Annotated in this window: 51 protein-coding genes (1 of these 51 running past the window's edge); 32 read left to right on the plus strand and 19 right to left on the minus strand. The window is 45.7% G+C overall.

The features are described from left to right. Nucleotides 1-110: 110 nt before the first annotated feature. From ACYVD4_RS04895 to ACYVD4_RS04910, 4 genes are all read right to left on the minus strand, one after another. Nucleotides 111-668, minus strand: a complete 558-nt coding sequence (locus ACYVD4_RS04895) for a hypothetical protein (protein ID WP_460943016.1) — start codon at nucleotides 666-668, stop codon at nucleotides 111-113. Between the two features lie 95 nt (nucleotides 669-763). Beyond that, a complete protein-coding gene (locus ACYVD4_RS04900) occupies nucleotides 764-1,396 on the minus strand; it encodes a hypothetical protein (protein WP_460943018.1) in 633 nt (210 codons plus the stop codon). Between the two features lie 121 nt (nucleotides 1,397-1,517). Then, nucleotides 1,518-1,685 carry a hypothetical protein gene (locus ACYVD4_RS04905; RefSeq protein WP_460943019.1) on the minus strand — a complete coding sequence of 56 codons (168 nt, stop codon included), beginning with the start codon at nucleotides 1,683-1,685 and terminating at the stop codon, nucleotides 1,518-1,520. Further along, nucleotides 1,685-1,900 (minus strand): hypothetical protein, encoded by a 216-nt coding sequence (locus ACYVD4_RS04910; RefSeq protein WP_460943021.1) that lies wholly within the window; start codon nucleotides 1,898-1,900, stop codon nucleotides 1,685-1,687. The genes ACYVD4_RS04905 and ACYVD4_RS04910 overlap by 1 nt, the downstream gene beginning before the upstream one ends. Nucleotides 1,901-2,184: 284 nt before the next feature. On the opposite strand from ACYVD4_RS04910, the gene ACYVD4_RS04915 reads away from it, so the two are divergent. After that, complete coding sequence (locus ACYVD4_RS04915) at nucleotides 2,185-3,075, plus strand: hypothetical protein (protein ID WP_460943023.1); 891 nt, start codon at nucleotides 2,185-2,187, stop codon at nucleotides 3,073-3,075. Nucleotides 3,076-3,396: 321 nt separating this feature from the next. Here the strand turns inward: ACYVD4_RS04915 and ACYVD4_RS04920 are convergent, their stop codons facing one another. From ACYVD4_RS04920 to ACYVD4_RS04940, 5 genes are all read right to left on the minus strand, one after another. Beyond that, a complete protein-coding gene (locus ACYVD4_RS04920; protein WP_460943025.1) occupies nucleotides 3,397-3,735 on the minus strand; it encodes a hypothetical protein in 339 nt (112 codons plus the stop codon). 28 nt (nucleotides 3,736-3,763) lie between these two features. After that, on the minus strand, nucleotides 3,764-4,240 hold the full coding sequence (locus ACYVD4_RS04925) for a hypothetical protein (RefSeq protein WP_460943027.1): 477 nt from the start codon (nucleotides 4,238-4,240) through the stop codon (nucleotides 3,764-3,766). A gap of 819 nt (nucleotides 4,241-5,059) precedes the next feature. Continuing rightward, nucleotides 5,060-6,034, minus strand: a complete 975-nt coding sequence (locus ACYVD4_RS04930; RefSeq protein WP_460943029.1) for a hypothetical protein — start codon at nucleotides 6,032-6,034, stop codon at nucleotides 5,060-5,062. 47 nt (nucleotides 6,035-6,081) lie between these two features. Next, a complete protein-coding gene (locus tag ACYVD4_RS04935; protein ID WP_460943031.1) occupies nucleotides 6,082-6,666 on the minus strand; it encodes a PDDEXK family nuclease in 585 nt (194 codons plus the stop codon). Between the two features lie 36 nt (nucleotides 6,667-6,702). Further along, a complete protein-coding gene (locus ACYVD4_RS04940; RefSeq protein ID WP_460943033.1) occupies nucleotides 6,703-6,966 on the minus strand; it encodes a hypothetical protein in 264 nt (87 codons plus the stop codon). A 108-nt stretch (nucleotides 6,967-7,074) separates the two neighbouring features. On the opposite strand from ACYVD4_RS04940, the gene ACYVD4_RS04945 reads away from it, so the two are divergent. The 7 genes from ACYVD4_RS04945 to ACYVD4_RS04975 all read left to right on the plus strand — a co-directional run bounded on the left by ACYVD4_RS04945 (nucleotide 7,075) and on the right by ACYVD4_RS04975 (nucleotide 16,271). After that, nucleotides 7,075-7,662 carry a hypothetical protein gene (locus tag ACYVD4_RS04945; RefSeq protein ID WP_460943035.1) on the plus strand — a complete coding sequence of 196 codons (588 nt, stop codon included), beginning with the start codon at nucleotides 7,075-7,077 and terminating at the stop codon, nucleotides 7,660-7,662. A 239-nt stretch (nucleotides 7,663-7,901) separates the two neighbouring features. Continuing rightward, nucleotides 7,902-8,114, plus strand: a complete 213-nt coding sequence (locus tag ACYVD4_RS04950; RefSeq protein WP_460943037.1) for a hypothetical protein — start codon at nucleotides 7,902-7,904, stop codon at nucleotides 8,112-8,114. A 7-nt stretch (nucleotides 8,115-8,121) separates the two neighbouring features. Then, nucleotides 8,122-8,493: a hypothetical protein gene (locus ACYVD4_RS04955; protein WP_460943039.1), complete on the plus strand. Its 372-nt coding sequence runs from the start codon at nucleotides 8,122-8,124 to the stop codon at nucleotides 8,491-8,493. A gap of 537 nt (nucleotides 8,494-9,030) precedes the next feature. Next, entirely contained in the window at nucleotides 9,031-9,396 is a 366-nt protein-coding gene (locus tag ACYVD4_RS04960) for a hypothetical protein (RefSeq protein WP_460943041.1), read from the plus strand. A gap of 420 nt (nucleotides 9,397-9,816) precedes the next feature. After that, entirely contained in the window at nucleotides 9,817-10,146 is a 330-nt protein-coding gene (locus ACYVD4_RS04965) for a LytTR family transcriptional regulator DNA-binding domain-containing protein (RefSeq protein ID WP_460943043.1), read from the plus strand. Between the two features lie 369 nt (nucleotides 10,147-10,515). Continuing rightward, nucleotides 10,516-15,615: a putative Ig domain-containing protein gene (locus tag ACYVD4_RS04970; RefSeq protein WP_460943045.1), complete on the plus strand. Its 5,100-nt coding sequence runs from the start codon at nucleotides 10,516-10,518 to the stop codon at nucleotides 15,613-15,615. A 269-nt stretch (nucleotides 15,616-15,884) separates the two neighbouring features. Then, nucleotides 15,885-16,271 (plus strand): DoxX family protein, encoded by a 387-nt coding sequence (locus ACYVD4_RS04975; protein ID WP_460943047.1) that lies wholly within the window; start codon nucleotides 15,885-15,887, stop codon nucleotides 16,269-16,271. Nucleotides 16,272-16,374: 103 nt separating this feature from the next. Here ACYVD4_RS04975 and ACYVD4_RS04980 read toward each other — a convergent pair whose 3' ends face one another. Next, the gene (locus ACYVD4_RS04980; RefSeq protein WP_460943049.1) at nucleotides 16,375-17,805 is read right to left on the minus strand and encodes an aldehyde dehydrogenase family protein; all 1,431 of its coding nucleotides are present in this window, start codon (nucleotides 17,803-17,805) and stop codon (nucleotides 16,375-16,377) included. 100 nt (nucleotides 17,806-17,905) lie between these two features. Between ACYVD4_RS04980 and ACYVD4_RS04985 the strand changes: the two genes are divergently transcribed. The 4 genes from ACYVD4_RS04985 to ACYVD4_RS05000 all read left to right on the plus strand — a co-directional run bounded on the left by ACYVD4_RS04985 (nucleotide 17,906) and on the right by ACYVD4_RS05000 (nucleotide 21,489). Beyond that, complete coding sequence (locus tag ACYVD4_RS04985) at nucleotides 17,906-19,135, plus strand: helix-turn-helix domain-containing protein (protein ID WP_460943051.1); 1,230 nt, start codon at nucleotides 17,906-17,908, stop codon at nucleotides 19,133-19,135. 273 nt (nucleotides 19,136-19,408) lie between these two features. Continuing rightward, nucleotides 19,409-20,167 (plus strand): tRNA pseudouridine(38-40) synthase TruA, encoded by a 759-nt coding sequence (gene truA / locus ACYVD4_RS04990; RefSeq protein WP_460944728.1) that lies wholly within the window; start codon nucleotides 19,409-19,411, stop codon nucleotides 20,165-20,167. A gap of 99 nt (nucleotides 20,168-20,266) precedes the next feature. Further along, nucleotides 20,267-20,872: a nucleotidyltransferase family protein gene (locus tag ACYVD4_RS04995; RefSeq protein WP_460943053.1), complete on the plus strand. Its 606-nt coding sequence runs from the start codon at nucleotides 20,267-20,269 to the stop codon at nucleotides 20,870-20,872. A 41-nt stretch (nucleotides 20,873-20,913) separates the two neighbouring features. Next, entirely contained in the window at nucleotides 20,914-21,489 is a 576-nt protein-coding gene (locus ACYVD4_RS05000; RefSeq protein ID WP_460943055.1) for a DinB family protein, read from the plus strand. A gap of 43 nt (nucleotides 21,490-21,532) precedes the next feature. Here the strand turns inward: ACYVD4_RS05000 and ACYVD4_RS05005 are convergent, their stop codons facing one another. The 4 genes from ACYVD4_RS05005 to ACYVD4_RS05020 all read right to left on the minus strand — a co-directional run bounded on the left by ACYVD4_RS05005 (nucleotide 21,533) and on the right by ACYVD4_RS05020 (nucleotide 28,155). Continuing rightward, complete coding sequence (locus ACYVD4_RS05005; protein ID WP_460943057.1) at nucleotides 21,533-22,198, minus strand: DUF2461 domain-containing protein; 666 nt, start codon at nucleotides 22,196-22,198, stop codon at nucleotides 21,533-21,535. Between the two features lie 275 nt (nucleotides 22,199-22,473). Continuing rightward, on the minus strand, nucleotides 22,474-25,602 hold the full coding sequence (locus ACYVD4_RS05010; protein ID WP_460943059.1) for an efflux RND transporter permease subunit: 3,129 nt from the start codon (nucleotides 25,600-25,602) through the stop codon (nucleotides 22,474-22,476). Nucleotides 25,603-25,725: 123 nt separating this feature from the next. Beyond that, nucleotides 25,726-26,850 (minus strand): efflux RND transporter periplasmic adaptor subunit, encoded by a 1,125-nt coding sequence (locus tag ACYVD4_RS05015; RefSeq protein WP_460943061.1) that lies wholly within the window; start codon nucleotides 26,848-26,850, stop codon nucleotides 25,726-25,728. Between the two features lie 27 nt (nucleotides 26,851-26,877). Beyond that, nucleotides 26,878-28,155 (minus strand): TolC family protein, encoded by a 1,278-nt coding sequence (locus tag ACYVD4_RS05020; protein WP_460943063.1) that lies wholly within the window; start codon nucleotides 28,153-28,155, stop codon nucleotides 26,878-26,880. A gap of 418 nt (nucleotides 28,156-28,573) precedes the next feature. On the opposite strand from ACYVD4_RS05020, the gene ACYVD4_RS05025 reads away from it, so the two are divergent. The 3 genes from ACYVD4_RS05025 to ACYVD4_RS05035 all read left to right on the plus strand — a co-directional run bounded on the left by ACYVD4_RS05025 (nucleotide 28,574) and on the right by ACYVD4_RS05035 (nucleotide 31,888). After that, a complete protein-coding gene (locus ACYVD4_RS05025) occupies nucleotides 28,574-29,059 on the plus strand; it encodes a PPC domain-containing DNA-binding protein (protein ID WP_460943065.1) in 486 nt (161 codons plus the stop codon). A gap of 65 nt (nucleotides 29,060-29,124) precedes the next feature. Then, complete coding sequence (locus tag ACYVD4_RS05030; protein ID WP_460943067.1) at nucleotides 29,125-30,012, plus strand: NmrA family NAD(P)-binding protein; 888 nt, start codon at nucleotides 29,125-29,127, stop codon at nucleotides 30,010-30,012. Nucleotides 30,013-30,538: 526 nt separating this feature from the next. Beyond that, complete coding sequence (locus ACYVD4_RS05035) at nucleotides 30,539-31,888, plus strand: sensor histidine kinase (RefSeq protein WP_460943069.1); 1,350 nt, start codon at nucleotides 30,539-30,541, stop codon at nucleotides 31,886-31,888. 69 nt (nucleotides 31,889-31,957) lie between these two features. Here the strand turns inward: ACYVD4_RS05035 and ACYVD4_RS05040 are convergent, their stop codons facing one another. Together ACYVD4_RS05040 and ACYVD4_RS05045 are read right to left on the minus strand one after the other, a co-directional pair. Beyond that, a complete protein-coding gene (locus tag ACYVD4_RS05040) occupies nucleotides 31,958-34,363 on the minus strand; it encodes a glycoside hydrolase family 65 protein (protein ID WP_460943071.1) in 2,406 nt (801 codons plus the stop codon). A gap of 294 nt (nucleotides 34,364-34,657) precedes the next feature. Next, nucleotides 34,658-35,818: a hypothetical protein gene (locus ACYVD4_RS05045; RefSeq protein ID WP_460943073.1), complete on the minus strand. Its 1,161-nt coding sequence runs from the start codon at nucleotides 35,816-35,818 to the stop codon at nucleotides 34,658-34,660. Between the two features lie 502 nt (nucleotides 35,819-36,320). Here ACYVD4_RS05045 and ACYVD4_RS05050 point away from each other — a divergent pair. The 5 genes from ACYVD4_RS05050 to ACYVD4_RS05070 all read left to right on the plus strand — a co-directional run bounded on the left by ACYVD4_RS05050 (nucleotide 36,321) and on the right by ACYVD4_RS05070 (nucleotide 41,914). Beyond that, nucleotides 36,321-37,526, plus strand: a complete 1,206-nt coding sequence (locus tag ACYVD4_RS05050) for a sensor histidine kinase (RefSeq protein WP_460943075.1) — start codon at nucleotides 36,321-36,323, stop codon at nucleotides 37,524-37,526. A 93-nt stretch (nucleotides 37,527-37,619) separates the two neighbouring features. Then, the gene (locus ACYVD4_RS05055; protein WP_460943077.1) at nucleotides 37,620-38,402 is read left to right on the plus strand and encodes a LytR/AlgR family response regulator transcription factor; all 783 of its coding nucleotides are present in this window, start codon (nucleotides 37,620-37,622) and stop codon (nucleotides 38,400-38,402) included. A 225-nt stretch (nucleotides 38,403-38,627) separates the two neighbouring features. Beyond that, on the plus strand, nucleotides 38,628-40,058 hold the full coding sequence (locus tag ACYVD4_RS05060) for a hypothetical protein (RefSeq protein WP_460943079.1): 1,431 nt from the start codon (nucleotides 38,628-38,630) through the stop codon (nucleotides 40,056-40,058). A gap of 313 nt (nucleotides 40,059-40,371) precedes the next feature. Beyond that, nucleotides 40,372-41,703, plus strand: a complete 1,332-nt coding sequence (locus ACYVD4_RS05065; RefSeq protein WP_460943080.1) for a sensor histidine kinase — start codon at nucleotides 40,372-40,374, stop codon at nucleotides 41,701-41,703. A 64-nt stretch (nucleotides 41,704-41,767) separates the two neighbouring features. Continuing rightward, the gene (locus ACYVD4_RS05070) at nucleotides 41,768-41,914 is read left to right on the plus strand and encodes a hypothetical protein (protein WP_460943082.1); all 147 of its coding nucleotides are present in this window, start codon (nucleotides 41,768-41,770) and stop codon (nucleotides 41,912-41,914) included. Between the two features lie 4 nt (nucleotides 41,915-41,918). On the opposite strand, the gene ACYVD4_RS05075 is transcribed toward ACYVD4_RS05070, so the two are convergent. Continuing rightward, nucleotides 41,919-42,587, minus strand: coding sequence for a hypothetical protein (locus ACYVD4_RS05075; protein WP_460943084.1), 669 nt, complete (start codon nucleotides 42,585-42,587; stop codon nucleotides 41,919-41,921). A gap of 80 nt (nucleotides 42,588-42,667) precedes the next feature. Between ACYVD4_RS05075 and aac(6') the strand changes: the two genes are divergently transcribed. The 7 genes from aac(6') to ACYVD4_RS05110 all read left to right on the plus strand — a co-directional run bounded on the left by aac(6') (nucleotide 42,668) and on the right by ACYVD4_RS05110 (nucleotide 51,246). Next, nucleotides 42,668-43,135 (plus strand): aminoglycoside 6'-N-acetyltransferase, encoded by a 468-nt coding sequence (gene aac(6') / locus ACYVD4_RS05080; protein WP_460943086.1) that lies wholly within the window; start codon nucleotides 42,668-42,670, stop codon nucleotides 43,133-43,135. Nucleotides 43,136-43,211: 76 nt separating this feature from the next. Next, the gene (locus ACYVD4_RS05085; RefSeq protein WP_460943088.1) at nucleotides 43,212-45,188 is read left to right on the plus strand and encodes a tetratricopeptide repeat-containing sensor histidine kinase; all 1,977 of its coding nucleotides are present in this window, start codon (nucleotides 43,212-43,214) and stop codon (nucleotides 45,186-45,188) included. Between the two features lie 37 nt (nucleotides 45,189-45,225). After that, nucleotides 45,226-45,861 (plus strand): response regulator, encoded by a 636-nt coding sequence (locus ACYVD4_RS05090; RefSeq protein WP_460943090.1) that lies wholly within the window; start codon nucleotides 45,226-45,228, stop codon nucleotides 45,859-45,861. Nucleotides 45,862-46,010: 149 nt separating this feature from the next. Continuing rightward, nucleotides 46,011-46,460 carry a putative periplasmic lipoprotein gene (locus tag ACYVD4_RS05095; RefSeq protein ID WP_460943092.1) on the plus strand — a complete coding sequence of 150 codons (450 nt, stop codon included), beginning with the start codon at nucleotides 46,011-46,013 and terminating at the stop codon, nucleotides 46,458-46,460. Nucleotides 46,461-46,659: 199 nt separating this feature from the next. Continuing rightward, nucleotides 46,660-47,715: a hypothetical protein gene (locus tag ACYVD4_RS05100; RefSeq protein ID WP_460943094.1), complete on the plus strand. Its 1,056-nt coding sequence runs from the start codon at nucleotides 46,660-46,662 to the stop codon at nucleotides 47,713-47,715. Continuing rightward, nucleotides 47,678-50,107 (plus strand): hypothetical protein, encoded by a 2,430-nt coding sequence (locus ACYVD4_RS05105; RefSeq protein WP_460943096.1) that lies wholly within the window; start codon nucleotides 47,678-47,680, stop codon nucleotides 50,105-50,107. Before ACYVD4_RS05100 ends, ACYVD4_RS05105 begins: the two co-directional genes overlap by 38 nt. A gap of 374 nt (nucleotides 50,108-50,481) precedes the next feature. Beyond that, a complete protein-coding gene (locus ACYVD4_RS05110; protein ID WP_460943098.1) occupies nucleotides 50,482-51,246 on the plus strand; it encodes a DeoR/GlpR family DNA-binding transcription regulator in 765 nt (254 codons plus the stop codon). A gap of 392 nt (nucleotides 51,247-51,638) precedes the next feature. Here the strand turns inward: ACYVD4_RS05110 and ACYVD4_RS05115 are convergent, their stop codons facing one another. Then, nucleotides 51,639-51,827: an integrase core domain-containing protein gene (locus tag ACYVD4_RS05115; RefSeq protein ID WP_460943100.1), complete on the minus strand. Its 189-nt coding sequence runs from the start codon at nucleotides 51,825-51,827 to the stop codon at nucleotides 51,639-51,641. Between the two features lie 205 nt (nucleotides 51,828-52,032). Further along, nucleotides 52,033-52,410, minus strand: coding sequence for a hypothetical protein (locus ACYVD4_RS05120; protein WP_460943102.1), 378 nt, complete (start codon nucleotides 52,408-52,410; stop codon nucleotides 52,033-52,035). A 622-nt stretch (nucleotides 52,411-53,032) separates the two neighbouring features. Between ACYVD4_RS05120 and ACYVD4_RS05125 the strand changes: the two genes are divergently transcribed. From ACYVD4_RS05125 to ACYVD4_RS05145, 5 genes are all read left to right on the plus strand, one after another. Beyond that, a complete protein-coding gene (locus tag ACYVD4_RS05125; RefSeq protein ID WP_460944730.1) occupies nucleotides 53,033-54,139 on the plus strand; it encodes a glycoside hydrolase family 18 protein in 1,107 nt (368 codons plus the stop codon). A gap of 73 nt (nucleotides 54,140-54,212) precedes the next feature. Then, nucleotides 54,213-55,616: an alpha-L-fucosidase gene (locus ACYVD4_RS05130; protein WP_460944732.1), complete on the plus strand. Its 1,404-nt coding sequence runs from the start codon at nucleotides 54,213-54,215 to the stop codon at nucleotides 55,614-55,616. A 277-nt stretch (nucleotides 55,617-55,893) separates the two neighbouring features. Beyond that, nucleotides 55,894-56,802 (plus strand): manganese catalase family protein, encoded by a 909-nt coding sequence (locus ACYVD4_RS05135; RefSeq protein WP_460943104.1) that lies wholly within the window; start codon nucleotides 55,894-55,896, stop codon nucleotides 56,800-56,802. Between the two features lie 110 nt (nucleotides 56,803-56,912). Further along, nucleotides 56,913-57,275 carry a hypothetical protein gene (locus ACYVD4_RS05140; protein WP_460943106.1) on the plus strand — a complete coding sequence of 121 codons (363 nt, stop codon included), beginning with the start codon at nucleotides 56,913-56,915 and terminating at the stop codon, nucleotides 57,273-57,275. Nucleotides 57,276-57,539: 264 nt separating this feature from the next. Further along, on the plus strand, nucleotides 57,540-57,671 hold the beginning of the coding sequence (locus ACYVD4_RS05145; protein WP_460943108.1) for a glycine-rich domain-containing protein. It continues 879 nt past the right edge of the window; the window shows 132 of its 1,011 coding nt (coding positions 1-132); it begins with the start codon at nucleotides 57,540-57,542; its stop codon lies beyond the right edge, outside the window.

Raw genomic sequence — 57,671 nt, forward strand, 5'->3', positions numbered from 1 at the left:
GAAAACTTTAAATCCTTTCATGGTGAGAATGTTAGTTGCTTTCGTTTATCCCCCGACCACCGCAGCCGGGGGAGGATCATTTATGGGCTAGATTGACAAACGCGGGGGTTTCAGTCGGCAGGCAATACGTAGGATGTTCGAATGTTGGTTGGCGAGTAACTACAGGGCGGCAATTTTTCGATTACAGCATTCAGATTATCAAGAGCTTCCTGCAACTCCTTTGGTAGTTCCCCGTCCCCGTCTTCGGGCATAATGTCCGACCAGTGCTCACTGTCAATAGTCGAATATTCGTTTGGCTCACAGAGAACTAAGCGTAAATCGTCAGGCGTAACCTCGTTTTCCTCACAGTATTCGATGAGCGAATCTTCGTCGAAAAAGTATCGGTCGTGTGTTTGGCTATAAAGCGCATCGCTACCATTCCACTCTTCAAAAGGTAAAGCATTGTAACACTCTTCATCCTGCTTTGCGCGGCAGTCTGAGCACTTCAGCCAGCGCCGTTCCATCTGCTTACCACACTGACAGAGTTTATGTGTGCATCCATCGTAACGGGCTGCATTTTCGTCTTTGCCGTAAAAGTGACCAGTCCGGCTTACCCATCCCTTTACGGTTATCTCTTTTGCAGCTTCTTCGCTGTCGTAGAGTACAACTTCTTCTTCTTTACGTGGCATATTGATAGGTGTCTTAGCGAAGTAAGAACAGGGGGCAGAACCCACCGCCGTTACTTGCCTTCGAGTTTGGTCATTGGTTAGTTTAAAGCGGAAACTTATCTCACTTCGCCAGTTTCAGGGTCTGTTCCTTCTGGGGGTAAATAGCCAGCTTCGCCAGCCGAACCCATTTTGAATGGATCGTAGAAATTGAAAGACGTCTTAATGTTGGCGATGTCGGTTATGGTTTCGACACGGTATATTTTACGATCCTTCGCGTACTGACGAATTTCTAGAGTCGTTTCTTTATCAGCAATTGCATAGCTAAACGTAGCGATGTAATAAACTCCCTTTGGTGTGACATTTGTGTTCTCCTTCTTTTCGGCTACGACCGTTATTTTTACGTCACATAGCATTAAGTCATCGTAATAGAGCGGTTCGATGAGCCGGAAAATATTATCGACCGAGTAGCCGTGGAAGAGGATGGCCGACACACAGTTTTTGTTGTCAATAAAGAAGATTTCAGCCCAATTCTTCGTGCCCATATTCAGGATATTATCAGTAAACACCCGCCATGCAATGGGCTGAAACGTAAGGGTACGGCCTAGTTTTTCAATACCATTGATGGTAAAAACACCTTCTTTAGCATCGAAACGATACTGCTTTGGGTGGCCTTCGAGGTATTTGTATTTATCAACTACCTCCTGGCTTAATTCGTGAATTTTCTGGTAAGGCTTAAGTGCTGTAGACATTGTAATAGAAATAAGAGAGTGAAAAATGTTGGTCGGGTGTCGGATTTGCATGATTCAGGGCCATGCCAGACCTCAGATTGTGCTGTCGGCCGACGCACAGCAATACCCCCGACCAATTTCTTTATGACAGTTGCGTAGGGTGACACGTAAACGGAATACCTCTTAGAAGCACCACCGCCTGACCGTTAACTGTATCCTTGTACGTGGCGGTAATCTTGTTTCCGTTGTGCGCCGTGATGTTCACGGCCTGACCGCGCCGGAATGTGGGGAGTTGTTGAGGGGTTGCCATTAGCGAGAGAGTTTGTAGTAGTAATCTTCTTTAACCTGACCGTCCAGTACAAAAAACGCCTTGTCACCGAAATAGCGAATGAACACCACCGAATACGCAGGACCGAACAGATCAGGCCTGTAGGTTAGTGTTTCGTGCTTAACGAACCGCCCTTTCTTACGGGGCATCACAAACACGGTGGTGGTGACGGGTTTTGTGGACTGTTGGTAATTCATGATAGTTGCGAAGTATCAGTTTGTATCGTTCAGCAGCCTTGCGACTTTCGTGGGGAGTGCTCTCTGTTACTGATTGACTGTACAAATGTAAACAAGCGTTATCACAAATACAAACAAACGGTTATAAAAATTTAACCAATTAGTTATGAGTACAAATACCAATCGTTTATATGGCTCACTACCAACAACTTACGCCTTGACAAAGCGGGGGAAATAGTGTAGGTTGAGAGGGGAAAGGGAGAGAGCCCTAATAGCGCAACTATAATTATTATTAATAAGGATTGATGTTAGTAGCTGTTTTTATACTTCTAATAGTTATTGGATATATAGTCTATATTTTAACTATTGGTAATAGGTTTAAGCCTCTTGAGGATATTGCATCTAAAAATGACAATCCTAATAAGTGCATATATTGTGGCGGTAAGCCATTAACTGGGGAGCATGTATTTGCGGATTGGTACAAAAATATACTCCCCAGAAGAGGTAATGGTAAGTTTATAGGAGGAAATACCTACACAGTAAATGAGGATGGCACAGAGAAAATATCTTATAGCGATGTCAGGTATAAAGGACATGCCGCCGTTACTAAACTTCGGATCGTATGTCAGGAATGCAACACCGGATGGGGTAGTCAGCTTCAAAATGTAATAAAGCCTATTCTAATACCTTTAATGCTCGATCAGGAAATAATTCTTGATAAAGTAAAGCAGCGAAAGTTAGCAGCATGGGCAACTATGACAACAATAATAGGCGAACGAGTTTATGAGCCACCTTATGCTATTCATAATTTTGATAGAGCCTATTTTTATTATTATAAGCGAGCTTTGCCTAATTGGTATATATGGATTGGCAGGAATAAATCAAAATACAAGCTAAATACCACTAAACTAGCCCTTTATTTTCGGCTGGATTCAGATAATAGTTTAAATTTTGATGAGAGACAGCATATTCCAAGAGGTTTATTTTACATGTATTTCGTTGAAAATTTCATGTTCGTTTGCCTTAAGGCTGACCCTATTATAAAGACTATTATTTTACCTAAAGAACTAGAGAAAAAATTGATAATGCTTCATCCAATTGAGTTTAAAGAGTTAGTGTTGAAAAGCTTGGAGCCAATAGACAATAGAGATAAAGATATAATTACTGCTTTTTTCTCGACAATAGGCAATAGTTAAATTACGCTAAAGGATAAAAATAATTTCTAATATCCACCCCAATATATTCAGCTTTGTATTTGTATATGCCCTCATTATTCAATTTGTATTGAACATTGGGCCACTGTTCGTTTGCCCACTCTAGGGCGTAATTATTAGCTTCATCAAAATCATAAAAATACACCCCGCAGAAAGTGGTAGACTCGTCTCCGGTTAATTCTTGATGCAGAACAGTGTAATATATTGTTTGACTAAACTCCACGTTTGCAATTTAAACACCAGAAAGCACAAAAAAAGCCCCGCACAATCCGACGGGGCTTTTCTGTACTCAACCTAAACCTTTTACTGAATATTTACCTTCTCGATTATATCGTACTGACCTTTGCTATACCGATAAAACTTACACCACATCGTTTCTTGAAGTGCATATTCAAATATTGACTCATACCCGAAGTAGGTATTAATTCGTTCTTCAATTTGCTCATAAGTGGCTCGTTTAGGGAAGAATCCGCATTTAATTAGTGCTTTTTTATCGAATTCCAGATCAATAAAGGTTTTTACATCTTTATTGCGAATAGCATTTAATAAATCCCTCATCATAGCGCAAACCTCAAACTCCTGAAGTTCTTCCAACTTTTTTAGTGTTACTTCTGATTGCTCCAGATATTCGTCAATACTCATTTCTATTCCCCCTGTTTACGTTCTACCCTCATCGACCGACAACCAACCTACCTGCATCAATTAATTCCTGATCCTTCGTCTCCCAGCCAGTCGTCATTTTAAAAAACTCTGGTGTCCATTTCTTCTCTGGCTTCACCTCTAAATGGCCAATCATGTAATGTTCGAGCCACTGTTTAATTGATAATCCGAATCCATGATTCACCCCTTTATCCCGCGCTACTGATGCTTTTTTGGCGGTGCTCCACTTGGGATCAAGCCCCCAGATATGAGGTATTAAATGCCCAGCTTCCAGGTACACAAAACCGATTTCACGGTAATCAATACAGAGTAAAACGGTCTGTGGCGTCGTGAGCCGTTCGAGTCTGATTAACTTCTGGTTTGGCCGATCCCAGACCGCTACGCCGTTTTTATCTTTATCCGGATCAATGCCGATGGCGTATTTTGCCCACTTGTCGCCATGCTCCAAATAATAGGGCTCTGGTAGCAGATTGATTACTTTACTCATCCGCGTTTAGAGTCTCCAGGTAAAAGAATAACCTCGAACATGTCGTTAAATCGGTCAAGAATCCGACTACCATAAAGCTTTACCAACTGCTCTTCCAGTGCGTTTTCGCTATCTCCAAGCCCTAAATTTGTCGTAACGTGCGTTACCTGCCCGTAGCGATCAAAAGCCACGTAGCGTTCAGATAGTAGCTCATCAATCGGGTTTTCAACGTTGGTAAATGACATGATTTTCTGAACCTCTTCACCTAAATCATCGAGTAGCAGATTGCCTCGGCTGTACTGAAGAACTGGGTTATTCTTTTTCTCTTTACCATCCTTAAAGTTCTTCCAGGCTGTGACAAAGGTTTTGGTAGAAATCTCTTCGAATTGCATATCTGGAATGGGCGCAATCCGGCAAAGCGTTTGCATTGCCCGAAACAAAAAAGTTTTACCGACCCCGTAACCACCGTACAAAAACAGCCCTTTATGAAGCGGATAGGGCGAATTAGGCGCGCCAATGAAATACCTGATGATATTTTCCAGCACCACAATCTGTTCGTCGCTGAGGTCGATTTCTTTGCTCTTTCTGGATAACTCGATTTCAAACGTTCGTTTGATTACCTGACAGGCAATATCGAAACCAAGTACCTGCCGACGATAATTTGCGCGAACAGACGATTCCAAACGCTCCAAAATCGCATCCAGTTGCGTAGGAATATGATTGGCAGCCGCTACGCGCGCCCTGTCTTCCTTTCCCTTTTCAGTAAGCTTACTGTGATCAACTGGCTGAAAAAAAGAATCCTTTTTTGTCAGCTTTTCCATCGCCCGACGGTGGTTTTCGTTATAGCGTTCCTGATCCTGCTGGCTGGGAATGCCCGTCCACGGTTTTTCTTCGTCCGAAAGATTGTTGTCGGTAAGTTGCTCCGGTTGGGATAATGGCTCCTTGCCCGAAAGGGTTGGCGTTTGTATGGGCATTGCCATTGATGGCGTTTTTGGCAGGGTTGTCATTAGCCTTGAATTTGTCGAAGATTAAACCAGTGTAGCCGTTTGAAAGCGAGTAATTCATACAGGACATCGCCTGTTGATGTGTCAATTCTCCCAGTAAATCGACCTGGGCCTGAATGCTGGCTGGCAAAAGCTTTCCAGCACTCTTTTTTGATTGCCGAAAGGGTAGCCACCTTTCCAGATAAAAAGCTTTTAGTTCGGTCGGCCAGTCGGCCGGAAAGTTGGGGGGGGCGACCGCAATACGGGGGGGCTTTCTTTTCTTTTTTTTGTTTAGAAAATCCTGAATGAATTTTCGAACCTCCACGTCGTCGCGATTAGCGACGCACAGTGTTTTTAACTGTGGTTTATTAATGAGTTTAATAACTGTAAGTTTATTAACTGTATCCTTTATATTACATTCCTCATTTTGAGGAGTGCATTTCTCATTTTGAGGAGTCGATGTATCATTTTGAGAAATGGAAATCTCATTTTGAGAAATCGGCAAAGTTGCTTGCGGCTTCGATTCCTCATTTTGAGAAATGGGAGAATTTAAGAAATCAATTAACCGTTCTCCTCTACCGTACCAGCTAGTTTTGTCGAGGTTGTTTTTATTGAAACATTCCTTTTTTATCCACCCAGATTGAGCTAATTCAACCAGCCATCGAGCAATTGATTTCTCGTTGAGGTACGGATATTTCTGGGCCAATCCTTTTGCGCTGTCGTATGTCCAATACTCGCCCTGCTGAAAATGAGATTTACTACTACGTTTCTCATTTTCAGAAATCCAATACTGGAAATTGCCGACAATAATTGCCTTTTCAACCCCAATCAAACAGGCCAGACGCCAATCGAAGGAGTGCGTATCGCTCCGGTCAATTGTCATGGAAATGTCAATGATTGTCGCGCAAAAGCAATAAATGCTTTACGTGTAGTTAATGATTTTGCAAGTGAGCCGTGATCCCTTTTTTCGTAATCATTTACGCTAGATTGAGAGAAGCGTAATCCATCATAGTCAAATTGATAGGTATAAACATATATTGAAGCTACTGAAGCAATTTCGTCAGCCTTTGCTGCAGCCTTTGCCATTGGGAGAAAGTCCCGACTCCAATCAATACTATCTCCAATCAAATGTATACCGTAATAGAAAATGAATTTTAAAGGGCTTTCGCTTAAAAAGTGTTCAATTGCCTCTTTATATCGCAAGGCTTGGCCAAGCGCATCTATAGTCACTACACCCTTTTTAAGTTCGTAGATGTCAATTCTACATTCACGAGCACCGTTTGGAAGCTTATTAGGGTTATAAGATATAGTGACTAAATCGGCTATACCATAGGAGCCTAGTCCAACTTGCCTAAACAAAGTTCCATAAATATCTAACCCCCTTTCTGCTAGAAAAGCGCGTCCACTCTCTGATTTAGAAGCGTTGTAAACCATATCTTCTAAATCCTTTTCAAGTAAGTCCATATTGGCGCACCCGATTAGGTGTATAAATGGTTAGTATTAAGCTACCAGTTTTTTTGCTAACTCTGCATTCTTCTCTCTACGCTCTTTTCGACGTTTAACAACCTCTGCAATTGCATTCCAGATTTGCTCATTATATACGTTTTTGCGCTGAGAGACTATGTATCGTATATAATTAGGGGGATAAATTAGTTTCCATTCAAGTAATACCGCTGATACCTCAGTAGCATACCTTGTTCCTTCTATAGCACCGCTTAACAACTCTATGGTATCAAAATCGTGCGCATTGTTTGCATTCTCCATACGCTTGGTTATGTTTGTAATATCGTTTGATATTGTTATTACCGTTAGGTATGTACAAATATAAACAAGCGGTATCAATAAAAACAACTATTGTTAACACTTAATTTTATGGAAGATACCCGAAAGGAAGAACGACGTAACCGATTGTTAGCATTCTTTGAGGACAAGAAAGGTTACCGTCGCGTTGCAGAGGAGGCCGGAATTAGCACTCAGGGCTTATATTATATTGTGAAAGGTCGTGATGTGACGCTTGAGATATTAGACAGGCTTTTTGATCATTACGGTGCTGGGTTTCCTTATGACTATATACTATGGGGCACGAAACCACATGAACCCACTGTAATTAGTTCAGAAACGCCAGATAAACCAGAAGTTGCGAATTCTGACATTCAAACGTTGAAGCTTCAGCACAAGGTTGATTTGTTAGGTAAGGAGAATCAAATGCTTAAGAGTGAGAACGAACGACTTTGGCGGCTGGCCTTGCCCGAATCTGTACAAAAGGAATTAAATTTTCTTAGGTCAAGTAGCCAGCGTCACCGCTTATCTAAGGTAGAAGAGGAACGGGAGCAGATGGAAGTTTACGGATTGGTACGTTATCCTGAAAAAGAATGTGTTGTAATTGACTTCAACTCAATCATTAATCAGGCGCACAATATCCTGAATTCGCACCTGCCGTTCCAGATTAACCAAGGCTAAACGGGCTACTTGTCAGATCGGGTTACGTGCTCGGTTCGTGGCATAAAAGCAATAACTGCACACCTATTTGCACACACGCGCAGAAATTGCTTAAAAAGTTAGTCAGAAACGCGGAAAATGGCCTTTTGCCGAACGTCCGTATCGGTCACTAACAGAATTTCTTGAATTCAAACAAAACCCGCTCAATGGCGGGTTTTGTTTTTTACTCGTTTACTGTTAATTAATTATTTCTGGGCCACTTGCTTCTGCTACAGAACAAACCCAAATTGGCGTTTCCTCATCTGTATGATGGTTATCGTTTCAGTTGGCATAATGACCCAAGTAATCAGATGCCTGAGAATGCCGCCCAGACGACTCTCTATCTGGTTCAGGCTTTACTCGACATAGATAGTACTCAGAAAGCCAAAATCCACATCGACCGCTCAATTCAATTGTTTAGCAACCGGGCCTAGTCGAACTATGGTATTTAGTACTATCTGGCTCATAGTCAGTCTTTCAAACAAAGCTATTTTTCGTTTTGTAACGATCTGTCTGGATTCGCTTCGGCGTGTAGAAGATTCGCAGCGGACTCTGTTTAGTACCCGCCTGCTGGTAGCTAATCAAAGTCAGGTTAATGTTGAGGGCTATTTGAATGACCTGCGTACGCTGGAAGCCAACCATGAGAACACACTACTGGTTTGTAACATCATCATTGCGGCAATACTATTGATTCTGGCTGGGATTTATGCCTTTCGGCAAAACCAGCGGAAACGTTGGCAGGAAAAGCAGGTGTTGCTGGCTCAGAAGCAACGAGCAGAACAACTACTGGTTCAGTATATGGCCAACATTTAGGAGAAGAACCAGATCATCGATACTATTTCTGTCCAGCTTCAAAAGGCTGAACCAACCAATCCTCCACAGCAATCAATCACCAGTTTATACAATCGGGTCATTTTGACTGAAACTGACTAGCAGCAGTTCAAGCAATTGTTTGAAGATGTACACCCCGGCTTTTTGGCTCTTCTTACTCACTACCCTGATTTAACCAAAGCTAAAATCAGCCTTCTGGCTCTCTTCAGGCTCCAAATCGAACCTTTCCCGATGAGCCGTATGCTGGGAATCTCTCCCGAATTGATCCATAAACAACCTGTCGTCTGAGAAAGAAATTGGGAGTTAGCAACAAATTATACCTGAATGATCTTTTGGTGGGTAGTTAATTTGATAGTATTGTTCTGAAAATCAGTATGTTATATTTTGTCCATATTTTGTCCGTATGAAAGAATAGGCATTTGACGCTGTATTTCCTTCTTTTACCGTCTACCTCTGATAGTGCAGGCGTCCTCTCCTTAATCTAGTGTTGTGACAGCTAAACACTATACCCTTTCTCTTATGAATTTATTTTACTCAACCACTCAATCAAGTTCATTACGATACGTATGTTCCACTACGTTCCAACTGCTCGGGCTGCTTTTCTGTCTTTGTACTAAGCATGGACTGGCTCAGACCAACGGCGACTATGCTACGCCTGGGCTATACACCTATACTGTTCCATCAGGCGGCCCTCTCCAAATTCGGCTAACGGTTCGAGGTAGAGATGGGGTTGGGCGGGGAGGCTGCGGTGCCAGTGTTGGTTCGACTTTTACGCTGCAAAGTGGTGACCTAGTAACCCTGATCGTTGGCCAAAGTGGCGTAACGTTGGTGGTAGATGCTGTTGGTGGTGGGGCACCGAAAGTGCAACTGGGAACTGGACGCTGACTAATGGTATGATCAGCATGGGCAGCGGGTCAACGTTCTCCATTCCGGTCAGCCCCGTTACCTCGACAACTTACGCTATTCAATTCCTCTATGATCAATTGCGTAAGCATGTATGGGCAATTGGGGGACGCCAGTGTTTGGTCTTGTGGCCGAGTGCCGATCACCACCGACCTAGTGAGGCTTAATCACGTAGTGAATTTACCAGCGAGCTATCAGGGCCAGGCTTTACAGGTAAAGTATTTCCAGGCTGGGCGTCTAGTGATGGAAACAACTAGTCGTTTGCAGTTGGGAGGAAATTAGCCTTTTGGTCTGTGAGCTATAACTGAATAAGGTCTAACTCCTGCTTTATGAGGCTACAGCCTACAAACCATACGTAGTAGTTAAGCCGTAATATGTCATCCCTAAATCCCCTCCCCGGTTATGAAACAAACTCCCCGCTTAAAACCACACCAACCTGATAGTGTGCCTCAAGTAAGCTGGTTACGAGCAGAAGGCAACTATACCCACCTGTATTTTCTTGATGGAAGTTATTATCTCTCATCGATTACCTTAAGTAAAATCTGCCAACGGTATTCATATCTGTTACGTCTCAACAAACAAGTGGCTGTTCATCCTGCACTGATCGTGGATTGGCACGTTCCTGCCCGCAAGCAGTTGGTTGTGGTTCTGGCAGGTTGGGGTAACAGTCAGGCCGTTTCGGTTGCGCGTCGACGTATCAGTCAGGTAAAAGATGTATTAGATCAATCGTAGGCTAGCTTATCAACGCCAGCTCATTTGATGAAGGTTTTCAATCAATAGTTACAACGCTGGCGGGCCAACAGCAATACTTGCCCCTTCTCCCTTTATATACTCTTCCTACGCTACGTCCCTTTTTCTATGAAATCTATTTACTCAATCGCTTGTCATTATTTAGGCCGATTCATTTCTACAGCCACACGCTTATTGATCGGGCTAAGAGGTTTGTTGTCTAAACTCTTTATGCCCTTTGTTTATCCAACACGTTCCAGCTATTCAGCTAGTTTAGTGCTGTGCCTGATAATTTGTTTTGGGCTTGTTGTACCCAGAACGATAAGCGCTCAGCCGGGCCATCAGCATACACTTCAATGCGGCACAGAAAACGTGTCACCTGCTGGTCGGAAAATCCTTGAAGCTGCTATGTCCAGAGCGTTTAGAGAGAAAATGGCGGGAGCGGCCTCCATTACGTATGTCCCTATCAGACCACACATAATTCGCCGAAATGATGGCACAGGAGGCTATACGATGGCCAGTCTTAACAACGTATTAGCCCTCACGAACAAATATTACCTTTATAATGGAAGTGGTATCCAATTTTATTTCGCAGGAACTACCCCTGATTATATAGATAATACTACGTTGTATAATCAGTATCGGAAAGATACGGATGACGCTACGATAGCCCCACATGATGTAAATAATGCCTTGAATCAGTATTATGTCCATGAGTTCGACATACCTGGTTTAGGTGGCTATGCCGAATTTCCGGAAAATACGGTGGCTTCGACCCGTACTATTATTAAGGTTACGACTGACGAAGACAGAGGCAATCGACTGGTACCCCATGAGTTAGGACATACGTTTAATCTTATACACACTCAGGAGACTTATTATGGGGCAGAACTGGTAACACGTGGTGCCGGGGCTAACTGTAGCACAGCAGGTGATATGGTCTGCGATACGCCTGCCGACCCATACGGCCAATTCCCAGAGGCAAGCTTTACCTGTGTCTCTGGATGTCCATCTACCTATACGTGTTCGTTTGTGGATAGTCAGGGCAATACGTATCAGCCCTCGCCCACTAATATCATGTCGTATTATTTCCCTTGCACACATGATTTCACACCTGGGCAATACGAACGTATTCAGGCAGGGTTGGCCCTTCGCCAAACACACACCGCCTATACGCTTGATGCGCCCGCTACAAGTATGGCAGCCCCATCGAACGTAGCGGCTGCAATGGTTACAGGTGCTATAGTCATTAGCTGGCAGGACAATTCCAGTAATGAAATGGGCTACTTTATTGAGCGGTCTACTAGTCCCACAACGGGCTTTCTTCCGGTAGGTGGTGTGGGGCCGAATACAACGACATTTACAGACCGATCTTTTTCTCCGAATACCCAATATTACTATCGGGTTAAAGGCTCCAATACAACTGACGGCAGCATCAGCTCCACAGCTACCGTGGCAACAACAAACTGCCTGCCCTATATGCAAGACGATGGATGTCCTTATGATATTAATATAACGGGTGTGACCGTTAATGGAACATATCTAAGTCAGGAGTCGGGTTGTTCGCCAGCCAGCAGTGGTCATTATACATCGTTTACGGGTGTCAGCGGTACCGTATTAGCCGGACAATCGGCAACCATTACCGTCAATAAAAGTACTGCCAATAGCATGGGGGGCGCTATTTGGGTTGATCTGAATAACAGCGGGTCTTTTGAAACGAACGAACTGGTTTATTCAATGCCGGAGAGCAACACGGCGAGTACGTTCTCGGGTAGTATAACCATTCCGCTCAGCACCACAGCCACCAAGGTTGCTATGCGTGTTATTGGTCTTTATTATATTGTTCCCAACGATCCATGCGGAACGTATGCCTATGGAGAAACTGAGGATTACACACTGACTGTTATCCAACCCTGTTCTACATCCGTGGTATACGTCACCCAGAATGGGACGGGCCTTCAGAACGGTACTAGCTGGACGAATGCTTTTTCGGGAACAGCTCTGCAAACGGCTATTAACTCGGCGGCTGGATGTGGGGCTCAAATTTGGGTAGCGTCTGGTACGTATAAACCTACAACCGGTAGTGACCGTGCCATCAGCTTTTCGATGGTAAATGGCGTATCCATTTACGGCGGCTTTGCAGGAGGAGAACTAACTCTTTCGGCCCGTGTACTCACCACGCCCAGCAGCACGACGCTTTCAGGTGACATCGATAACGACGGCATACTGACCAACAACAGTTACAATGTTATCCGCAACAATAACCTCAATAACACTGCCAGACTGGATGGCTTTGTGATTACTGGGGGCAATGCGATCAGTAGCTATCCCAATGACTGCGGTGGGGGAATTTTCAACGAATCCAGCAGTCCTACTCTGACTAACTGTAGCTTTTTGAGTAATTACGCAACTCGACTAGGCGGAGCCATCTATAACTTAACCAACAGCAATACCAACCTGACCAATTGTAGTTTCCTGAACAATACGGGGCTTACAGATGGTGGAGCCATCTTCAACGACAGCAGCAGTCCTACTCTGAACAATTGTAGTTTCCTGAATAATACCACTACTAATGGCGCAGGTGGGGCCATCCTCAACGTAAACCGCAATGTCAGTATCACCAACTGTAGATTTCAAGGTAATAATGCTCGTATAGGCGGGGCCATCTACAACAACAATAGCAGTATCAATCTGGTTAATTGCAGTTTTCTGAGCAATAGCGCCACTCAATATGGGGGAGCTATTATTAACAATACCAATAGCAACTCCCGCATTACCAACTGCACTTTCTTGAGCAATACGGCTTTCAATGGCGGGGCCTTCTACAATAGAGAAAGTAGCAACCCTACCCTGACCAACTGTAGCTTCCTGAGCAATACGGCTGTCAATGGCGGGGTCATTTATAACGAAGTCAGCGGTAGTTCCGACCTGGTCAACTGCGTAGTGTTTGGTAATGGAGCCAATAACACGTTTGTGAATATTGATAACTCCACTATCAGCGCGCGTAACAGCTTATTCGATACCAATACTAGCTATACCAGCCACCCCTCTAACCTAACCAGCACCGCTTTTCCCTTCGTTTCTGCTACTGACTTGCGGCTCAACGCCTGTGCCCTTGCCATCAATAAGGGTACCAACTCGGCCAGTGGACTCAGTGGCATCACGACTGATCTGGCGGGAAATGGTCGTTTTTACCAGAGTGGCATCATTGATATGGGGGGCTATGAGTTTCAGGGCGTACCTAATGTACAAACGGGTTTTACGGCTCAGCCTGTAGCGGGATCTGCGGTTTGCGTGGGCGGTATCGTAACGGCTAGTGTAAGCGTTTCGGGTACTGGGTCATTTACCTATCAATGGTATAAAGACGGCTCGGTGGTTAATGGACAAACCTCGGCTACGCTCTCGCTCACCAATGTGCAAACAAGTGAGGCAGGTAGTTATTCTGCAGTGGTAACGGGTTTCTGCAACAGCGTAACCAGCACGGCCTTTAGTTTGACGGTAAATACGATTCCAGCCGCAACGCTTCTGCCTTCGAGTGCTACGTTGACCTGTGCCAATCCCAGCGTAACCCTGACAGCGTCGGGTGGCACCAGCTACACGTTCACCAATAGCAGCGGTACGGTAATAGGTACACCGGGTGTCAGTAATACGTTGGTGGTGAGTAGTGGTGAAACGTATTCGGTTATCGTGGCAAACGCTACTGGTTGTAAAACTGTAGCCAGCACGACTGTCAGCAGTTCAACGAACGCACCTGCGTTGAGTATCAATCCCTCAAATGCTACGTTGACTTGCACGAATCAAACGGTAAGTTTGACTGCGGTGGGAGTTGGTACGTATCGGTGGAACACGGGTGCTACGTCACAAATCATTAGTACTACCTCGGCTGCTACGTATTCTGTTACATTGACAGGTGAAAATGGCTGTTCCACTTCGGCTAGTGTGGTGGTAAGTGGGGACCAGACGGCCCCTGCGGTGAGTATCAATCCAGCCATCGGAACGCCGACCGGCACTACATTGACCTGTGCTACGCCCGTTGTGAGCTTATCGGCAGGGGGAAGTGGTACGTATCGCTGGAGTACTGGTGCCACTACGTCCACAATTAGTGCTACGTCGGCAAGCATATATTCTGTTACGTTGACCGGTGCCAACGGGTGTACGGCCACTACGTCGATACAGGTATTTCAGGATAATACTCCTCCCACCATCAGTATAAATCCCTCCATCGGAACACCAACCGGTGCTACGTTAACCTGTGCCACTCCTCAGGTGAGTCTGACGGCGTTGGGATCGGGGGCGCTTCGTTGGAGTACAGGTGCCACTACGTCCAGCATCTCGGTGAGTGTTGCTGGAGTCTACTCTGTTACGTTGACTAGTGCTAATGGATGTTCTGCTACGTCATCGATCAGTGTTACGTATCAAAACTGTGCACCGACGGTAGCCAATGCTCTGTCCAGCCAGACCGCCACGGTGGGCCAGACCTTTAGTTATACGATTCCGGCCACTACGTTCATCGATGTCGAGACACCCAACAGTCTCACAATTTCTGTTGTGGGCTTACCGATGGGGTTGAGTTTCGTATCACCGAATGTGATTACGGGCACCCTATCCACTACAGTAGGTACGCCTTTTAGTGTGACAGTACTGGCCACTGATCCGGGCGACTTATCCGTCACTACTGGTTTTAACCTGACGGTGCTCCCTCGCAACTTTGCCATCACCGGAGTTACCATGCTAGACTGTAATCTTACGGGTTACTACGAACGACGGATAAACTTTATGGTTAGCTACGACGCTACCAATGGTCAACCGATTAGTGTATCAGTGGTTAATGAACTGACGGCCACTACTGTTAATGGCCCTTATCAGCTTACGGTTTACACCGACAATCCAGATATTGTTTTCCGGGCTCGTCAACAGGGTACGTCAAATGAGGCTACCTTCGCTTACAACTGGCTGTCATTTTGCAGCAATGGCAATCCTAGGGTAGAAAATCCTATTCCTCCACAGTCGGCCACCATTGGACAGGCGTTTAGTTACACCATTCCCGCGAATACGTTCACTGATGCAGAAACGCCTAATAGCCTTAGCCTGTCGGTAGTTGGTTTGCCAGCGGGCCTAAGTTTGGTGGTTCCGGCTACTATAACGGGAATGGCTTCGGCTTTGGCTAGTGCCTTCTACAGTGTGACAGTGATTGCTACCGATCTGGCAGGAGGCACTGTAGCCACGATTCTACCCCTCAGTGTTGTGAACCCCGGTGGCTGTGAGAGTATGTTTACCCTAAAGGCAGGAGACTGGAATGATGCCAGTGTATGGTCCTGCGGTCGTATTCCATTGATAACCGATACAGTAACGCTCAATCATGGGGTGAGCTTGCCGCCTATCTATCAGGCGCAGGCCTTACGGGTGATCTATACAACCACAGGGCGGTTGTTATTTGGTACTGATAGTCGGTTAAGACTGGGAGGGAATTAGCCTCATAACCGTAGGAGAAACAGGCGAATAATGCTACTCACTGGCTTTGTTCGCCTATCGCCTTAGCAACTTCCTGTGTTTTCTCTTATTTGGCTGTTTATCAGCTTATAAAAGTGCCATAAACCTATAACTAGTTTATTGATGTAAGAGGGTGCATACACTCATTTTTGCTTGATTTATATAACTCTCAAGGTCATAACTGGTTAATAAAAACATGTATGCTCAATAAGTTGTCGAACCACTAAAGGAACTACAAAAACGACAAAGCTATGGATGAGAATAATGCAAAAAATATAGCGAGAGTTATTCTTGGAGGCTCGTTAATTCTGGCTGGAATAAGCCATCTTACGTTTGCGCGTAAAGACTTCAGAGCGCAGGTTCCAGACAGCATTCCCCTCAAAAAAGACGATACAGTTGTGTATTCTGGTATTGCCGAAATTGCCTTGGGCAGTAGTTTAGTCTTTACTGATACAAAACACCGGGATGTTGTTGGAAAAGTTGCAGCCGCTTTTTTTACCGCAATCTTTCCGGGAAATATTGCTCAGTTCATTAATAAACGAAGCGCCTTTGGACTGGATACTGATCTGAAGCGTTTTGTCCGACTATTTTTTCAGCCTGTACTAATTCTTTGGGCGTTGAAAAGCACCAGCAAATAAAAAATAGAGAAACAAACACAGGTTTAGGTATTGAGCCTTCACCCTACTGTAAGTCGGGGTATTTCGCTACGTTTTCATTCGGGCGAAGTACCCCGGCTTACATTCATAAATACTTTACAAAAAAATTGACCAGCTTTTTTACCTTATCGGTGTAGGGCGGATAAAGGAATTTGATAGTGCCGAAATCCCGGTGCATCACCCCGCGCTGGTTCGAGAATTCCTGAAATCCGAAAAAACCGTTCGATTTGCCGATACCACTGTTGTTTACGCCCCCGAATGGAATTTCCATGTTTCCGTAATGTGTCAACAAATCGTTCACCACCGAATTGCCTGCTGAAGTACGCTCCAGAATATGTTGGGTTATTTTTGAATTCCGGGAATGTATATAAAGCGCCAGCGGTTTATCGCCTTTGTTGATGATACGTAGTGCATCGGCGATTGTAACATAAGTCAATACAGGTAGGATGGGGCCAAAAATTTCCTCCTGCATTACGCGCATATCAGACGTAACACCTTCTAAAATAGTGGGTTCAAAGAAATTCTGCTCTGGATTTACCTTACCTCCGAACGTAACGACGGCCCCCTTTGAAGTAGCATCATCTAACAGACTTCGAAGCCGTTCGAAGTGTCGCTTATTGACGATACGTGCATAACTGTCGGAGACTTCAATTGATTGCCCATCAGGACTATACATTACTTTTATTCGTTCCTGTAGGGTCTTAATAAGCGACTCTTTTAGCGAATCCTGAACAAGTACGTAATCGGGTGAAATGCAGGTTTGCCCATTATTAAAGTATTTGCCCCACGCAATTTGTTCGGCAGCTTGATTCACATTGGCCGATTCATCGACAATAACGGGCGATTTGCCGCCTAATTCCAACGTAACAGAAGCCAGATTTTTGGCTGCCGCCCCCATCACGATACGTCCAACAGCCGGACTGCCGGTAAAATAAATATGGTCAAACGGTAATTCCAGCAATGCCTCTGATACGACAGCATCTCCTTCAACAACAGCAACTTCGTTGGCCGAAAATAACTCATTCATCATCTGTTTAATCAGGCTCGACGTATGCGGTGTTAGCTCAGAAGGTTTCAGTATTGCTACGTTACCGGCCGCAATAGCCATTACCAAAGGACGTACCAAAAGGGTAAACGGATAATTCCAGGGGGCAATAATCAGTACGTTTCCTTTAGGTTCGTAATGAATATAACTACGTGTGCCAATCAGGGGTAATGAGGTTGGTACGCGCTGAGGTTTCATCCATTGGTTTAGTCGATGAATAGTGTGTTTAATTTCGGTGTGCAGCGGAATAAGCTCACCAATCATGACCTCGGCTATCGGCTTTTTAAAATCAGAATACATAGCCTGCTGAATGTCGGTTTCGTGCGTAGTAATCCATGTCTGAATCCGACGAATTCGGTCAATACGTTGGGCCGACGTAGTAAGGGCAAACTCAGGAGCTTGGCGATGTTGGTTATCGAAAATGGCCTGTAATTCACTACGTAGGCTTGTTTGTGGCTGAAGTGAGGTCATGGAAGGCAAAAGTTTATGCTAAAAATACAAAAAAGCGGCATTTGTGGATTTAATCCGTGAATCGTTTATCTTAGCTGAAACTTTAGTAACCCCAATCCGGATGACGCTCGTTAGTGACAACATCCGCTACCTGCGTAAGCTAAATGGGTTAACGCAGGAGCAATTTTCTCGAAAAATAAATATAAAGCGTTCGTTATTAGGAGCTTATGAGGAGGGGAGGGCCAACCCGAATCAGCAGAATATGCAGGCTATTGCCAAAGCATTTAATACTACCGTTGAACTGCTGACCCGACAGGATCTTCGTAAACTTCGCGAAACGCCGAGCCTTAGTATTCCACTCGGGCAAAAAACGGCTGATACGTATCCAACCCGTCACGATCGTCATGTAATAGAATCAGGACCGGCGATTCGGTCAGATGGTAAATTTACTTCCGACGATGACCCGTTTCAGCACCCAGATTTCCCGGATATTTTTGCCCAGCCATCTCAATCAACTCCTGAACCACAGCCACTATCATCGGTACTGAATAAATACTACCGACCGCAGGATGAAGTTCGACGGGGAAATGATCATCCTACGCCTACACCGCCAGTTATTACGTCGCCAGTACGTCCGGTGCAAGATCGTCCGGTTGCTACTACGTCGGTGCCGCCCAATACTGTAAAACCAGCGGACTGGCATCGGCAGGATAAGCCAGATCCCGAAACATTGTTTTCTCCACCGGCCGACCGTTGGGCAGGTGGCGGACCGGCTACCCCGAACCCGTCGAGGCCGAACAATGTGCTGACGTTCAATAATGTGTATCAGGAGCCTGGTGTATCGACACCATCTGCACCAGTTAACTCAACGCTAGGGCCAAGTATACCCATTGTGATGCAGGCCCATTTTGCTACGTATCGGCAACACTATCAGCAGGCTGATTTTCTGTATCAGCTTCCGGCCATGCATTTGCCCAATTTACCGGAAGGACATTACAGGGCATTTGAAGCTGGTGATGATTTTTCCTTTCCGGGGGCGTTGCTTGTCGGTAAGTTTATTCGGAACTGGTTCGACATTATCGACGGAAAAATGTATGTGCTGATGCTCAATCAGCCGGGAGGAGCCATGATTTGTTGTCGGCGGGTTTATAATCAGGTGAAAATTAGGGGAGTACTTCTATTAACTGCCGACCGGGCTGACATTGGCAATCGGGAGGTGCCCCTGAAAGATGTTTTGGAAGTATGGGAAGTCAGTGCGTTTGTGAGTCAGGAAATGCCTCCATTGCCGCCTAGTACTGATCGGTTACGTCAACTGATTGAAGAGCTAAAATTTGAAGCAGATCGGCTATAAGTTACTCTGATTTTCAGTTTTTTATTTCTGGTTTTAGAAAAAAGATGTAAATACATAAATCTGTATTGGCTTGTCTTACGTACATCCACTAAAGCGAAGGCCCTTTTATACTTCGCTTTAGTGGATGTAACTTTTTGTCCGTTCCTCTTTTTTAACCGGGCTTTGATCTGCCGAGGCTGTTGCCTTATGGATCAAAGCTTTTTTTATACACAACAGTTTTGATTGTGGGGTACGTAAACGCAGGTTGCTACTCGTTCGTACTTTTGTAGCATGATGCGTTATTTTCTTCAACTAGCCTATCGGGGAACAAATTATCATGGATGGCAACGTCAGCCTAACGGACTAAGCGTTCAGGAAGTGCTGGAAAAAGCGTTGACTACGGTTTTACGCGAACCAATCTCAATAGTTGGTAGCGGACGAACGGATGCGGGCGTTCATGCGGGCGAACAATTCGCCCATTTTGAAACCGACGTAGCGATTCCTGCTCATTTGCTACGTTCGGTTAACAGCCTTATTCCGGGCGATATTGCCCTATATGACTGGTTTCCGGTACGTGCCGATGACCATGCTCGCTATACTGCTACGTATCGCTACTACCAATATCACATTAGCCGAAGAAAAGACCCGTTTCGGGAAGGGTTAGCTTACGTATTCACGTTGCCGCTGGATATTGACCTGATGAATAAAGCGGCTGGTACTCTATTTAATCATACTGATTTTGAGAGCTTTAGCAAGGTCAAGACAGACGTTAAGACCTTTAATTGCCGAATCGACCGGGCCGAATGGGAGCAAACCATAAATGGCGATTTAGTGTTCCATATTCAGGCCAATCGGTTTCTGCATGGCATGGTTCGGGCAATTGTCGGTACGTTGCTGGCAGTAGGGCAGGGGCGTTTGACAATAGACGAATTTGACCAGATTATTCTGGCTCGCGACCGTAAACGCGCTGGTCGGGCAGCTCCGGCAGAAGGCTTGTCGCTCATGCAGGTTGGCTACCCCGAAGAGGTATTTAAAGAGCGAAAGGGTGAATGAGCGAAAGAGTGAAAAGAATCGCGAATCATTTCAGCACTCTTTCATTCTTTCGCTCTTTCGCTGTTTTTTTCGCTATCTTTCCTTAAAAAGATATTTATTTTGAACGTAGGAACTATCATTTTAGCCGCTGGCGATTCGTCGCGAATGGGTGGAGACCCCAAGCAGCTTTTAATCTATAAAGAGCAGACGCTTGTTCGCCGAACTACCGAAAGTGCGCTGGCTTTGCAACGAGGTCCTGTAGTTGTTGTTCTGGGAGCTAATCGTGACCAGATTGCCCCTGAACTGGCGGGATTACCCGTTACGTTGGTCGATAATTCGGGCTGGCAAACCGGGCAGGCAGGCTCGCTGAAAACTGGGCTGGCAGCTTTGTATCTGATGAACAAAAACATTGACGCTGTGTTGGTTCTGCATATCGATCAGCCGCTGGTTTCGATTGGACTGTTGCAACATATACTCGAAGTATGGAAAGAGCAGGGCAAAGGTATTGTAGCCTGTCGTTACGATACGCAGATTGGAGTTCCCGCCCTGTTTAGTCGCGAATATATTAACGAATTGTTGCAGTTAGAAGGCGATAAAGGCTTACAATGGGTCATTGTACGGCATCGCGATGATCGCTCAGAGGTGCCGTTTGAAGCAGGGAATATCGACCTGAATACGAAACGCGATGTTGATCTGTTCAGGCAGGCACATTTACAGGCTCAATAAAAAACATCCTGATAATTCGGGAAGCTGATACGTCTCTATTCATGCAAAAACTCGACACTGCACTCGATTTACAAACGCGTCTGACGGCTGTTTTAAAGACAGTTGAACAAGAATTTGCCCCCTTGTCGGACCAACAACTCCGTTGGAAACCCGCTTCTGACCACTGGAGCATTATTGAATGTTTGCAGCACCTGAATCTGGCCGAACGCTTCTACATACGTAACATTCAGCATAAAGTTGATAAGCTTGGTCTGATACAGAATCAGCCTTCCGATCAAGCTGTCAGCAGCGACTGGGTCGGAAAAGCCATGTTGTTTGCCGTTGACCCACAGGTGAAAATCAAGCTACCCGCACCGGGAATGATACGTCCGCGACCAGCCGCCGAACTTGTTCCAGCCGACGTAATGAGTCAGTTTCTGGATTTGCAAACCCTGCTACGTTCGTTGCTGGACAAAGCGGTTTATCTCGACTGGAATACGGAAAAAGTAATGACTCTGTTTGGTAATTGGCTGAAAATTCGTTTGGGTGATGCTTTTTTAATGTTACTCGCGCATACAGAACGCCACATGAAACAGGCGCTACGTGTAAAGGCTGAGCTTGTAGCCCAGCCTCGATAAGTTGTAATCCAACGTTGTGCTAATCTTAAGACCAACAGTACGTTTATGATAACGCCCGGTTCAGGTAGTGAACCAAGGGTTGAAGACTAGCAAAGGCAGCCTGTACCGTTTTAGTCAGGGTGGGCGTTGTTAACGTAGCATCTGGTAGAGAATGGCTTACGGTAAAGCTTTTTAGCTTCAAGTATTCGATCGCCGGATTCGTCGCATCGTAGCCTTTAGGGGGGCGTTGTAAAGCCGTTTCCCGACTTAAGCCACTGAAGTAGGTATGAAACGTAGGTTCCGCCAGAATAGCTTCAAAGGCGGGAAGATTGTAATCGATTTCCTGACGAATAGTGGCCAGTACATCAGTGTCAGGCATATACATACCACCAGCCACAAATACGTTTCCCGGCTCAATGTTCAGATAATATCCGGCTGATCGGCTGTTTTTACCACCCGCGTTGAACCATGCGCCAAAATTGGTTTTGTAAGGGGATTTATTAGCCGAGAATCGAACGTCGCGGTTAATACGGAACATACACGATTTCGGTTTCAGATTCGATGCGCCAATTTCCGGATCAGTCTGTTCGAGTCCGGCTAAGGTTATGGTAACAAGTTCAAGAAAATCGGCGCGGGCTGCTTCGTAGGCGTCACGGTTTTCAGTAAACCACAGCTTGTCGTTATTGCTTTTGAGATTTGCGAGAAAAGTGATTGTATCAGACTTGAGCATGGGTTTGTCAGTAAATGCTGTAAAGTTAAGGTTTGATTGCGTCCATCATAAGGTAAAATCGAATCGGATGCTATGCAAAAAGCGGTTTCCGGCACAAAAAAAGCCCACAACTATGACAACAGTATGTCAGTAAGCGATCTTTATTACGTATCCAAAACCGTCGGCATAATCACAACTGATAAAGGGACTTTGTTCGACTGTGAACAAAGTCCCTTTATCAGTTGTGTAGTGGATGTATCAAACAGCATCCTGCTGTCTGGTACAGAATATTAACCTCAAGCTTCGGCCAACGCTTTTTTCATTGCCTTCCGCTCTCTAGCGCCAGGGCGATAGAAGGCGTAAAAAACGAGTGGGAAAATAAACAAGGTCAATAACGTAGCGGTGATCAATCCGCCGATGACGACAATAGCCAGCGGTTTCGATGTTTCGGAGCCAATGCCTGTCGAGACGGCGGCTGGAATCAGACCGATAGCGGCCATCATAGCGGTCATCACAACCGGACGAACCCGCGACAGTACACCCTCGTAAATGGCCTGCGCCAACGGTATCTGATTCTTGAGGTTTTTCTTGAACACCGAGATCAAGATAACACCATTCTGGATACAGATACCGAACAAGGCAATGAATCCAATACCTGCCGAGATGCTGAAGTTGACATGCGTAACGAGCAGGGCCGCAATACCGCCGATGATGGCAAATGGTACGTTGACAAGCACCAGCCCAGCATCTTTAGCATTACCGAAGAGCACGAACAGAATCACGAAAATCATAACCAGACTCACCGGAACCATCTGACCAAGGCGTTTGGTAGCCCGTTGCTGATTTTCAAAATCGCCCGCCCATTTGGCTGTGTAGCCCGGTGGCAACGTAACAGCAGCCGCCACTTTTTGCTGTGCTTCGGCAATGGCACTGCCCATATCACGACCCCGAACCGAAAATTTCACCGCCGTAAACCGTTGACTTCCTTCGCGGAAAATCAGGACTGGACCAGTTTGGGTATATACTTTAGCAATTTCCTTGATCGGAATTTGGGTACCATTCTGGGTAGGCACCATCAGGTTCGCAATTTCGGCTTCGGTTTTGCGGAAATTCTGTTCATACCGTATCCGCAGGTCGAATTTACGTTCGCCTTCGTAAATCTGCGTAGCGGCTTTTCCACCAATCGCCATTTCGATAACAGCCTGCGCATCAGCTTTATTGACACCGTAGAGCGCGAGTTTGTATTCATCTAGCTCAACGCGCATTTCGGGCTGGCCGATGTTTTTGATAACACCCAGATCTTCAATACCCCGAACGGTAGCGAGTTGTTTTTCTACGGCATTGGCTTTTTCTGCTAACGTAGCCAAGTCATTTCCGTAGATTTTAACGGCGATAGACCCTTTTACGCCCGAAACAGCTTCTGCTACGTTATCCATAATTGGTTGCGAAAATCCGAAGTCGATTCCCGGAAAAACTTTGAGTTTATCCTGCATCTGAGCAATCAGTTCTTCCTTCGTAATGTGGCGTTTCCACTCTTCTTTCGGATAAATATCGACCAGGAACTCTACGTTGTAGAAACCAGTTGGGTCGGTGCCGTCGTTTGGTCGACCCGTTTGCGAAATAACCCCTTTCACTTCTGGGAACTGGTCAAATATTTTGCGCATCTGCGTGGTCAGCCGAACGGATTCGGGAAGTGAAATACTCATCGGCATCGAGGCCCGCACATAAATTGAACCTTCATTAAGTTCAGGTAAGAACTCGGTACCTAATAAGTTGAAGCCCGATAAACCCACCACAACCAATAAAGCGGTCAGCAACAGGCTGGCTTTTTTATGCGCAAACGTGAAGGAAAACGCACGCATCGCTCTATTCGTGATGAACGTAACAAACGGATTGTGTTTTTCACGTACGTTTTTGTTCAGCAGGATACTCGCTAATACAGGCACCAGCGTCAGCGTGAATATCAAGGCACCTAACAGAGCGAAACCCAGTGTCCAGGCAAGGGGTGAGAACATTTTTCCTTCCACTTTCTGGAACGAGAAAATCGGAATCAAGCACGTAATGATGATGGCTTTGGAGAAGAAAATGGCTTTCCCCATCTCGGTACCAGTCGCACGTAGCAGACCTAGTTTGGCTGCTTTGTTGAACCGTTCCATTCCTTCTTTATGCGCCTTACTATCAAGAGCTACAAAAATTCCTTCCACCATCACCACCGCGCCATCTACAATGATTCCGAAGTCGATAGCACCCATTGAAAGCAGGTTAGCCGACATTCCTTTGAGTCGCAGGCAGATAAAAGCAAACAGCAAGGCCAGCGGAATCACAATCGAAACCGTAACCGTTGTGCGCCAGTCGGCCATGAACAGAAACACGATGGTAGTTACGAAAATGATACCTTCGAGCAGGTTGTGCGTAACCGTATGCGTAGCGAAATTGACCAGCGTTTCGCGATTATAGAACGTATTGATTTTTACGTCTGATGGCAGAATCGTGGCGTTTAGCTGAGCGATTTTCGCTTTAACCAGCTCGATCACTTCCATCGGATTTTCGCCCTTCCGCATCACCACCACGCCTTCTACTACGTCGTTCTGTTTGTCGCGACCAGCCTGACCCAGTCGTGGTAAAGCTGATTCGGCAACCTGTGCTACGTTACGTACCATGATGGGCGTACCCTTCACGTTTTTAACCACAATGTTCTCAATATCACGCTGGTTACGTAGCAAACCAATGCCGCGCACTACGTAGGCTTCGGCATTTTTCTCAATCACATCGCCCCCAACATTGACATTTGAATTGGCAACAGCCTGATATAATTCCAGCGGTGTAATGTTGTAATCGGCCAGCCGACGTGGATCGACGGATATTTCGTAGGTTTTTGCTTCGCCACCGAAACTTACTACGTCTGCCACACCCGGTACGCTTTTAAACTGGCGGTCGAGCACCCAATCCTGAATTGTTTTCAGTTCGCGAACGGTACGTGTGGGCGACTCAAGCGTGTACCGGAAAATTTCACCAGTTGGGCCGTAAGGTGGCTGAACGTCTGGTTTTGCGCCATCGGGTAATTCCACACCGGGAAGCAGGTTGTTAATTTGCTGACGAGCAAAACTGTCGTCGACACCATCGTCGAAAATGACGTTAACTACCGAAAGACCAAACAACGTAGTGGAGCGGATATCCGTCTTTTTCTGAACCGAGTTTAAACCGATTTCAACCGGGATAGTCACGAATTTTTCCACCTCTTCCGCCGACCGACCCGGCCACTGTGTAATGATGGTGATGCGTGTGTTCGTTACGTCGGGAAACGCTTCGATAGGCGTATTCTGATAACTGATGACCCCACCGATGATAGCGAGTGCAGTCAGAAAAAAGATGAAGAACCGGTTCTTCAGCGAGAAGGTGAGAATGCCTTTGATGAACTTGTTCATGGTGCTGAATGAGCGAAAGTGTGAATGAGTGAAAGAGCGAAAGATTAGGTTGTTAAGGCGGGAGCTTTTGTAGTTACAAATCACTCTTTCGCTCTTTCATTCTTTCGCTCTTTTAAACCCTCTTTAATTATTTAGTGCGTTGAAAATCAGGAGTTGATTTTGCGTAACTACGCGGTCGCCGGGTTGTATACCACTATTGAGATACGTGGTGTTGCCTATTGTCTTGAATGGATCAACCTCACGGACTACGGGCTGATTTTTAGCGTTGGCAACAATCACATAATTATGATTGTCGGCAAAAACAACGGCTTTGGCTGGAATAGCTACCCGCTTGTCGCGACCGGCGTATTGAACGCTGACATTGGCAAACATTTCGGGCTTCAGTACGATATTGTCGGAATTTGCACTGCGGTTGAGTAACGTAATACGTACTTTTTCGGTCTTACTATCGGGGTCTAATACGTTGAATACCTTATCGATACGTCCTTCAAAAACCCGGTCGGGATACGACAACGTAGTGATATGTGCCAGATCGCCTTCATGGATATTTGCTACATCTGATTCATACACATTGGCAATAACCCAAACATGATCCAGGTTTGAGATTGTAAACAGATTTTCAGGATCATCGGAGCGGAGTTCCATGCCGGGAGCTGCGCTTTTTTCCACAACAAAACCACTAACCGGAGCTTTCACTACGTAGACCGATGAACCACGTCCGCCCAGAATACTCCGGCGTTCGCCGATCCGATTCATTTCACCTTTTGCCGCCTGCAACTGCTCGCGTGACGAAACCAGATCGCGTTGCGACGAAAGACCACTTTTTACCATGTCTTCCGTTACCTGATTGTTTTTCTGAGCAATCGCTAATTGTCCGCGTGCTGCAATGGCCTGTTGTTCAAGGTCTGCCATTTCGCCCGAGCGTATAATGGCTAGCGTTTGCCCTGCCTGAACGTAGTCGCCAAGATCGGATTTCACGGCTTCAATGTGTCCCCCAACCAGCGGAAATACCTTTACTACTTTATCCTGATTGAAGGTGACTTTTCCAGTCAGATTGATTTCGTTGGTAATGGGCGACAGTTTCGCGGTATCGAATTTGGCAGAAGCCAGCAGATCAACGGGTTTAGTTGTGTCGTCGGTTGTGTTGTTGGCCGAAGCGTCGGGCTGGCAGTTGGTCAGTAACGTAGTGAGCAGAACCGCTACGGGGAGCAGAAGCCAACTGGTATGAGGAAATAGTTGCGTTTTCATTGTTGAAGGCAATTGATCTTGAGAGACTTAGTTGGCAAATGGGTTGGTTCCTGTGGCCAGACGAAGGTCTTCGAACCGCTGTGTCCGGTCGTTCTGGAGTTGAATAAACTGAAGTTGAGAGGTTTTGAAAGAATCTAGAAAATCCAGAAATTCTACTACGTCGATGTTTTGTTTGCGGTAATTCAGGGTAACTCCGTCGATGAGTCGGCCGAAATCGCTGTTGAACCGCTGATCGAAGGTTCGGTATAGATTATCGGCCTGACGTGCTTTCGTGAGTGCCCGTTGCAGTTCGCCTTCTACCTGAAGCTGATAGGCTGAAGCCACCTGCTGACTGCTCTGAATACGAACATTTGCGGCCTGAATATTACCTTGATTTCGGTTGAAAAAAGGCAGTGAGATGCCTACCCCCAAACCAAAATAGTTTGGAATATAGCCAGCGTTTCGGTCGTAGGTTCCCTGCAACGTCAGGTCGGGAACAGCCATTGCTTTTTGCAACGTTAGATTTTGCTTCTCGGCTGTTGTCTGATCGTGATAGCCGCGAAGATCAGGACGATTCCGTTCGGCAGCGGCCATCAGGCTATCGAGCGACAGCTTGCCGAGGTCGTATTGCTGACCGACCTCGGCATCTGTCATTACGGGTTTTATGGGTTGTTCGGGTGCTACGTTGAGCAGAACGCTCAGCGTGGTCTGATCGTCGGTGAGTTGCGCCAGACGTTGCTGGCGTTCGCTCGACAGGTTGAACAGATAAGCTTTCAACCGGGCCAAATCTTTAAGCGGCACGTTGCCTTTGTCGTATTGTTGCTGATACAGGGTTACGGTCTGGCTCAACGTATTGATTTCCTGCTCGTAAATAGCCAGCGCTTTTTGCTGAAAATAAAGATCGTAAAATGTAGAACGGAGCTGCGACGAAAGCGTACGAACCAGATCATCGAAACGGTCAGTAGCCAGTTTGGTGTTGGTAGTGGCCAGCGCCAGTTGTTTGTTACGTTTGCCTGCCAGTAATAAAAGTTGTTGAACCTGAATGAGTTGCTCCGAATTCCCCTGTTTCACTGGCATAAACTCCCGCGATTGTGGGTTATACGGCATCTGTTCGATATAAACCGAAGGATTATTGCGGAGTTTGGCCTGATTCTCATAGCCCCGATACTCATCTACCCCCAGCCGAGTTGCCAGCAGAGAGAGGTTATGCCGACGAAACTGGTCTTCGGCCTGAGGTATCGTTAGCCGTAGCGAATCGGCAGGAATTTGGCAGAAGGATGGGCCGCTCAATAGTGTGAAAAACAGCCCGATGAATACTCGTTTCATGATTAGTTGGCGATTGTTTGCCGGTGCTCCAAAAGTAGATGATGCCTATGCGAACAATCGGGCTTAACTGGGCGAAGTGGACAAATTTAGGGGCCAAACAGACAGAAAACAGGGCTAATGCACGGCCGTTGAACAGGAAAATGAATTGATTCAGGACGATTTGAGATAGAGCGAGTTAATCAGCTTACCATCCCTAACCTCCCTCCTAAAACAGGAGGGAGCATACCGAGGATAACTTGTTTCTTAGTTCTGAACTTGAATCAAAGACCTGTGTTGGACATTGAGAAAGCTCACCTCCTAAAATAAGAGGTGTTGGGGGTGGTAGTAAGGGTAAAAGATTTAGCTAATTCAAGTTGTTGAGCTATTCTGATGGCTTAAAAGACTTTCTTACTGATAAAAAACGACGAATAATCACGTTATGAATATCTCCTTACTAAGCCTGCTCTTGCTGACCGTTTCCTTGTTGTCTGTACAAGCCCAATCGCCAGCTAAATACATTAAAACACCTACCGGCTATGTAATGGTGCTCCGGCAGGGCGACAACGTACTGGCCGAACTGGAAAAGCTGACGCTTGTCGAAAAAATTCCCAGTGCCAGTTTTATCGGTTTCGGTTTTGTTCATCCAACATTCGGCTTCTGGAACGCCAAAAAGAAAGATTACGAACCCAAAGCTATGCGCGATATGGAACTAGCCAGTATGACTGGCAGTATTGCCTGGAAAGATGAAAAACCAGCATTGCACGTTCATGGCGTGGTTACGGGAAAAGATTTCAAGGCTTTCGGCGGACATATTCTGGCAATGGAAGTTGGCACTGGCTCGGTTGAAATTACAATAACTGTTCATCCCAACCAGCTAAATCGGGAGACTGATCAGGCAACAGGTGCTGCGGTACTACGGTTGTAAGAAAGTATAACGTAGCAAAACAATGTTGGTAAACACATTGTCTGTTGGGGTGTAAGCTATAACCTATGGAATCTATTATTCTGGCCGGAGCCACCGGAAATCTTGGTCAACGTATCGCACAATCGCTGATTGAAAGGGGCGCAAACGTTAAAGTGCTGGTACGTCAAGGAAGTAACAGCGAAGCTGCCAACGTACTACGTCGGCAGGGAGCAACGGTTGTTGAGGTAGATTTCAATAGTGTTACGTTGCTTACCGAGGCCTGTAAGGGCGGCACTTGTGTTGTTTCGGCGTTGTCGGGATTGCGAGAGGTTATTGTTGATGCACAGACCAATCTGCTTCAGGCGGCTGTAGATGCATGTGTTCCTCGATTCATACCGTCTGATTATTGTATTGATTACCGTCGGTTGCCCAAAGGCGAAAACCGGAATCTGGATTTACGACGAACGTTTAATGAACGGCTGGATAAAGCCCCCATTGCTGCTACGTCGATTCTGAATGGTATGTTTACCGATTTGCTGACGGGACAGGCGCCTGTGGTTCTTTTCAAACTAAATCGGGTCATGTATTGGGGAAATGCCCATCAGTTGATGGATTTTACGACCGTGCAGAATACGGCTGAATTCACCGCTGCGGCAGCTCTTGATGCATCAACACCCCGTTATCTTCTGATCGCCGGTCAGGTTGCAACCATTCGTGATATACAGCAGGCTGCTCAAAAAGCAACGGGCGATACGTTCAAGCTGCTACGTTTGGGTGGGCTAGGTGTATTGAAAGCCATGGTTAAAGTAGCACACACTGTAGCTCCACAACCAAATGAGGTTTTTCCGGCATGGCAGGGAATGCAGTATCTGCACGATATGCTTAGTGGTGTTACTAAACTCGATTCGCTTGATAACAAGCGCTATCCAGAAATACAATGGACACCAATTGGGGCTGTATTGGCAGAACGTTAGCAACGCAACGTAGCTTTAGTATTTTGTGACACAGAGCGGCACAAAGGAGAAAGAGAGCCGCAAAGACTAGTTGGCCGAGTGGCAGTTTAATTATAATTACCAGTGTCGCCACAGTTCTTTGCAAGGCAAAATGCCAGCCTGCTTGTCTCCGTTTTAGGATTGCAATCAATTCATCTAAAAACGGAAACAAGTAGGTTGGCAGCTTTCGGGAAAAGGGCTAAAACATAGTTTTCCTTTCTAATAGTAGAGTAGCAATTGAATCACTACAACTGATACGTAGCATTCAGAAGTATTAGCTTTAACTACACCTACGTTCAGTTCATCTACTTTTTACTACGTTTCATCCAGTTGTGTCTGTTTACTGGTGTTAATATTTGCTTATTTCGCCCCGCATTACCTATAGGCAGCCAGTTCATTCCAAACACATTGGCGATAAGTATATCCGCTTAAATTGCTCAACATATTACTTTTCAGGCATTTAATCTATTTTCGTATTCCTCTGAACTGAACCGAAGTAAACCCACCCATGACCTACGAAGCCTGGTCTCCACTTTTTCTGGGTATGGCACTGGCCCTGCTGATTGCCAATCTGGTTCAATGGTTTATGTACCGCGAACGCATCTACGGTCTGTATACGATTTACATCTTCATCTGGGCGGCTTATTTTACAATTAATCATTTCAACCTCCCCAAAAACGTTAGTAATTTCTACAAAGTCCTGCTGTCATATTCCGGTTACGTATTGTATCTGGAACTTGCCCGAATTTTTCTTGACTTAAGCGATCGGCCTCGATTCCGACGCTGGATCAGGCGAGTACAGGCGTTGCTGGTACTCTATATCGTTACGAAGACATACATTTACCTGTTCACCGATTTCTGGAAATCTCCCCTTCATGACTTACTGATTCATCCTGTACGGTTTGCGCTGATGTCGGTAGGCGGCTACGTTGTGTTTTCCTTTTACCGCTCTAAAGATACCGTTGCCCGGTTTTTTGTGGCTGGTACGGCTTCACTGCTAATTAATCACCTCATCACTACGTTATTACTGATTCGTTCGCCGATTTATAGCCAGCAAATGCCGTTTTGGGAGCATCCTGATCTGTTTGTGCAAACGGGTGTTGTACTTGATTTGATTTTTTTCGGGTTAGGCATCACACATCGACACCGTAGGGAAGCAGTACGTAAAGTGGTGGTAGAGGGACAGCTAGCCAGCGAACGCGAACAACACCATCGCGAACACCTCGAAGCCGATTTACAGATGGAACGGTTGAAGCAGGAAAAAACCGAAGTGCAGATGCGTGCACTACAAAGTCAGATCAACCCGCACTTTTTGTTCAATAGCCTGAATACACTTTCGTCGCTCATTGATGAAAGTCCACGGCAGGCCGGTGAGTTTGTCGATGAACTTTCGAGTGTTTACCGTTATTTGCTACGTGCCAATCGGCTTAACGATACGTCGGAACGAGAGAGTGATCTGACAACCGTTAGCCTTGAACTTGATTTTATCCAATCGTATTTCCATTTGCTACGTACACGTCACGGCGCGGGCATTCGTCTGGAAGTGGATGTACTACCTGCTCACACGGAAGCGTTGCTTCCCCCGTTGACGCTGCAACTGCTGATTGAGAATGCCGTAAAACACAATATTGTTTTGCCGAATCAGCCGTTAATCATTCGTATTCGGAGTGCAGATAGTGGCCATTTAATTGTTGAAAATACGCTCCAGCGCAAAATGCTACGTGTTGAATCAACAGGAATAGGTTTAGCAAATATTACGTCGAAATACCGCATTTTGAATCAGCAGGAGCCGATTATTGAAGAAATTGACGATTGGTTCCGTATTACGTTGCCAATACTGGAGCCTACGACAACGTAACGCAGAAATATTCCACAACAGGCTCTGGCTATTAGCTACATTACCAACAGCTAGAGCCTGTTGTGGCCTTTAACTTGGTATCAGCGTTGTTTCCTGACTTTCTGGCCCTATTGTTACGTCTTCGCCGTATAAGTTAAGCGTAATTGGTTGAGCCGAGAAATTATGAATCGTTACGTTCTTTTGAGTTGTTGTTACTTCTAGCAACACACTCCGGAATCGTATTTTAAACGACAGAGCCTGCCAATTTTCCGGACAATATGGCTTCAGCGACAATTGATAATTTTTCGGTACTGGTGGTAAGATTACCCACTTGCTCTTATTTTCTTGCCGCGCTTTTTTAATAACTTCCTTAAACTCATCAGGCATTATTGTCGTCACGCGCATACCTCCAAAACCTTTTACCACTGCCAGCCATGTACCTGCCATCGATGTAATGTGGCAACCGTCTTCGGTATCGTTATTATAATCATCGAGATCGAGTCGGGCAGTGCGCAGGTACATTTCATAGGCTTTTTCTTTCATACCCAACACCGATGCCTGAATCGAGTGTACGCAGGGCGATAGCGACGATTCATGAACCGTCATGGGCTCGTAAAATTCAAAATTGCGACGTAACGTATCAACATCGAACTCGTCTTCGAAGAAATAAATCCCCTGCAATACGTCGGCCTGTTTGATGAAACACGACCGCAGAATCCGATCCCACGACCAGTTCTGATTGATGGGGCGTTGACCTTTCGGAATATCAGAAACGGGCATCAGTTCCTTATCCAGAAAACCATCCTGTTGCAAATAGACCTGACGTTCAGGATCGAACGGCAAGTATATATTATCGACAATATGTGTCGCCTTCTCGATTTCTTTTTCTTCGCGGAAATGAATCCGATCAATCAGTTCGGCGTATTTTTCAGGATTTAATGATTTTACCTTCTCAACGGCCTCAATGGTGTAACGTAGCGTCCATTCGGCCAGGTAATTGGTATACCAGTTGTTGTTGACGTTGTTTTCGTACTCGTTGGGTCCCGTAACGCCAAGCATTACGTATTTCCCTTTATCGGTCGACCAGTTTACGCGCTGGCTCCAGAATCGGCTGATGGCAATGAGTACTTCCAGGCCATACTCGACCAGATATTGTTCATCGCCCGTGTAGCGAACGTAGTCGAAAATGGCGTAGGCAATGGCTCCGTTCCGGTGAATTTCTTCGAATGTAATTTCCCATTCGTTATGGCATTCTTCGCCATTCATGGTCACCATCGGATAAAGCGCAGCACCGGCCCGAAAACCTAATTTCTGGGCATTTTCAATAGCTTTCCCGAGTTGTTTGTGCCGATAAATGAGCAGATTACGCGCCACTTTCTGATCCGCCGTCGACAGATAGAATGGTAAACAATACGCTTCGGTATCCCAGTACGTACTGCCGCCGTATTTTTCGCCGGTAAATCCTTTAGGACCGATGTTCAACCGCTCATCTTCGCCGGTATAGGTCTGGTTTAGCTGGAAAATATTGAACCGGATACCCTGTTGAGCGGCTACGTCGCCATCAATAACGATGTCGTTCATTTTCCACTTATCGGCCCAGGCTTGTTTCTGCTCAACAAGCATTCTGTCGAAGCCTTTTCGGGTGATCCGTTGGATGTACTGATGAGCCTCTTTAATGATCGTATCAGAATCGTAATTGAGCGACGACAGATTAACGGCGTATTTATACACAACCGTTTCCTGCCCCTGCTGGCAATCAAGCGAAATCCGGTTTGCTACGTATTTCTCGTATTTAATTGGTTGCGACTGATAGTCGATTTTTACGCCATCCTGCTCAATTTCTACGCACATACCCGACGCTACGTGGAAGCCGGTTTTACGGGTACGCAGTTCGATATAAGCCTCACCATAAGCCGTTTCCTTCCGTACTTCATCCCAAAAGGTTTCGTCGTAATTGGAGTCACGGTTGCGAATATCGCCGTTGATATAAGGCGTAATGGTGATTTTGGCGTCGAAATTCAGCGGTTTGATAGCGTAACGTATTGCCCCGGCTTCATCATCGACGATAGAATAAAATCGTTTGGCGTTAACTTCTATTTCTTTACCACTTTTAAGTCGGGCCACGAATTGACGTTCGAGGTAACCTTCCTGCATGTTGAGCACCCGCCGGAACTGGAGTACTTCGCAGGTGTTCAGATCGAGGGTTTCGTAGTCAATATCGATGTCGATGCCGATCCAGTTGGCGGCATTCAGTACTTTGGCAAAGTATTCGGGGTAGCCATTTTTCCACCAGCCAACCCGGGTTTTATCCGGATAGTATACGCCCGCTACGTAGTGACCGAGCATGGTTTTTCCAGAATATTTTTCTTCAAACGAACCACGTCCGCCCAATCGACCATTGCCGATCGACATCACGCTTTCCGTTATTTCATTGTAGTCACGGTGAAAACCTTCTTCAACAATATTCCAGGGGTCCTGCGTCAGGTAATGTTTCATCAATAGGTTAAATTAGTACGCGAATTTAATCGGAAGGCCGGATTATTTTACACGCTAGCGAAAGGGTAGCAAACAGGCAATTACGGCATTTCCTTCGATTCATTATACCTATTAAGACGTACTACGTTCGGGTCAGTTACAAAAAGAGCCTCCTGATGCAATCAGTGAACAATATGACCCGATAAAAATGTGGTACTACGTTGGTCTATATAGATTTCGCGGCCTAAGTTTTCTCCTACACTAACTGAACCTGCTCTGATTCAGATTCCATAAATGTATTAGATCAGGAGCCATTTATTTTTGCTTCAAAACCGCTTCGACAAGTTGCTCCAAACGCGCCTGTTTTTGTTTAAGCAGCTCCAGTTCTTTTGCCTGTTGCTGATTAATCTGTTGCTGTTCTTTAACGTGCTTCTCCTGTTCAATACTATAAAGCGTCAATTCCTCCACCTTCTCCAGCAACGTAGCGTTCATCTTCACTAAGTCAACTCCCTCTTTCACTACGTCCTCCGCCGAGGGTACGTTGGGTAAATGTCGGTGTAACTGAACGTAGCGTTCTACCTCATTCAGCGAGGGCAAGTGATACGTTGGGTCAAAGACTTTATCACTCCACTGAGCCACGTTATCGATACGGATTCGATGACGGGCCAGCACTGTTTCACCCTCTTCGTTGACCGTCAGAAACTGGTCGGTCAAGCCGTTACGGATATTGGGGTTAAGTAGGTGGCTGAATTTGATGGTACCGCTGTTACGTAGGTTGATAATGCCTCTAACATCGAGGGGAAATTGGGGAGCATTGGTGCCAATACCAACGACAATGCTGGTATTGGTAGGGTCGCCTAACACAATGGCGTTGTTACGAGCAACTCTGGCGTTGGCGCCGATGGCTACTGAATTCTGAATTGTGCCGTTACTGGGCTGAGTGCCAAAACCCAGCATAACATTATTACTACCGGTTTGAATAACCGACCCGGAGAATGGCCCAACCACTACGTTGTTTATGCCCGTAGTTGTATTGTATCCCGATCGGGTGCCAATATAAGTATTGTTTGTTGAATTACTCTGGAAGCCAGCAGACGTGCCAATAAACACATTCCCGTCGCCATCAATATTGTTAAAACCGGCCGACCGTCCCCCAAATACATTCTCTATCCCTGTTGTCGTGTTTTTGCCTGTATAGTATCCCAGAAACGTATTCGCGCTGCCCGTTGTATTCGACTCTCCTGAATAAGCGCCTAAAAATACATTTGAATTCCCGGTCGTATTGTCGCCACCAGCATAAGCACCGATCATCGTATTTACCCAACCCGTCATTGTTGTATTACCGACCTGTTGCCCAATCAATGTATTATTATTACCTGGCGTTATAGAGTTTGGTGCTCTCACCACATAATTCACAGTCTGAGCCAGTAGTGTGGTATTGATTAACAGCAAGAACGCGAGCAGAGGTAGTTTCATAGTAAAGATTTTTCGTTTTTGCCAAAGCTAGTCTGATCGTGCATTTGTAACTGGTTTCATTTAGTTTTCGGTAGGTTCTGATAGTACAAAAAGCCCCAACCGAATGGAAGGGGCTTATGAGTTCGTGTATACTTGATTGATTTCTTTTCCAGCACCTGCTTTATCATGGCTTTCAATCAGGATTTAGTTGACTATCGAATCAAATTTTCAACGCATCCATTTTTTGAAAAGCATAGCACATCTACAAAAAAACCCTGACTCTTTTTTTACGGGAGCCAGGGGCACTATTCACATTTGTTACTTCTGATTAGTAAACAAATAACTACCAATACAAATCCTCTCACTCACAAAAAGTGACTAAACGGTTCGTTTCTTAGTATCAGCTAGACTATCTATCCTAAACCTGCACATTGCCCCGACAACGTAGTGTTTTTAAAAGACATTGATAGCACTACGCTCGGTGTTTTTCCCGCATCAAAACCCGTTCACTACGTAGCGAAACATGTCCGTTCGGGCAGTAGAGATTGCCCGTTCACCACTTAAATTGTTCGCTTCACCTTCTTTTCTGGCCTACAGGCTTATGAGCAATTCTATCTTTAAGGCATTTCATCGGTTCATGAACATGAATCAACTGAGTAGGGAAGATCATTCGGGGGAACGATTACAGCGCGAAATCGACAAAATTCTCGTTCGGGCTTCGGTAGTTACGGGCCTGTTTATGGGCTTGATTTCGTTGCTATTTTTTGAAGTTATCGACGCTCGACCCGAATCGAAAGTAGCCTTGTTTGCTTTTGGAATGGCGTTTCTGTTTACGATGCTGATCTGGATGTTCAATATCTATATCAATAATCGACGGGGTTTGCCTTTTGTCTATCAGCTCATTAACCCCGACTATGAATTCCTGGTCCGGGTGCTGATCTGTCTGCTCATCAGCGAGGGAATGATACGTATCTGGACGACACTGGATGTGTTTTATCAGATGGAAAATACGGGCACGACCAATTTTGCGGGAGTGCTTCAGGTGCGGGGATTGCTCATTGTAGCTTTCTCGTTGCTTACTACGTGGGGTGTTGAAAAAGCATTAGCGCAACAACAGGCTATGGGACTCATAACCAAATTAAAGGAAGAAAATTTTCAGGCTAAGTACGAAGTGCTCAAACAGCAGATCAACCCGCATTTTCTGTTTAATTCGCTGAATATTCTGAAAGGAATGATACGTACCGGAAACGAAGATGCTGAAGAATACCTGATCAAACTGGCCGATGTATACCGGTATATTTTGCAAAGCAATGCCAAACAGGACGTAGTAATGGCCGATGAACTGGTGATGCTCGAATCGTATCATTTCATGCTCAAAAACCGTTTCCGCGATGCTGTTGATCTGACGATTACGTTATCGCCCGAAACCCGTAGGTCGGTACTGCCTCCGCTAACCCTTCAGATGCTGATGGAAAACTGTGTAAAACATAACGTGTTGACACAGAATCGGAAACTTTATGTAAGCGTAACCGAGCAAGACGGACTGGTCTTATTCCAGAATAATCTACAACCCAAGCAATCGCTTCAATCGAGCAATCACGTTGGTTTGGAGAATCTGGCCCGTCGTTACGAACATCTATGCGGTACGCCCTTGCGGGTAGAGCAGGATGAGAAATTTTTCACCGTTTATTTGCCAATCATTCCGCCCAAGAGAATGGACAACGAATAATGTAGAATGAACAATGTATAACAACCCTCTTGATAATCAACTATAAGGCATTTTTCATTGTCCATTGTTCATTAAAAATCCGTCTCAGCCCTTATGACCGTTCTGATTCTTGAAGATGAGGCTATTACAGCCGAAGAACTGCAACACTACATCACAACCATCGACCCGTCGGTTACGATACTGGCTTCGCTCGAAACCATTGAAGATGCGGTTGATTTTCTGCAAACACACGATAGTCCTGACCTGATTTTTTCGGACATTCAACTGGCCGATGGACTCAGTTTTGAGGTATTCGAACAGGCTCCGGTACGTTGCCCGGTTATATTCTGTACGGCTTTCGATGAATATGCCATGCAGGCTTTCTCCACCAATGGCATCGACTATATTCTAAAACCATTCGACCGAAAAGCCATTGAAAGCAGCCTGGCTAAGTTCCGGGCTCTTAAAACGTATTTCCAGCGCGATACGCCTGCTCTTGCCAAACCCGACCTGAACGAGCCTTTGCAACGGCTCATTGAGCAGCTACGTCCCAACCGTCGGTCCAGTTTTCTGGTCAATCATCGGGGGAAATATTATCCAATCTCGGTGGCCGATATTGCCTGTTTTTATACAGAAAACGACGTAGTGTGGCTCTACAAGTCGTCGGGCGAAAAGTTTGCCCTCGATTATACTCTCGATCAGCTCGAAAATCTACTCGATCCAAATCAGTTTTTTCGGGCTAATCGCCAGTATATCATTCGTTTCGATGCGATTCGGGAGTTCGAGCCTTACTTCAACCGTAAACTCGCCGTTCGGCTGCACCAGCCCACTCCGGAGCCGATTATCATCAGCAAAGCCAAAGCGGGCGAATTTATGCACTGGCTCGAACAACGCTGACTTAATTGTCTTAGTAAATCGGGTAGTCGTTCAGGTAGCAAAGCCGCTTCATAAGCGGCTTTTTCCGTTTCATGGAATCTATGGGTTGGGTTTGGGAGTATCAACTCCAGTTTTGTTGTGTCGAACGAGATACGTTTCACAATACGATATGGTCAGTCGCGAACAGACAATGCCATGTTATGAACTTCCTCTCTTTTATACCAACAACAAAAGCTACCAACAACCATGCGTTTACGTTTCCTCTTAATTGCTGCTATTGGAATGGGCTCAACTCAAAGCATGCTGGCTCAAAATCAGAACTACGTAGCAACAAGCCCTTCGGTAAATTCGCCGGGCCTGTACAATACCATTGTCGGCATTTCGGCGGGGGGGAGAAATTTCACTACCGGCTGGTCGAACGTGTTTATGGGCAATTACGCGGGTTTCGAAAACACAAGTGGTGAACAAAATGTGTTCTCAGGCGCAAAGGCAGGATACGCTAATAGAACGGGTAGTCGGAATGTGATCGTTGGTGAAGAAGCGGGATACGCTGCTAATGGTTTCGATAATACCTTTATTGGCTTTGCTACAGGGTATTTTACGTCGGGCAGCAACAATGTTGTTATGGGTAGCCGAGCAGGAATTGAAACTCGTGGCGGCAGTAATAACGTATTTTTGGGCAGGTACGCGGGTGGTGCCAATCGCGAAGGCAGTAACAACATTTACATCGGTCTTGAAGCTGGATACAACAATAATAACGGTCACGAAAATACATTCGTAGGCTTTCAGTCGGGTTACGTTACTCAGGCAACCGCGAATATGTTTCTGGGTTTTAAGTCAGGTTATGCCAACACTTCGGGCCAGTATAACGCATTTATGGGCTATCAGGCAGGTATGTCGAATACCACAGGCAGTGGAAACGTATTCGCTGGCACCCGATCGGGTTTGAACAGCGTAACCGGTACGGATAATACGTTTCTGGGCAACAATACTGATGCACTTTCCCGCGCAATCAGCCTGACGAATGCAACGGCTATAGGAGCCAACGCCCTTGTAGCCACCAGTAACGCCATTGTGCTGGGCGACACTACTAAAAGCACGAAAGTGGGCATCGGCGTAACAGCCCCAGCCTTTCCGCTCGATGTGCGCGGCACTATCAACATTCGTAACAAAGGGTCGCTAAAATTCGCCCAGCGCGTACAGTTGCAAAGCGATGACATGGATTACCTAGTGCTTACTGCGGCCGAACAGGGCCAGAGCGGGTTACGTTTGGCCAACTTGTCAAATCATGTATCGGTAGAAACGGCCAGCCGATTACTCAGCGTAGACGATCAGGGACGAGTGGGTTTATATCGACCAACGGTCGGTGCAGATCAGGTGCGGTTACAGGCGAGAGCCGAAACACAATGGGCCGATTACGTATTTTCGCCAACGTACCGGCTGGCTCCGCTACATGAAGTTGCCAATTTTGTGCAGACTAATCAGCATCTCTCTGGCTTGCCCAGCGCTGCCGAGGTAACCAAAGAAGGCGTTGATCTAGCCACACTGAACACAAAACTATTGGAAAAAGTAGAGGAACTGACCTTGTATCTGATTGAGCAACAGAAACAGCATACGTCTCAACAAAACGAATTAGCGGAGCTACGCCAGCAAATCAGCGAGCTACGCAAGAAATGAATAGTATAAACGAGTTGTGCCATAGAGCGACACGGAGGAGAAAAAGAGATTCGCAAAGACTAGTTGGCCGAGTGGCAGTTTTACTATAATTATCAGCGTCGCCACAGTTCATTCCGAAGCAAAACGCCAGCCTTTGCCTATTTTCTTTCCTTTTGTAGCCTATCTATTGAACCAATATATTTCAACCTACGAAAAAAATGAAGTACTTACCGTTTCATCGGACGTTTTTACCGTTTCATCGGTATTGTGGTTGTCCCAGCAATGAAAAATAATCATTTTTAGGGTTTCTTTCCTAACTAGAAGACATTACTAAATGACGTTTGCCACCTGGAATCTGCTGTTCACAGGGATGGTTAGTTCTATCCTGTTGCTGAACATTGTGCAGTGGGGCATTTACCGTGAGCGGCTTTATGGTCTCTACACGCTGTATATGCTTACCTGGATGGTTTACTTTGGGCTACGAGTCGATGAAATCAACAAGTACGTATCGGCAAACACCTGGCATTTTGTACGTGTAGCGGCTCCAATGCTGGGTTATTTTATCTATTTCGACTTTGCTGATGCTCTGATTCAGCTCAAAAAACGTCTGCCCGATCTGGTTCGAATTTTCAATATCACCAAAGTGATCATTCTGGCCTATATCGTATTTATGGCGGTGTTGTGCTTTGTGGTAGATGAATGGTACAGTACAGTTTATAGCGTCGCCCATACAGGTATGCGGCTGTTTATGATTGGCCTGGCGAGCTACGGTGTCTGGCGAATAAACCGGCTCAATGGCGTAGCACCCCGCTACGTAGCATTAGGGTCGGGATTTATTCTGGCGGGTGGGGTAATATCGATGGCATTGACATTATTTGGCCCCTCGTGGGAAAAAGATCAGTCCGTTCTGGCTGCCCCATTAACGTATTTCGAATTTGGTATTCTGGCCGAGCTAATCTGTTTTACGTTAGTATTGGGCTATCGTCAACGAAGAGGTGCAATTAAAAGTGCCATCATGGAACAGCGCCTTGCCCGCGAGCGCGAATTGCATCAACGCCAGCATCTTGAATCGGAATTAATTACTGAAAAACTTCAGAAACAAATGTCGGCTGTGCAGATGATGGCACTTCAGGCGCAGCTCAATCCGCATTTTCTGTTCAACAGTCTTAATTCGCTTTCATCGCTGATTGCATCGGAACCCGATAAAGCCGAACGATTTGTCGATGAAATGTCGACGGTATACCGCTATTTGCTACGTAACAACAATAACGAACTCACTACGCTCAACACAGAGCTGACTTTTATCGATTCGTATTATCACTTACTGAAAACCCGCTATGGTGCTGGTATCGATCTGGTGAAAAATATTGGTGAGCCTTTCCTAGATTACAAACTGCCACCGTTAACATTGCAGTTGTTGCTTGAAAATGCAGTGAAACATAATATCGTTTCAGTCGACCAACCGTTACAGATTCGCATGACAACCAGTGCCAATGGCTGGCTGAGTGTTAGCAATACACTTCAGCGCAAGTCGGCTAATCGACTGAATTCCACCCAGAAAGGACTCCTGAATATCCTGTCGAAGTATCAGTTACTGGGTCAGGAAGCCCCCAAAGTTGAAGAAACGACCGACACATTTGTCGTTGCATTACCGCTCATCAAATGATTGGAACGTATCGGTTCCGATTACTTCCGCCGTTTATATTGATTTGGTTTTTTTACTGCCCGTAATGGCTATCCGAATCCTACTCGATATGTTCGATTTGCCTCCGAGTAATTTACTGCTGGCTCCTTTGGCCCTCAATCAATTGTTTCTGGCCGCCTGGATGTTGGCAAAAGGATTTGTGGAGCAATCTTCAGCAAAAACGAATGGGTAGCAGTTTAGTCGCGTTGTTTGCCAAGTACCACACCTACTGTAACCTGAACCGAAGGGTACCAGCCTTGACGGTAATTCATTACCTGATTACGTTTAAATTGCGCGTCCTGATTATCGTTAGTCCAGTAAAACGCATTCCAGTAGCCCTGATTCTGAGTGATCTGACGAGTTGGGAATAGCTTGAGGAAGTATTGTCCGCCAATGGCTCCGGTCAGCGTAACCCGTTTTACAATGGTTATTTTTGCCCCAAACAGAAGCTCGGGAGCGAGTGAAAAACCTGCGGCACGTAGCGAATCGGTCGGGATCGGAAAGCGTGCGTCAGAAGCGAGTTTCAGTGATGAATAATCGACAACCGCACGTATTGAACCGAACATAGTCAGTTCGTCGCCGATACCAACATCTGGAACGTAGTAACGGTAACCAGCGGCCAGTCGTGCATTTTGAAAACGCTCGGTACGAGGAGGGAGTAACGAATAACCGCGCGGATTTTCATTATAACTTCCTGACAATGTGATGCTATGATATTTATTAACGTAGCGTTCGTACTGAATCAGTTGATTTCGGGGTAACGCAAAGCCAATTGGCGAAATAGAAATTTCCTGTCGTTGGGCGAACGTAGCGTTTGAGATAAATAGAGTTACCAGACTAAAAAAAGTAAAAAATTGCTTTTTCATAAACTAGCGGCTGAGTAAAGAAGTGCACAAAACTAACTTCTCCTTCTGTCAGGTTATTATGGCGGCACCGTTATTTTTTTATGAATAGTCCACACTTAATTCCCTATATGCAGATCAACCAAGTAAATGAAGCGGATTTTCCGGATTGGCTCCGTCTGGCTTTGGCGCTCTGGCCCGACGATACGGAAGAAGAAATGACAGAAACGCTACGTGATATTCAGCAATCGCCCAAACAGGCTGGGTTCATTGCCAGAGATAACCAAGGGAAAGCCATTGGTTTTATGAATCTTTCTCTCCGGATCGACTACGTACCGGGAGCCTTACAGAGTCCGGTGGCTTATCTTGAAGGTATCTACGTAGTGCCGGAGTTTCAACAACAGGGTGTTGGGCAAGCTCTTGTCAGACAGGCTGAACAATGGGCCAGTTTGCAGGGGTGTACAGAACTGGCATCGGACGTATTGTTGGAAAATGCGTTAGGGCAATCATTTCACAAACGGGCTGGCTTTGACGAGGTTGAGCGTGTCGTTTATTTTATCAAGTCGATATAAATTCCAATAGATCAGGTTTGAGAAGCAAAATCGGCACGTTCATTTATATTTGTTTTGAAACGTAGCATTCAACTTTATGCTCTCGCTGGTCAGACAACAATTGCTATTGGTGTTGTTGATGCTAGGCTTGTCTGACACGACTGGCTTGGGACAATCGATCCTCAACCCGACCGATACCAGCTACGTAATGAGTTTGCTGAAAAAAGGTGAAACTATTGAAACCCAGCAGCCTAAAGCAGCACTTGAACATTACACAAACGCGCTTGCCTTTTCCCAAAAAATAAACTTCACGAAGGGCTATTTTGAGAGTATCCGGCTTCTGGCGTATCAGCTCAACAACATGGGGCAGCACGACGAAGCCCGAAAAATTGCCATGGCGGCTGTTCAGAAGGCAAAACAGGACACCTCAAAGCGACATCTGGGATTAAGCTATTTTGCGATGGCGAATACGGCTCTGTTTATGGGCCGTTTTCAGGAAGCCATTCCAAATTATCAGCAGGCGGCTCATTTCATGCGACAGATCGGGAGCTTGCGCAACGTAGCGGTGGTGAACCAGAATCTGGGATACATTTATGGCAAGCAGAAAATGTATGAAAAAGCGCTGGAGCATTACCGAAAATCGCTTGCTCTCGACACGACATGGACGGAAGATAAAGCCGACCGACGGTCAATTGCTTCCGATTATTTCAGTATGGCCGTGGTGTTCAGTGATATGGGAAAGAGCCGCGAAACGATGGCAAATTATCAGAAAGCCAAACAATGGATTGACCCGACAGACCTTGATTTTAAGGTCAATTTATACAACAACATCGGGTTTGAACATGGAGTAGCTCAACGCTACGATTCGGCACTCTATTATCGCCAAGAAGCCCTACGATTCAGCCGTCAGCTAGGAAACACCCGGCACGAACTTCATCTGCTGATGACATTGGCGCAAACCCGAAGCCAAATGCGACAATATGCAGCGGCTAAAAAATTACTGGATGAGTCGAATGCCCTTGCGGAGAAAAATAAAGCAGGATTAACCGAGTTGAGAAGTATTTACCGCGAATATGCGGTAGCCAACGAGGGATTAGGGAATTATAAATCGGCTGTCGAATGGCTCGATAAATACATTGGTGTCGATGATTCGCTGAATAATCAGGAAACCAAAGATTTACTACAGGACTATGAGCTAAAGCTCAAACAAGCCGAAGCGGGTCAGCAACTGGCTCACAAACAGCAGCATATCAACCAGCTTCAGGAAAAACAGCGACGCCAGAATCTGTGGCTGCTCATCGCCGGACTCATCGCACTGGTCGTCATGGGAGGACTGGCCTTCGCCTACCTCTACAGTCGCCAGCGCCAGCGTAGTGCTAACAATGCCCTGCTGGCTGCCCAACGCGAACGCGAGCTGGCGGTGGTGCAATCGGAGTTGCAGGGCCAGCAGAAAGAACGACTCCGCATTTCCAAAGAAATGCACGACGATCTGGGGGCATCGCTGACGGCCATTGGCTTGCTGAGTGAAGTGGTCAAAACCCGCATGGGTGTCCACACCACGCCTGAAGTAGAGAAAATATCGAGCATCTCGGCGGAGATGGTCACCAGTATGAACGAGATCATCTGGTCGTTGAACACCAGGAATGACAGTCTCAACGGGCTGATTGCTTACACGCGGTCGTATGCCAGCGAGTTTATCGAGAACTCCTCGATTCGCTTGAAGACCGACGTAGTGGACTCAGCTCTTGAAATTTCGATGCGTGGCGTGGATCGGCGTAACGTATTTCTGACGGTGAAGGAGGCCCTCAACAACGTTGTGAAGCACGCTCAGGCTACTCAGGTGAGGCTGACGATACGTGCCGAATCGGATCAGTTGTTTATCGAGGTGTGTGATAATGGACAGGGGTTTGTGCCCAATGAGGGGACTTCGTTACGGAACGGGTTGGGCAACATGCGGCAGCGGATGGCAGAATCGGGGGGGAGTTGTGAGATTTCGTCTTCCTCAGAGGGTACTTCTGTGAAAATTATCTACCCGTATCCACGCGTATCTGTTCCGAAAATACTACAAACGTAGTATAGTTTCGAATCGAAAAAACGGCCAATATTGCCAGATGAAAAACGTCATAACCGTTGCCATTGTTGAAGACAAAGAACCCATTCGTCAGTCGCTGGCCATTCTGGTCGATGGTGCCGATGGTTTCATGTGTCAGGCTACATTCGAAACGGCCGAATTAGCTCTTGATTATTTGTCAGGTCATTGTGTCGACGTAGTACTTATGGACATCGACCTGCCCGGTATGAACGGCATCGACTGTGTGCGGCAACTGAAGCCAAAATGCCCTAGCACGCAGTTTATGATGTGTACGATGTACGACGAAGACGAAACCGTTTTTGAAGCCCTCAAAGCGGGTGCTAACTCCTATATTCTGAAACGAAGTCCACCGCATAAACTCCTCGAAGCCATCACCGAACTGCACGAAGGCGGATCGCCCATGAGCAGCACCATTGCTCGAAAAATCGCCGTTTCCTTCCATGCAGGTCCATCTGCCCCAAACGAACTGGACGTATTAACCCCCCGTGAGCGCGAAATTCTGGACCGCCTTTCTAAAGGGCACAGCCACAAGGAAGTTGCTGAAGAACTGTTCGTAAGCCCTACTACAGTACGTAAACACATCTTTAATATCTACGAAAAACTTCAGGTTCACTCGAAGGTCGAAGCCGTGAATAAGTACTTGGGGAGGAAATAAAGAGCGAAAAAATAGTTTTCGTCAGCATTTCGCTCTTTCACTCATTCGCACTTTAAAATCATACAAATGCGGTATTGATGGGCCTTGATTTGGCCGGTAGTTTTGCCTCAGCGATTGACGGTAATCGCTCTGCAAAACGACCAAAAATCATGAAAAAGCTCATTCTTTTCCTATTCGTTACGTTGACGTTCGCAGCTTGTAAAAAAGAAGAAGACAAAATCGAACCTCAAAATGCCGCCGAAGTTGTGGCAGGCTCCTATCAACTCACTTCGTTTCGCTACGTAGGGGGGACCGACGAAATCGACTTGCCTAAATTACCGATTACTCAATCGGGAACAACCGTTTCAGGAACCGTCGTATTAGATCCAACCTCGGAAGACAACGTTACGTTGACACTCACCCTAAAAGCAACGGGCCAGCAAGATGCCTCTATCGATATCAGTAACGTAGAGGTACGGAAACGCGGAAAAGTATATGGCCTTTACGTAGACGGGCAACAAGTAGCTGATGCCGACGGCGATAATATCATCTTCAATTTGAGTGAAACCGATGCCCGGTCAGGTGAAACGCTGGAACTCAAATTCAACGCAAAAAAATAAGATTGCTTCCCTACCATTCACATACTCTTAAAAAGCCCGGACGTATCAATTTACGTCCGGGCTTTCGGTTTCTTGAGACTTAACAGAGCGTTGGCTAATAGCGAGTTGATGGGGAAAATAGGTTGAGCAAGTTCAGTGAAAATTGCCACTTGAAAAGTCTTTCTGGTCGGAAATGCGAAGATTTGTATTTTCGCCCCGAATGAAAACTTTGCGAAGTCGGCACATACGTAATATGGCTTATTGTCTTCTGGGAATGAGCTTCTTTGCCTGTCAATCGGCCGAGCAACGTAGCATAGATTCGCCAGTGGTTACACCCGCTTTTTATCACTGGAAAGCAACATACAATCCAACTCGCTGGGAAACGAACGAGCTCAAACACTTAAACGTCAATAAACTTTATCTTCACTTTTTCGACGTTGACTGGGACCCTAAAACAAAACAGGCTGTTCCAAAAGCATTCATTCGATTCAGTCAGAAACCAGTCGGTAACGTAGTGCCTGTTGTATTTATCACCAATCGAACCTTAGCCAATATGTCAGTGGCCGGATTGGCCGGGCTGGCTACACATATTACGAAGGCTATTCGGAAAGTTTCTCAAAAACAGCGTATTAAACTCAACGAAGTTCAGTTCGATTGCGATTGGAGCGTTAGCACGCGCGACCGTTATTTTAACTTGTTAACACTATTGGGCAACCAGTTAAACTGCCCGATTTCGGCCACTATACGGCTGCATCAGATTAAATATGCCGACAAAACCGGGATACCGCCCGTTGCCCGAGGTATGCTGATGCTCTATAACGTAGCAGACTGGAAACAGATTTCGACGCGCAATTCGATTTACGATGCCGACGTTGCTAATCAGTATTTGCCGTTTGTTGCTACGTATCGGCTGCCGCTCGATGTTGTTCTGCCTCTGTTTCGCTGGACTGTTGTTTATCGAAATAGACGATTTCTGACATTTCTGAACAACACTGACCGGACAAATCTGGCTCAAAAACGCTTTCTGAAGATACAGCCAGACAGCAACCGATTTGTGGCCATGAGCGATACGTTAGCGTTTGGCTTCTCGATACGTCGGGGCGATTTGTTTCGGGCCGAAGCCGTTACGTCGGATGTATTGTTGCAAGCCCAAAAACAACTGTTAACTAAATTGCGTAGTCAATCTGTTACAGTAGCATTATATCACCTCGATTCTCTAGTTTTAGCTCCTTACCCACGTGAAATTCTTCAGACACTCTTTCAGCCGCTTCCGTAAACCCGCCCTTTCCATCGCTGTATTAATTGGTCTTGCCTGTGGGCCATCGTTTGACCCGAGTGAGTTTATGAGTTTTTTTATGCCCGAATCGGCAACCATTCCTCCCGGCGATTGGCGATACACGTTTTCACCACAACTCTATGCTACCACAGATTGGGACGTAGCGCCTGAAGAAGATACGGTTATGGTCGATGAGAATGTACGGGCATGGGCAACTTACGCGGGAGGTAAGGTTTCAGAAACGGTAGTTAGCAAAGCACTTTACAAAGAAGAAACGTCGGCTGTAAATAAGCTGAAATCGGTACTGTCGGCACCTGCTGTTACGTATCTGAGCTTCGCCTGGGCGGCTGATAATGGGCCGGGAAATCCTTGGGATACCAACGCAACGCCGGTTGATACAACCAAACTGCCCCAGCAACTTGACGATGCGAAAACGAGCTACAGCACTACGTCGGATGTATTTCTGAAAGAACGTTACGCCTTTCAGGCCGTTAAGCTGGCTAGCGAACTGGGAGATTACAAACAGGCGATCCAATTGTACGATCAGTTGGTGAAACCGTTACCAAAGAAAACGTTTATCAGCAACTGGGCTCGCAGCCGCCGGGCAGGAGCTTCGCTGGCTTTGAGCGATACGTCGCGGGCAATTTATGATTTCGCACAAGTGTTCGATCAGTGTCCGTCACGTCGGGAAGCGGCCGAATTGAGTTTACGTAGCAAGGGTATTCATTTTCGGGAAGATGCGCTGCGGTTTGCAACAACCGATACCGAGCGGGCGGCAGTGTATGCGATTTGTGCCATTCAGCCGGGGCAGGATGGGCTGGATTTACTTAAAGCGTTGGTTCATATTGCACCAAAAAATCCATTGATCGAACTGGTTATGGCGCGGGAAATTAACCGGAACGAGTATTATTTCTTCGAACCTGCTCAGCAATACATTGATTATGGATTGCCAAACCATCCTGATTCGACGATGTTTGAAGGCCGTAAAACGGAAGCGCCATCTTACTTTGAGAAACTACGCACGTTTGCGCTCGAATCGGCTGAAAATAAGGATCTTGGTAACGCTACGTATTGGTATAACGCAGCGGCCTATCTGGACTACATGGTGAAGGATTATAAAGCTGCTCAGGAACATCTGGCGAAAGCCGCGCAGTTTCCTGTCAGCAATAAAACCCTGAAAACGCAGATAGCCGTGCAGCAAATGTTGTTGTTAGCGGCTCAAACAGAAACCGTTACGTCCGAAGCAGAAAACAAACTGATTACCTATCTCGAAGAATTTGATAGCACCGGAAATTTTCGTCTGAACAACGCTTTTGTGTCAGTTTGCAAACGATTTGCTGCTTTGTACCAGCATAAAGAAGAAACAAAAAGTGGCTGGTTGTCAGGCTGTAGTCGCTCAAAAACAGAACCGGTTGGTGCGCCCGGTCAGGCCAAATCCTATCTAATGACCATGCTGACTACACAACCGGGTTCTGAAACGTATTTTGCCAGCACAACAGACCCACGATACGTAGACGATACGGTTCGGGTATCAACCATTCGGTCGGTGATTGCGTATGCCAATCAATCGAACCTAACCGATTTCGACAAGCGTTTGCTGGCCTTATCGGGGCTAGATAACGATGACCTGAATCTGTTGTTGGGACGTCGGCTGATGATGGAACACCACTATGCTGAAGCTGCCGAAGCATTTGCTAAACTAGATGCTAAAGTCTGGGAAGACGAAAACTTTGCTACGTATTTTCAGACGAATCCGTTTGCCATAAAAATGCCCCGGTTAAGTGCTAAGGCCGAAGCCATGAATTTCCCGGCTGAGCCGACCGGGAACCCGTATACGCCTTTATCGTTTGCCCGTAAAATGGCTGAGCTGGAGCAACAGGCAAAATCGGCATCGGGCGATGAAGCCGCTGAACTCTATTACCAGCTTGGCTGTGGTGCCTGGAATCTGAGCTGGTATGGCAATGCCTGGCTGGTTGCCAAAACCTACTGGAGTTCGGCAGAGTTGATGCTATATGACCTGCCAACCGACCCAACCGCGAAGCAGAAACGGTTTGACGAACTCATGAAAACCGATTATTACACGACAGCCTATGCGCGAACCTGCTTTGAAAAATCGGCCAAATTGGCAAAAAATCCAGTATTAGCAGACCGTTCGGCCTACATGGCGGCTCGTTGCGAAGCCAATACGTTCGCTGTACAGAAGTCGATTGAGCAGATCCGGAATGGTTATGTGTATGAACAAGATTCGGCCTTTGTCGAAAAAATGAAGGCGCTTCGTAAGTCAAAGTTCGCCAACGCTTTTTCTGATTACCAGAATAACCATACAAAGTCGGCCTTTCATCTGGAGATGTTGCGGGAGTGCCCTTTTTATAAAGATTTTATGGCTGAGTAAATATGACGTTTAATCGCAAAGAGCTCTAAGAAGCTTGTTGAATTAGCAAAAATAGCTAGATCGACACGCTTCTTTATCCATGCCTACTTACAGAGCTTGAGTCGGTTGAAAACGTACGAAGTAGTGAAAAACGAGCAGTAAGTAATCGGTTATAATCGACCTGATAAAGCGTATTTACTGTCTGGAACTTCAGCAGAAAAATAGCTGCCAAGTATCATTCTGAAGTACTGCGACCTCACTTGCTCTGCAATATATCTTCATTGTTTAATCTACCTTATCACCGGGGTTTCCTTTTCCTCCTGATTTAGGCCTTTCCAAAACAGAGTAGAAGAAAATAATCTTTTCCTTACTTTTGGTGAGAAACCATAACCAATATGCTGCCGAATCAACGTCGGGATAAAATACTCGAATTACTAAAGGAAGATGGCTCAGCCAAAGTGATCGACCTTGCCCGCATCTTTAAAGTAACTGAAGTAACGATCCGGCAGGATCTTGATAAGTTAGAAAAAGACGGATTAGTTGTTAAAGAACACGGTGGCGCCTACCTGAAAAACGTAGAAGATCAGGTGCGTACCTTTTCGCTGGGCAATCAGGAAAACATCGATAAAAAAGAATTGATTGCGGCTAAATGTCTCGATTTTATCGAAAGTGGCGATAGTATTATTCTCGATTCGGGTTCGACCGCTACCGAAATTGCCAAAAAACTACGTGGCTACAAAAATCTTACGGTTATTACCAATGCCTTGAATATCGCATTGATTTTGGGGGCTGAACCGGGTATCGAAGTAATCATGACCGGGGGTGAATTTAAACCACCAACGCTGTCACTGACGGGTCAGAAAGCAGCTGATTTTTTCAAAGGTATCAACGTGCAGAAGCTGTTTCTGGCTACTGCCGGTATTTCACTTAAATCAGGACTGACCTATCCGAGTTTAAGTGATTTAGTTGTGAAAAAAGCGATGATCGATGCTGCCGACACTACGTATCTGATCGCCGATTCGACTAAAATGGGGAAAAGTGCCTTTGCCAGTTTGGGCGCCCTTTCGCTTATTGACTATATTATTACCGATGGCGGCATTGAAGAGAAACACAAGCAGGTTTTCCACGATAACGAAATCGAACTGATTATTGCTACGTAGTGAAACAATACGGTATATGTTACGTAACAGCATTGAATTAACGTAACGTTGCTGCCTTGCTGTAATCGAATGGTCGATCACCGATCTGAACGGCCTTAGATACCTAGTTGTCAACAGTTACCGGAACGGTTTGCCGTTTGTAGCAAATCGGCTCTTTGCCAAGCGAAAAATCCAGGCTTTGACTAAGGCAGATAATTATAGTTGCCATAGTCAAAGCCATTTATTCCGTGCAGTCGCTGGGAGACGATGTTTGAAGGCACATTCGTTCCTGTTTTTGGAAGATATCCCTAAAAATCGACTGTCAACGAAACGGATATAATTCGTTTCGTTGACAAATGATATAGGTTGGATATGTGCTATTTCCTACTAAGTGATCAGAGTTCGACTAGAGCCTATCCCGCTTGTTTGAACTCAACTGGTGTTATGAAACCAGATGACTGGTGCGGCCGTTCTGTGTTATAAACCGTTAACCAATTGTCAATTACCTCCCGCACCTGAGCTAAATTACGAAACAGGTACGCAGACCGCTCCGGTGGCCCGGTTCCCGACGAAAACTCCATTGAATCGCTCAACAAAAGCATCCTGGGTGGGTCAGCGGAGCGTATAGTCTATCCGACAGTTTCTCCCAGTGTGGAATACAACCTTACAAAGAGGGGCGGTTAATGCTGCCTCTGATCGATTATCTCAAGAAACTGGAGCAGCAGTTAATTGCTGATTGAGCAAATATCTACTTTATTGCCCTTCATAAAAAATCCTCTATCGAATGTGATAAGGGCTTTTTTATATTTATCTCTTTTCTAATACTTTCTTCAAAAGGACTTTTAATTCGGTCATTTCGGTTTCTAATTTTTGAATCTTCTGCTGATCAAGTTGACGATTGACTTTTTCGGTCTTTGCCTCCTTTTCCAATTGAATACTGTATAAGGTCAGTTCCTCAATCTTTTCTAGCAACTTGGCGTCCATTTTGGCTACGTCGATACCCTGACTTATTACTTCGTTAGCGGAAGGTATTCCCGGTAAATGGCCGTGCTGTTGGATGTGGGTTTCTACTTCACCCAGTGATTTCAGACTATACCCTTTTTCAAACACCTTGTCACTCCACTCATTTGTATTCTTAACAGCTACTTTTACTTTTTCAGTTAAAATGCCCTTACTGACAAACATTGCCCACTACTAATCCCGGCCCTTGTCAATTAACACTGACAATTCTGCGATTGCACTCAAAGCAGTTTAGCAGGGTAGCCCTAATGAAGTAACATTTAATTATAACTGGCTAGAGGCCTGTTCAAACCCAAGTTGTACAATTATGTTCAGCGTGAAGAGCGGGAATTGGACCGACGCTAGTATATGGTCTTGTGGGCGAGCTCCTGTGAGTTCAGACGTAGTAAAACTTAACCTTACCAGCCAGCTATTAGGGGCAGGCCTTAAGAATGGTCTATTCACTTACTGAGCGGCTGTTGCAAAGTAGCGGTAGTCAACGGAAATTAGGTGGCAATTGATTGCATCGCCATTATCATCAATACGAGTGGTAAACCCCTTCAGTAAACTCAAGATTCACAGAATATTTCCCAAGGTCACTAATAAAAAATGACATCAAGCTTGTCTATTTAACAAGCTTGATGTTTTGTACTATACTATATTTTAAAAGGATTTTTATGAATCATATATAGTTTATAAAATTTTTTAAATTATTGGTACTTTTGTTTTTTTACATCAAAGACCAATAACCGTGAATCGTAGACCTATTCCGCTGTTTATTTCTACTGGCATTTTGCTGATTAGCTTTATGCTGTTGCCTTGCTTTAAGAGTCTGGCTCAACGTTCGCCCAAACGTAGCATATTGATTGGATACGTCAGCGGTAACGGCTGGACAAAATCACAGATTGACGCGAATAAGCTGACGCATATAAACTACGCGTTTGCTGTTCCTGCCGAAAATGGTGAGTTCGCGCCTATTTCGGCTAAAGATTCGGCGAATCTGGTGGCGCTGACGTCGTTACGTTCGATAAATAAAGATCTGAAAATACTTATTTCCGTTGGCGGCTGGGGTGGTTGCAAGTATTTTTCCGATGCGGCACTAACCGATGCATCGCGCTGGAAATTTGCCAATAGTGCAATGTCGTTTGTGAAAAAATATAGACTGGATGGCGTTGATATTGACTGGGAATACCCGGCTCAGATTGGTGCTGGGAATATTTATCGGCCCGAAGACAAAGAGAATTTTACATTATTTCTAAAAGCCATCCGGGAAGGACTGGATGATCTAGGAAAGCAGGACAACCGCATGGGTGCAAACCATTATTTGCTTACGGCAGCAACGGGGGGCGATACGGCTTTTGTGAATCATACTAATCTGGGTGAAGCACAGAAATACCTTGATTACGTAAACATTATGACGTATGATCTGTATCACGGCAACGATAAAGTGACGGGCCATCACAGTCCGCTCGACCAGTCGAAAAAAGGAGATCAGTCGCGTAACAGTTCGGTTTCGGCAGTTGAGGGACATATTCGGGCAGGTGTTCCGGTCGAAAAAATCGTACTTGGATTACCATTCTACGGACGTGGCTGGACTAACGTTCGAGCTGTTGATAATGGACTGTATCAACCGCAGAGTGAGGGTAAACATCTGTTTATCAGCTACGATGAGCTTGTTGATAAATACATCAATAAAAATGGATTTACGCGTTACTGGGATGCCGACGCTAAAGCACCCTACTTATGGAATCCGACTTCGAAAACATTTATTTCCTACGCCGATGCCGAGTCGTTTGAGCCGAAACTGGCGTATGTGAAAAAGAAAGGATTGGCTGGAGTCATGTTTTGGGAATACATTTATGACCTGCGTAAACCAGTACTACTCGATACGCTGGTACAGGGACTCGCAAAATAAATACTACGTTTTAACCACCGTTATCATGAAAAAAAACTATATCAATCGGCTGGCTCTTAGCTGGTTATTGCTGATGCCTGTCACGATAATGGCACAGCAGCATTCCGAACAGAATCATTCACAATACGTAGTGCCAAAAGATAGTCTGGTACGTCAGAAACTGGCCAAATGGCAGACAGTTAAGTTTGGATTGCTGATGCACTGGGGTACGTATAGCGAGTGGGGTGTAGTTGAGTCCTGGTCGTTATGTCCAGAAGACGAAGGCTGGTGTGAACGTCGGGGACCATATTCCGCCAACTGGTACGAATATAAGAAGGCCTATGAAAACCTTCAGACTACGTTCAATCCAACCAAATTCAATCCCGAACGCTGGGCTACTGCGGCTAGAGATGCGGGCATGAAATACGTCGTGTTCACGACCAAGCACCACGACGGTTTCTGCATGTTCGACACCAAACAGACTGATTATAAGATCACTGACCCGAAAACGCCGTTCTCCAAAAATCCACGTAGCAATATTGCAAAGGAAGTATTTAGCGCGTTCCGGGGGCAGGATTTTATGGTTGGGGCCTATTTCTCGAAACCCGACTGGCACGTACCGTCTTACTGGGACCCATATTTCCCACCTAAAGACCGGAACGTATCGTATGCACCGAAGAAGTATCCACAAAAGTGGCAGCAGTTTAAAGACTTTACGTATAATCAGATTCAGGAATTGATGACCGATTATGGTAAAATGGATATTCTCTGGCTCGATGGCGGCTGGGTTCGTCCGGCCAGTACTATCGACTCAACCATTAGCTGGCAACGTACCATTCCGTATGATCAGGACATCGACATGGCACGTATTGCCCAAATGAGTCGGAGTAAACAGCCGGGGTTGCTGGTCGTTGACCGGACGGTAACGGGTGAGTTTGAAAACTACGTAACGCCGGAGCAGTCGATTCCCGATACGTACCTGCCGATTCCGTGGGAGTCGTGCATGACCATGGGCGATTCGTGGTCGTACATTCCGAAAGAAAACTTTAAACCGACCCGCAAGCTGATTCAAACACTGGTTGATATTGTTGCCAAAAACGGGAACCTGCTACTGAACGTAGCGCCCAGCCCCGAAGGCGACTGGCATCCCGAAGCCTACCAACGATTGCAGGAAATAGGTGCCTGGCTACGTATTAACGGCGAATCGATTTACGACACGAAACCCGTAACGCCTTATCGTAAGGATAAGTGGGCCTATACAGGTAATGGCCTGGCTACCTATCATACGTATTTGCCCGCCGAACAGGAAACAGCACCAGCAACCATTACGTTGTCAACTGTTAGTCAAGTTGGTAAATCGACCGTAAAACTGCTGGGGTATTCGAAATCGCTTAAAACTATGAAAACACCAACAGGAACCACCGTTACGTTGCCCGAACAGGCGCGTCAATGGCTTTCTTCACAACCCGCCTGGGTTTTCAAAGTGGAAAGCCGGTAACGAGGAAAGTTATACGACGTTTAGAGAAATGAAGAAGCCTGGTTGTACTAACTGGGCTTTTTATTTTTAGGTGAATCTTTATATCATATTTGGGTATTATATGTCTGACTTTCAGGGAGATAAATTGTTTTTTGGGCTATAAAGAGCATATTCCTTTAACTTATACTCCTATAAATGGGCCGTTATCTCTTTTACGTGTTGATATTTCAACTATTATCTATAGGGCAAGTTAGGTAATGAAACATACATCCGTTTTATACTCAAAAGTCACAAGGTTATGATATTAAAAATGGATCGCTTGCCCATCGAGTTACCGGTTCCGAAGAATCCATCTGCCAATGACGCAGCGGCTATTCAGGAGTTGCTGGGAGGAAAATTTGGGGAAATGTCAACCCTGATGAACTACACGTTCCAGTCCTTCAATTTTCGGGGACGGAAGAAGATTCGACCTTTTTATGATGTAATTGCGAGTATTGCTGGCGAGGAATATGGCCATATCGAAGTCGTATCCTATGCCATCAATCTACTGCTGACTGGCGTAGCAAAACGGGGACACGATCCTGTTCCGGCACCGCTGGCAGACGTAGTTGATGCCCGTAATACGTACCACTATATTGCCAGTGGTCAGGCTGCTCTTCCTGTTGATTCAATGGGTAATTTCTGGAACGGCCAGAATGTATTTAGCAGCGGCAATCTAAAACTTGATCTGCTGCATAATTTCTTTCTTGAGTGTGGGGCGCGGGGCAATAAAATGCGGGCTTATGAAATGGTTTCGGACCCAACTGCCCGTACTATGGTAGGTTATTTGCTTGTGCGGGGTGGGTTGCACATTGTGGCGTATGCTAAGGCTCTAGAGAAGTTAACTGGGGTAGAGGTAACAAAGCTACTTCCTATTCCTGATCTGAGTAACGAAGCTTTTCCGGAGGCAAAAAAATTCATGGAGCAGAAGTTACATCTGCAACTCTATACCTTTAGTCAGGAGGATTACAAGCAGGCTGGATTAATCTGGAATGGTCCGCACCCGGAAGATGGACAGGAATGCGTGGTGATTGAGGGCGCTATTCCCGGATATCCGGTTCCTGACCTAGAAGAGGAACCGCAGGTAAATTCACCTGGTGCCGATGATTTTGATCCACAAGTGTTTGCCGATATGGCGAAGAAAATGGGTATTAAATATGAATATTAATCTCCATCAGGCTATTTGATCAAATTGATTGAGTAGCCTGAATATTTTTTAAGTAGTTGATTATTAGAATATTGATTTAAGTGAATGTGGTCACAAAAACAAGATACGTAATGAAAACTAAATTCATCGCTATAGTAGCGTTCTTGCTGTGTTCATGGTTGGCAAAAGCACAATCGACACCAAATACGGAAACGAATGCAGGAAAGCAGGGGAATGCCACTACTGATTCGAAGCGTGAGAATAATAGCTTGTTGAACGGCAAAGGAGTTCCTTATACTAAAGAATCAAAAAAAGAGCGACAGGCAGCTGCCAAACGCACAAAAGCTCCCATTCCGGCGTCTAGGCTGGATACAACATCGGATGTAAATGCCAGAGCTTCTGGTCAGCTTGCGCCAGGAAGTCACAAGGCTCAACGAGACAGTAAAGCTGGACGTAAGTCAGCACCTAAATCGACAGAGAGTAAAAATAGATAATGAATAGCCCTTACTTTAAATTTTTAGTTTAGAGTAAGGGCTATTATCGTGATAAAGTACCAAACCGCTTTACGGTTAAGTTGATAACAGATTTATTATGTTAAAATGTATGGTAATTGGCTACAGTCAAGCTGCCGCCTTTGTAAAACTTCCTCATATATTTATCCGATACCGTTTGCTCATCGGACTGATTCAGACGCGCATAGTTTTATTTATTTTTGGTTTAGCGAACAACCAAAGGGGGTTGCGCAGACTAAGCCATCTATGAACCGTTTTTACACAAGTGCAATCTTGTTGATATTGAGCCTGTCGGCTGCTTTAGCTCAGCAATCCTGGAATCTAAAACCGTATTCCGTTCAATTACCGAGGGTGTCGACCGTGCAGCAGATCACCTCT

This window comes from Spirosoma daeguense, from assembly GCF_054776875.1.

Excerpts from the sequence above, each read along its gene's own strand:
- ACYVD4_RS04895 (WP_460943016.1), bottom strand. The coding sequence starts at position 668 with ATGCCACGTAAAGAAGAAGAAGTTGTACTCTACGACAGCGAAGAAGCT.
- ACYVD4_RS04900 (WP_460943018.1), bottom strand. The coding sequence starts at position 1,396 with ATGTCTACAGCACTTAAGCCTTACCAGAAAATTCACGAATTAAGCCAG.
- ACYVD4_RS04905 (WP_460943019.1), bottom strand. The coding sequence starts at position 1,685 with ATGGCAACCCCTCAACAACTCCCCACATTCCGGCGCGGTCAGGCCGTG.
- ACYVD4_RS04910 (WP_460943021.1), bottom strand. The coding sequence starts at position 1,900 with ATGAATTACCAACAGTCCACAAAACCCGTCACCACCACCGTGTTTGTG.
- ACYVD4_RS04915 (WP_460943023.1), top strand. The coding sequence starts at position 2,185 with ATGTTAGTAGCTGTTTTTATACTTCTAATAGTTATTGGATATATAGTC.
- ACYVD4_RS04920 (WP_460943025.1), bottom strand. The coding sequence starts at position 3,735 with ATGAGTATTGACGAATATCTGGAGCAATCAGAAGTAACACTAAAAAAG.
- ACYVD4_RS04925 (WP_460943027.1), bottom strand. The coding sequence starts at position 4,240 with ATGAGTAAAGTAATCAATCTGCTACCAGAGCCCTATTATTTGGAGCAT.
- ACYVD4_RS04935 (WP_460943031.1), bottom strand. The coding sequence starts at position 6,666 with ATGGACTTACTTGAAAAGGATTTAGAAGATATGGTTTACAACGCTTCT.
- ACYVD4_RS04940 (WP_460943033.1), bottom strand. The coding sequence starts at position 6,966 with ATGGAGAATGCAAACAATGCGCACGATTTTGATACCATAGAGTTGTTA.
- ACYVD4_RS04945 (WP_460943035.1), top strand. The coding sequence starts at position 7,075 with ATGGAAGATACCCGAAAGGAAGAACGACGTAACCGATTGTTAGCATTC.
- ACYVD4_RS04955 (WP_460943039.1), top strand. The coding sequence starts at position 8,122 with ATGGTATTTAGTACTATCTGGCTCATAGTCAGTCTTTCAAACAAAGCT.
- ACYVD4_RS04960 (WP_460943041.1), top strand. The coding sequence starts at position 9,031 with ATGAATTTATTTTACTCAACCACTCAATCAAGTTCATTACGATACGTA.
- ACYVD4_RS04965 (WP_460943043.1), top strand. The coding sequence starts at position 9,817 with ATGAAACAAACTCCCCGCTTAAAACCACACCAACCTGATAGTGTGCCT.
- ACYVD4_RS04975 (WP_460943047.1), top strand. The coding sequence starts at position 15,885 with ATGGATGAGAATAATGCAAAAAATATAGCGAGAGTTATTCTTGGAGGC.
- ACYVD4_RS04980 (WP_460943049.1), bottom strand. The coding sequence starts at position 17,805 with ATGACCTCACTTCAGCCACAAACAAGCCTACGTAGTGAATTACAGGCC.
- ACYVD4_RS04985 (WP_460943051.1), top strand. The coding sequence starts at position 17,906 with ATGACGCTCGTTAGTGACAACATCCGCTACCTGCGTAAGCTAAATGGG.
- truA (WP_460944728.1), top strand. The coding sequence starts at position 19,409 with ATGCGTTATTTTCTTCAACTAGCCTATCGGGGAACAAATTATCATGGA.
- ACYVD4_RS05000 (WP_460943055.1), top strand. The coding sequence starts at position 20,914 with ATGCAAAAACTCGACACTGCACTCGATTTACAAACGCGTCTGACGGCT.
- ACYVD4_RS05005 (WP_460943057.1), bottom strand. The coding sequence starts at position 22,198 with ATGCTCAAGTCTGATACAATCACTTTTCTCGCAAATCTCAAAAGCAAT.
- ACYVD4_RS05010 (WP_460943059.1), bottom strand. The coding sequence starts at position 25,602 with ATGAACAAGTTCATCAAAGGCATTCTCACCTTCTCGCTGAAGAACCGG.
- ACYVD4_RS05015 (WP_460943061.1), bottom strand. The coding sequence starts at position 26,850 with ATGAAAACGCAACTATTTCCTCATACCAGTTGGCTTCTGCTCCCCGTA.
- ACYVD4_RS05020 (WP_460943063.1), bottom strand. The coding sequence starts at position 28,155 with ATGAAACGAGTATTCATCGGGCTGTTTTTCACACTATTGAGCGGCCCA.
- ACYVD4_RS05025 (WP_460943065.1), top strand. The coding sequence starts at position 28,574 with ATGAATATCTCCTTACTAAGCCTGCTCTTGCTGACCGTTTCCTTGTTG.
- ACYVD4_RS05030 (WP_460943067.1), top strand. The coding sequence starts at position 29,125 with ATGGAATCTATTATTCTGGCCGGAGCCACCGGAAATCTTGGTCAACGT.
- ACYVD4_RS05035 (WP_460943069.1), top strand. The coding sequence starts at position 30,539 with ATGACCTACGAAGCCTGGTCTCCACTTTTTCTGGGTATGGCACTGGCC.
- ACYVD4_RS05040 (WP_460943071.1), bottom strand. The coding sequence starts at position 34,363 with ATGAAACATTACCTGACGCAGGACCCCTGGAATATTGTTGAAGAAGGT.
- ACYVD4_RS05045 (WP_460943073.1), bottom strand. The coding sequence starts at position 35,818 with ATGAAACTACCTCTGCTCGCGTTCTTGCTGTTAATCAATACCACACTA.
- ACYVD4_RS05050 (WP_460943075.1), top strand. The coding sequence starts at position 36,321 with ATGTCCGTTCGGGCAGTAGAGATTGCCCGTTCACCACTTAAATTGTTC.
- ACYVD4_RS05055 (WP_460943077.1), top strand. The coding sequence starts at position 37,620 with ATGACCGTTCTGATTCTTGAAGATGAGGCTATTACAGCCGAAGAACTG.
- ACYVD4_RS05060 (WP_460943079.1), top strand. The coding sequence starts at position 38,628 with ATGCGTTTACGTTTCCTCTTAATTGCTGCTATTGGAATGGGCTCAACT.
- ACYVD4_RS05065 (WP_460943080.1), top strand. The coding sequence starts at position 40,372 with ATGACGTTTGCCACCTGGAATCTGCTGTTCACAGGGATGGTTAGTTCT.
- ACYVD4_RS05070 (WP_460943082.1), top strand. The coding sequence starts at position 41,768 with ATGGCTATCCGAATCCTACTCGATATGTTCGATTTGCCTCCGAGTAAT.
- ACYVD4_RS05075 (WP_460943084.1), bottom strand. The coding sequence starts at position 42,587 with ATGAAAAAGCAATTTTTTACTTTTTTTAGTCTGGTAACTCTATTTATC.
- ACYVD4_RS05085 (WP_460943088.1), top strand. The coding sequence starts at position 43,212 with ATGCTCTCGCTGGTCAGACAACAATTGCTATTGGTGTTGTTGATGCTA.
- ACYVD4_RS05090 (WP_460943090.1), top strand. The coding sequence starts at position 45,226 with ATGAAAAACGTCATAACCGTTGCCATTGTTGAAGACAAAGAACCCATT.
- ACYVD4_RS05095 (WP_460943092.1), top strand. The coding sequence starts at position 46,011 with ATGAAAAAGCTCATTCTTTTCCTATTCGTTACGTTGACGTTCGCAGCT.
- ACYVD4_RS05100 (WP_460943094.1), top strand. The coding sequence starts at position 46,660 with ATGAAAACTTTGCGAAGTCGGCACATACGTAATATGGCTTATTGTCTT.
- ACYVD4_RS05110 (WP_460943098.1), top strand. The coding sequence starts at position 50,482 with ATGCTGCCGAATCAACGTCGGGATAAAATACTCGAATTACTAAAGGAA.
- ACYVD4_RS05115 (WP_460943100.1), bottom strand. The coding sequence starts at position 51,827 with ATGCTTTTGTTGAGCGATTCAATGGAGTTTTCGTCGGGAACCGGGCCA.
- ACYVD4_RS05120 (WP_460943102.1), bottom strand. The coding sequence starts at position 52,410 with ATGTTTGTCAGTAAGGGCATTTTAACTGAAAAAGTAAAAGTAGCTGTT.
- ACYVD4_RS05125 (WP_460944730.1), top strand. The coding sequence starts at position 53,033 with ATGCTGTTGCCTTGCTTTAAGAGTCTGGCTCAACGTTCGCCCAAACGT.
- ACYVD4_RS05130 (WP_460944732.1), top strand. The coding sequence starts at position 54,213 with ATGCCTGTCACGATAATGGCACAGCAGCATTCCGAACAGAATCATTCA.
- ACYVD4_RS05135 (WP_460943104.1), top strand. The coding sequence starts at position 55,894 with ATGATATTAAAAATGGATCGCTTGCCCATCGAGTTACCGGTTCCGAAG.
- ACYVD4_RS05140 (WP_460943106.1), top strand. The coding sequence starts at position 56,913 with ATGAAAACTAAATTCATCGCTATAGTAGCGTTCTTGCTGTGTTCATGG.